Annotated in this window: 55 protein-coding genes and 2 riboswitches (1 of these 57 only partly in view); of the genes, 19 read left to right on the forward strand and 36 right to left on the reverse strand. The window is 74.3% G+C overall.

The window, feature by feature from the left end:
- The 3 genes from E1266_RS01980 to E1266_RS01990 form a co-directional block, all read left to right on the forward strand.
- Nucleotides 1-467 (forward strand): ABC transporter permease (locus E1266_RS01980; RefSeq protein ID WP_132043068.1); only part of this gene is annotated, 467 nt, incomplete at its 5' end.
- A 31-nt stretch (nucleotides 468-498) separates the two neighbouring features.
- Complete coding sequence (locus E1266_RS01985) at nucleotides 499-1,656, forward strand: sensor histidine kinase (RefSeq protein WP_132043070.1); 1,158 nt, start codon at nucleotides 499-501, stop codon at nucleotides 1,654-1,656.
- A 6-nt stretch (nucleotides 1,657-1,662) separates the two neighbouring features.
- On the forward strand, nucleotides 1,663-2,289 hold the full coding sequence (locus tag E1266_RS01990; protein WP_132043072.1) for a response regulator transcription factor: 627 nt from the start codon (nucleotides 1,663-1,665) through the stop codon (nucleotides 2,287-2,289).
- 111 nt (nucleotides 2,290-2,400) lie between these two features.
- On the opposite strand, the gene menD is transcribed toward E1266_RS01990, so the two are convergent.
- The 3 genes from menD to E1266_RS02005 all read right to left on the reverse strand — a co-directional run bounded on the left by menD (nucleotide 2,401) and on the right by E1266_RS02005 (nucleotide 5,984).
- The gene (gene menD, locus E1266_RS01995; RefSeq protein ID WP_207945370.1) at nucleotides 2,401-4,068 is read right to left on the reverse strand and encodes a 2-succinyl-5-enolpyruvyl-6-hydroxy-3-cyclohexene-1-carboxylic-acid synthase; all 1,668 of its coding nucleotides are present in this window, start codon (nucleotides 4,066-4,068) and stop codon (nucleotides 2,401-2,403) included.
- Complete coding sequence (locus E1266_RS02000) at nucleotides 4,065-5,018, reverse strand: o-succinylbenzoate synthase (RefSeq protein ID WP_207945375.1); 954 nt, start codon at nucleotides 5,016-5,018, stop codon at nucleotides 4,065-4,067. Before E1266_RS02000 ends, menD begins: the two co-directional genes overlap by 4 nt.
- Nucleotides 5,019-5,084: 66 nt before the next feature.
- A complete protein-coding gene (locus tag E1266_RS02005; protein WP_132043205.1) occupies nucleotides 5,085-5,984 on the reverse strand; it encodes a 1,4-dihydroxy-2-naphthoyl-CoA synthase in 900 nt (299 codons plus the stop codon).
- A 120-nt stretch (nucleotides 5,985-6,104) separates the two neighbouring features.
- On the opposite strand from E1266_RS02005, the gene E1266_RS02010 reads away from it, so the two are divergent.
- Nucleotides 6,105-7,274 (forward strand): AMP-binding protein, encoded by a 1,170-nt coding sequence (locus E1266_RS02010; protein WP_132043076.1) that lies wholly within the window; start codon nucleotides 6,105-6,107, stop codon nucleotides 7,272-7,274.
- Between the two features lie 242 nt (nucleotides 7,275-7,516).
- Nucleotides 7,517-8,920: an RNA polymerase sigma factor gene (locus tag E1266_RS02015; protein ID WP_132043078.1), complete on the forward strand. Its 1,404-nt coding sequence runs from the start codon at nucleotides 7,517-7,519 to the stop codon at nucleotides 8,918-8,920.
- A 93-nt stretch (nucleotides 8,921-9,013) separates the two neighbouring features.
- Here E1266_RS02015 and E1266_RS02020 read toward each other — a convergent pair whose 3' ends face one another.
- The 7 genes from E1266_RS02020 to E1266_RS37750 all read right to left on the reverse strand — a co-directional run bounded on the left by E1266_RS02020 (nucleotide 9,014) and on the right by E1266_RS37750 (nucleotide 15,894).
- Entirely contained in the window at nucleotides 9,014-9,916 is a 903-nt protein-coding gene (locus tag E1266_RS02020; protein WP_132043080.1) for an ABC transporter permease, read from the reverse strand.
- Nucleotides 9,917-9,918: 2 nt separating this feature from the next.
- The gene (locus E1266_RS02025; protein ID WP_132043082.1) at nucleotides 9,919-10,902 is read right to left on the reverse strand and encodes an ATP-binding cassette domain-containing protein; all 984 of its coding nucleotides are present in this window, start codon (nucleotides 10,900-10,902) and stop codon (nucleotides 9,919-9,921) included.
- A 66-nt stretch (nucleotides 10,903-10,968) separates the two neighbouring features.
- Nucleotides 10,969-11,769, reverse strand: coding sequence for a CbiX/SirB N-terminal domain-containing protein (locus E1266_RS02030; protein WP_243718180.1), 801 nt, complete (start codon nucleotides 11,767-11,769; stop codon nucleotides 10,969-10,971).
- Nucleotides 11,762-12,976 carry a uroporphyrinogen-III synthase gene (locus tag E1266_RS02035; RefSeq protein ID WP_132043084.1) on the reverse strand — a complete coding sequence of 405 codons (1,215 nt, stop codon included), beginning with the start codon at nucleotides 12,974-12,976 and terminating at the stop codon, nucleotides 11,762-11,764. The genes E1266_RS02030 and E1266_RS02035 overlap by 8 nt, the downstream gene beginning before the upstream one ends.
- A complete protein-coding gene (gene nirD / locus E1266_RS02040; protein ID WP_132043086.1) occupies nucleotides 12,960-13,364 on the reverse strand; it encodes a nitrite reductase small subunit NirD in 405 nt (134 codons plus the stop codon). The genes E1266_RS02035 and nirD overlap by 17 nt, the downstream gene beginning before the upstream one ends.
- Before the next feature lie 177 nt (nucleotides 13,365-13,541).
- Nucleotides 13,542-15,638 (reverse strand): molybdopterin-dependent oxidoreductase, encoded by a 2,097-nt coding sequence (locus E1266_RS02045; RefSeq protein ID WP_132043209.1) that lies wholly within the window; start codon nucleotides 15,636-15,638, stop codon nucleotides 13,542-13,544.
- Nucleotides 15,639-15,756: 118 nt separating this feature from the next.
- Nucleotides 15,757-15,894 (reverse strand): hypothetical protein, encoded by a 138-nt coding sequence (locus E1266_RS37750; RefSeq protein ID WP_165965896.1) that lies wholly within the window; start codon nucleotides 15,892-15,894, stop codon nucleotides 15,757-15,759.
- 15 nt (nucleotides 15,895-15,909) lie between these two features.
- Between E1266_RS37750 and E1266_RS02050 the strand changes: the two genes are divergently transcribed.
- Nucleotides 15,910-16,404, forward strand: a complete 495-nt coding sequence (locus tag E1266_RS02050) for an NUDIX hydrolase (protein WP_132043088.1) — start codon at nucleotides 15,910-15,912, stop codon at nucleotides 16,402-16,404.
- 93 nt (nucleotides 16,405-16,497) lie between these two features.
- Here E1266_RS02050 and E1266_RS02055 read toward each other — a convergent pair whose 3' ends face one another.
- Nucleotides 16,498-16,746, reverse strand: coding sequence for a hypothetical protein (locus E1266_RS02055; protein ID WP_132043090.1), 249 nt, complete (start codon nucleotides 16,744-16,746; stop codon nucleotides 16,498-16,500).
- A gap of 189 nt (nucleotides 16,747-16,935) precedes the next feature.
- Between E1266_RS02055 and E1266_RS02060 the strand changes: the two genes are divergently transcribed.
- The gene (locus E1266_RS02060) at nucleotides 16,936-18,309 is read left to right on the forward strand and encodes a nitrate/nitrite transporter (protein ID WP_132043092.1); all 1,374 of its coding nucleotides are present in this window, start codon (nucleotides 16,936-16,938) and stop codon (nucleotides 18,307-18,309) included.
- Here the strand turns inward: E1266_RS02060 and E1266_RS02065 are convergent.
- Nucleotides 18,257-18,940 (reverse strand): maleylpyruvate isomerase N-terminal domain-containing protein, encoded by a 684-nt coding sequence (locus E1266_RS02065; RefSeq protein ID WP_243718181.1) that lies wholly within the window; start codon nucleotides 18,938-18,940, stop codon nucleotides 18,257-18,259. The two genes, E1266_RS02060 and E1266_RS02065, sit on opposite strands and share 53 nt — an antisense overlap.
- A gap of 232 nt (nucleotides 18,941-19,172) precedes the next feature.
- Nucleotides 19,173-19,589: a plectin gene (locus E1266_RS02070; protein WP_132043096.1), complete on the reverse strand. Its 417-nt coding sequence runs from the start codon at nucleotides 19,587-19,589 to the stop codon at nucleotides 19,173-19,175.
- 116 nt (nucleotides 19,590-19,705) lie between these two features.
- On the opposite strand from E1266_RS02070, the gene E1266_RS02075 reads away from it, so the two are divergent.
- Nucleotides 19,706-20,278, forward strand: a complete 573-nt coding sequence (locus E1266_RS02075; protein WP_132043098.1) for a TetR/AcrR family transcriptional regulator C-terminal domain-containing protein — start codon at nucleotides 19,706-19,708, stop codon at nucleotides 20,276-20,278.
- 327 nt (nucleotides 20,279-20,605) lie between these two features.
- Nucleotides 20,606-20,809, forward strand: coding sequence for a DUF5999 family protein (locus tag E1266_RS02080; RefSeq protein WP_131953761.1), 204 nt, complete (start codon nucleotides 20,606-20,608; stop codon nucleotides 20,807-20,809).
- Between the two features lie 109 nt (nucleotides 20,810-20,918).
- On the opposite strand, the gene E1266_RS02085 is transcribed toward E1266_RS02080, so the two are convergent.
- A complete protein-coding gene (locus E1266_RS02085) occupies nucleotides 20,919-21,539 on the reverse strand; it encodes an alpha/beta family hydrolase (protein WP_132043100.1) in 621 nt (206 codons plus the stop codon).
- Between the two features lie 51 nt (nucleotides 21,540-21,590).
- Here E1266_RS02085 and E1266_RS02090 point away from each other — a divergent pair, with 51 nt between their 5' ends.
- Entirely contained in the window at nucleotides 21,591-22,016 is a 426-nt protein-coding gene (locus E1266_RS02090; RefSeq protein ID WP_132043102.1) for a PPOX class F420-dependent oxidoreductase, read from the forward strand.
- Between the two features lie 29 nt (nucleotides 22,017-22,045).
- On the opposite strand, the gene E1266_RS02095 is transcribed toward E1266_RS02090, so the two are convergent.
- Nucleotides 22,046-23,149, reverse strand: a complete 1,104-nt coding sequence (locus E1266_RS02095; RefSeq protein WP_132043104.1) for a tetratricopeptide repeat protein — start codon at nucleotides 23,147-23,149, stop codon at nucleotides 22,046-22,048.
- 323 nt (nucleotides 23,150-23,472) lie between these two features.
- Nucleotides 23,473-26,349: an aminomethyl-transferring glycine dehydrogenase gene (gene gcvP, locus E1266_RS02100; protein WP_132043106.1), complete on the reverse strand. Its 2,877-nt coding sequence runs from the start codon at nucleotides 26,347-26,349 to the stop codon at nucleotides 23,473-23,475.
- A 172-nt stretch (nucleotides 26,350-26,521) separates the two neighbouring features.
- Nucleotides 26,522-26,616: riboswitch (glycine riboswitch) on the reverse strand.
- A gap of 256 nt (nucleotides 26,617-26,872) precedes the next feature.
- On the opposite strand from gcvP, the gene E1266_RS02105 reads away from it, so the two are divergent.
- On the forward strand, nucleotides 26,873-29,338 hold the full coding sequence (locus tag E1266_RS02105; protein WP_243718182.1) for a lysylphosphatidylglycerol synthase transmembrane domain-containing protein: 2,466 nt from the start codon (nucleotides 26,873-26,875) through the stop codon (nucleotides 29,336-29,338).
- Nucleotides 29,339-29,345: 7 nt separating this feature from the next.
- On the opposite strand, the gene E1266_RS02110 is transcribed toward E1266_RS02105, so the two are convergent.
- From E1266_RS02110 to E1266_RS02150, 9 genes are all read right to left on the reverse strand, one after another.
- Complete coding sequence (locus tag E1266_RS02110) at nucleotides 29,346-29,948, reverse strand: MerR family transcriptional regulator (protein ID WP_131982146.1); 603 nt, start codon at nucleotides 29,946-29,948, stop codon at nucleotides 29,346-29,348.
- A gap of 714 nt (nucleotides 29,949-30,662) precedes the next feature.
- Nucleotides 30,663-31,133, reverse strand: a complete 471-nt coding sequence (locus E1266_RS02115) for a bifunctional nuclease family protein (RefSeq protein ID WP_021599257.1) — start codon at nucleotides 31,131-31,133, stop codon at nucleotides 30,663-30,665.
- 142 nt (nucleotides 31,134-31,275) lie between these two features.
- Nucleotides 31,276-31,986, reverse strand: a complete 711-nt coding sequence (locus E1266_RS02120; RefSeq protein ID WP_207945371.1) for a MerR family transcriptional regulator — start codon at nucleotides 31,984-31,986, stop codon at nucleotides 31,276-31,278.
- 35 nt (nucleotides 31,987-32,021) lie between these two features.
- A complete protein-coding gene (locus E1266_RS02125) occupies nucleotides 32,022-32,558 on the reverse strand; it encodes an FHA domain-containing protein (RefSeq protein ID WP_132043110.1) in 537 nt (178 codons plus the stop codon).
- Between the two features lie 308 nt (nucleotides 32,559-32,866).
- Nucleotides 32,867-33,652, reverse strand: coding sequence for a DUF881 domain-containing protein (locus E1266_RS02130; RefSeq protein ID WP_132043112.1), 786 nt, complete (start codon nucleotides 33,650-33,652; stop codon nucleotides 32,867-32,869).
- Nucleotides 33,649-33,981 (reverse strand): small basic family protein, encoded by a 333-nt coding sequence (locus E1266_RS02135; RefSeq protein ID WP_132043114.1) that lies wholly within the window; start codon nucleotides 33,979-33,981, stop codon nucleotides 33,649-33,651. Before E1266_RS02135 ends, E1266_RS02130 begins: the two co-directional genes overlap by 4 nt.
- A 48-nt stretch (nucleotides 33,982-34,029) precedes the next feature.
- Entirely contained in the window at nucleotides 34,030-34,941 is a 912-nt protein-coding gene (locus tag E1266_RS02140; protein WP_132043116.1) for a DUF881 domain-containing protein, read from the reverse strand.
- A 43-nt stretch (nucleotides 34,942-34,984) separates the two neighbouring features.
- Complete coding sequence (locus E1266_RS02145) at nucleotides 34,985-35,674, reverse strand: response regulator transcription factor (protein ID WP_132043118.1); 690 nt, start codon at nucleotides 35,672-35,674, stop codon at nucleotides 34,985-34,987.
- An 84-nt stretch (nucleotides 35,675-35,758) separates the two neighbouring features.
- On the reverse strand, nucleotides 35,759-36,397 hold the full coding sequence (locus E1266_RS02150) for a LysE family translocator (RefSeq protein ID WP_132043120.1): 639 nt from the start codon (nucleotides 36,395-36,397) through the stop codon (nucleotides 35,759-35,761).
- A 93-nt stretch (nucleotides 36,398-36,490) separates the two neighbouring features.
- Here E1266_RS02150 and E1266_RS02155 point away from each other — a divergent pair, with 93 nt between their 5' ends.
- Nucleotides 36,491-37,831 (forward strand): PLP-dependent aminotransferase family protein, encoded by a 1,341-nt coding sequence (locus tag E1266_RS02155; protein WP_132043122.1) that lies wholly within the window; start codon nucleotides 36,491-36,493, stop codon nucleotides 37,829-37,831.
- Between the two features lie 10 nt (nucleotides 37,832-37,841).
- On the opposite strand, the gene E1266_RS02160 is transcribed toward E1266_RS02155, so the two are convergent.
- Both E1266_RS02160 and E1266_RS02165 read right to left on the reverse strand, forming a co-directional pair.
- Nucleotides 37,842-40,340, reverse strand: coding sequence for a mannose-1-phosphate guanyltransferase (locus E1266_RS02160; protein ID WP_132043124.1), 2,499 nt, complete (start codon nucleotides 40,338-40,340; stop codon nucleotides 37,842-37,844).
- On the reverse strand, nucleotides 40,337-41,074 hold the full coding sequence (locus tag E1266_RS02165; RefSeq protein ID WP_132043126.1) for a CDP-alcohol phosphatidyltransferase family protein: 738 nt from the start codon (nucleotides 41,072-41,074) through the stop codon (nucleotides 40,337-40,339). Before E1266_RS02165 ends, E1266_RS02160 begins: the two co-directional genes overlap by 4 nt.
- A 200-nt stretch (nucleotides 41,075-41,274) precedes the next feature.
- Here E1266_RS02165 and E1266_RS02170 point away from each other — a divergent pair, with 200 nt between their 5' ends.
- Nucleotides 41,275-42,351, forward strand: coding sequence for a hypothetical protein (locus E1266_RS02170; RefSeq protein ID WP_132043129.1), 1,077 nt, complete (start codon nucleotides 41,275-41,277; stop codon nucleotides 42,349-42,351).
- Here E1266_RS02170 and tsaA read toward each other — a convergent pair.
- On the reverse strand, nucleotides 42,317-42,730 hold the full coding sequence (gene tsaA / locus E1266_RS02175) for a tRNA (N6-threonylcarbamoyladenosine(37)-N6)-methyltransferase TrmO (RefSeq protein WP_132043131.1): 414 nt from the start codon (nucleotides 42,728-42,730) through the stop codon (nucleotides 42,317-42,319). The two genes, E1266_RS02170 and tsaA, sit on opposite strands and share 35 nt — an antisense overlap.
- Nucleotides 42,731-42,811: 81 nt before the next feature.
- Nucleotides 42,812-42,925: riboswitch (TPP riboswitch) on the forward strand.
- Here tsaA and thiC point away from each other — a divergent pair.
- Nucleotides 42,921-44,663 carry a phosphomethylpyrimidine synthase ThiC gene (gene thiC, locus E1266_RS02180; protein ID WP_132043133.1) on the forward strand — a complete coding sequence of 581 codons (1,743 nt, stop codon included), beginning with the start codon at nucleotides 42,921-42,923 and terminating at the stop codon, nucleotides 44,661-44,663. It overlaps the preceding riboswitch by 5 nt.
- A 237-nt stretch (nucleotides 44,664-44,900) precedes the next feature.
- Nucleotides 44,901-45,485: a TetR/AcrR family transcriptional regulator gene (locus tag E1266_RS02185; protein ID WP_207945372.1), complete on the forward strand. Its 585-nt coding sequence runs from the start codon at nucleotides 44,901-44,903 to the stop codon at nucleotides 45,483-45,485.
- A 34-nt stretch (nucleotides 45,486-45,519) separates the two neighbouring features.
- Here E1266_RS02185 and E1266_RS02190 read toward each other — a convergent pair whose 3' ends face one another.
- Complete coding sequence (locus E1266_RS02190) at nucleotides 45,520-46,356, reverse strand: metallophosphoesterase (protein WP_132043135.1); 837 nt, start codon at nucleotides 46,354-46,356, stop codon at nucleotides 45,520-45,522.
- A gap of 39 nt (nucleotides 46,357-46,395) precedes the next feature.
- Nucleotides 46,396-46,962, reverse strand: coding sequence for a winged helix-turn-helix domain-containing protein (locus E1266_RS02195; protein WP_207945373.1), 567 nt, complete (start codon nucleotides 46,960-46,962; stop codon nucleotides 46,396-46,398).
- Nucleotides 46,963-47,052: 90 nt separating this feature from the next.
- On the opposite strand from E1266_RS02195, the gene E1266_RS02200 reads away from it, so the two are divergent.
- Nucleotides 47,053-48,465: a prolyl oligopeptidase family serine peptidase gene (locus E1266_RS02200; protein WP_132043137.1), complete on the forward strand. Its 1,413-nt coding sequence runs from the start codon at nucleotides 47,053-47,055 to the stop codon at nucleotides 48,463-48,465.
- A 65-nt stretch (nucleotides 48,466-48,530) separates the two neighbouring features.
- Here E1266_RS02200 and E1266_RS02205 read toward each other — a convergent pair whose 3' ends face one another.
- Entirely contained in the window at nucleotides 48,531-49,034 is a 504-nt protein-coding gene (locus tag E1266_RS02205) for an anthrone oxygenase family protein (RefSeq protein WP_132043139.1), read from the reverse strand.
- A 51-nt stretch (nucleotides 49,035-49,085) separates the two neighbouring features.
- Entirely contained in the window at nucleotides 49,086-49,931 is an 846-nt protein-coding gene (locus E1266_RS02210; protein ID WP_132043141.1) for an NAD(P)H-binding protein, read from the reverse strand.
- Between the two features lie 81 nt (nucleotides 49,932-50,012).
- On the opposite strand from E1266_RS02210, the gene E1266_RS02215 reads away from it, so the two are divergent.
- Entirely contained in the window at nucleotides 50,013-50,972 is a 960-nt protein-coding gene (locus E1266_RS02215) for an AraC family transcriptional regulator (RefSeq protein ID WP_132043143.1), read from the forward strand.
- On the opposite strand, the gene E1266_RS02220 is transcribed toward E1266_RS02215, so the two are convergent.
- The 3 genes from E1266_RS02220 to E1266_RS02230 all read right to left on the reverse strand — a co-directional run bounded on the left by E1266_RS02220 (nucleotide 50,914) and on the right by E1266_RS02230 (nucleotide 53,428).
- The gene (locus tag E1266_RS02220) at nucleotides 50,914-51,468 is read right to left on the reverse strand and encodes a hypothetical protein (RefSeq protein WP_132043144.1); all 555 of its coding nucleotides are present in this window, start codon (nucleotides 51,466-51,468) and stop codon (nucleotides 50,914-50,916) included. The two genes, E1266_RS02215 and E1266_RS02220, sit on opposite strands and share 59 nt — an antisense overlap.
- Nucleotides 51,465-52,034, reverse strand: coding sequence for a hypothetical protein (locus E1266_RS02225; protein WP_132043146.1), 570 nt, complete (start codon nucleotides 52,032-52,034; stop codon nucleotides 51,465-51,467). Before E1266_RS02225 ends, E1266_RS02220 begins: the two co-directional genes overlap by 4 nt.
- 272 nt (nucleotides 52,035-52,306) lie before the next feature.
- On the reverse strand, nucleotides 52,307-53,428 hold the full coding sequence (locus E1266_RS02230) for a carbohydrate kinase family protein (protein ID WP_243718183.1): 1,122 nt from the start codon (nucleotides 53,426-53,428) through the stop codon (nucleotides 52,307-52,309).
- Between the two features lie 242 nt (nucleotides 53,429-53,670).
- On the opposite strand from E1266_RS02230, the gene E1266_RS02235 reads away from it, so the two are divergent.
- The gene (locus E1266_RS02235; protein ID WP_132043149.1) at nucleotides 53,671-54,396 is read left to right on the forward strand and encodes a sugar isomerase domain-containing protein; all 726 of its coding nucleotides are present in this window, start codon (nucleotides 53,671-53,673) and stop codon (nucleotides 54,394-54,396) included.
- 93 nt (nucleotides 54,397-54,489) lie between these two features.
- Complete coding sequence (locus E1266_RS02240) at nucleotides 54,490-54,747, forward strand: EF-hand domain-containing protein (RefSeq protein WP_132043151.1); 258 nt, start codon at nucleotides 54,490-54,492, stop codon at nucleotides 54,745-54,747.
- Between the two features lie 84 nt (nucleotides 54,748-54,831).
- On the opposite strand, the gene pgi is transcribed toward E1266_RS02240, so the two are convergent.
- A protein-coding gene (gene pgi / locus E1266_RS02245) for a glucose-6-phosphate isomerase (protein WP_132043153.1) crosses the window boundary here: on the reverse strand, nucleotides 54,832-54,993 show its final stretch. 1,485 nt of this gene lie beyond the right edge of the window; only the last 162 of its 1,647 coding nucleotides appear in the window; the start codon falls outside the window, past its right edge; the stop codon is at nucleotides 54,832-54,834.

A 54,993-nucleotide genomic window follows, 5' to 3' on the forward strand; every position in this document is an offset into this window, starting at 1 on the left:
CCACCACTCCCGTACGGCCCGCCTCGCTGCTGGCGGCGCAGATCGTCCTGCACTTCGCGGCCTCCCTGGTGTCGGCGCTGCTGGCGGTCACCGTCGGCCGGGTCGCGTTCGACGTGGCGCTGCCCGGCCACGTTCCCGGCTACCTCCTCGCCCTCCTGCTCGGCGCCCTCAGCGCCCTCGCACTCGGCTCCGCGATCACCGCGATCACCCCCACCGCCAAGGCCACCAACGTCGCCGGCACGATCGTCTTCTTCCCGACGATGTTCCTCGCCGGCGTCTGGGTCCCCGTCCAGGCCATGCCCGAACTCCTCCAGCACATCGTCGGATACTTCCCGTTCGGCGCCGCCGCCCAGGCGCTCGACCAGGCCGCCCAAGGCGGCTGGCCCGCATGGAGCGACCTCGGCGTCCCCGCCGCCTGGACCGCCCTCCTCATCGCCGCCGCCGTCCGCTGGTTCCGCTGGGAATAGGACGCACACAGGAATAGGACACACTGCATCCATGGCGACCATCCAGGAGCAGTGGGAACGGTTCTACCGCTGGGGACCCTTCGGCCTGCTGGCCCTCGGCACCTTCCTGGCCCTGCTCATCCGGGAACTCGTCATGACGCCCGCGCAGGAGCGGGCCGCCGCGACCCTCCTCATCACCGCCCTCGCCCTCCAGACCCTCCACCTCACCGAGAAGATCCCCGGCCACGTCTACTACTGGACCCGCACCGGCCTGGCCTTCACCCTCTCCTGGCTCAACCCCTTCTTCTGCATCTACGCCGTCATCGGCTACTTCGACGCCCAGCACTACCTCACCCGCCGCTGGGCCATGGCCGGACTGCTCATCACGGCGGTCACCATGGCCGGCGCCCAGGCAGGCGGCCTCCCACCCGACGACCCCACCGAGGCCGCAGCCCTCGGCGGCCTCTTCGCCCTCAACTGCGGGCTCATCCTCATCTTCGGCCGCATGGCCGAACGAGAGGAGAAGCAGAGCCTCGTCCAAGCCGAGACCATCGACGAGCTCGAACGCACCAACGCCCGCCTCGAACAGGCCCTCGCCGAGAACGCCGGCCTCCAGGCCCAGCTCCTCGTCCAAGCGCGGGAGGCCGGCATCAGCGACGAACGCCGCCGCCTCGCCGCCGAGATCCACGACACCATCGCCCAAGGCCTCACCGGCATCATCACCCAGCTCCAGGCCGCCGAGGACAGCGAACACGTCCGCCGCGCCACGGCCCTCGCCCGCGAGAGCCTCCGCGAAGCCCGCCGCTCCGTCCAGGACCTCGCCCCCACCCACCTGGAGCACGACATGCTCCCCGAAGCCCTCAAGAAGATCACCGACGGCAGGGCCCACCTCACCGTCACCGGAACCGCCGAGCCCCTCCACGGCGAACTCGAAGCCACCCTCCTGCGCATCGCCCAGGAGGCCGTCACCAACGCCGAACGCCACGCCCGCGCCGACCGCATCGGCGTGACCCTGTCCTACATGGACGACGAGGTCACCCTGGACATCCGCGACGACGGACGCGGCTTCACCCGGCCCTCCTCCGGCTTCGGCCTCACCGCCATGCGCGAACGCGCCGAACGCGTCGCCGGCACCCTGGAGATCGAATCCGAACCCGGCCGCGGCACCGCCGTCTCCGCCCGCGTACCGCTGATCCGCCAGTACCGTTGACGCGCCATGCCTGACATCACCCTGCTGATCGTCGACGACCACCCCGTCGTCCGGGACGGCCTCCGCGGCATGTTCTCCGCCGCCGGAGGCTTCGAGGTCCTCGGCGAGGCCGCGGACGGCCGCCAAGCCGTAGCCCTCGCGGAGGAACTGCGCCCCGACGTCGTCCTCATGGACCTCCGCATGCCCGGCGGAGACGGCGTCGAGGCCATCACCGAGATCAGCCGCCGGGGCCTCCCCTGCCGGGTCCTCGTCCTCACCACCTACGACACCGACACCGACACGATCCCCGCGATCGAGGCCGGCGCCACCGGCTACCTCCTCAAGGACGCGCCCCGCGACGACCTGTTCGACGCCGTCCGCGCCGCCGCGCAGGGCCGCTCCGTCCTGTCACCGGCCATCGCGTCGCGGCTCGTCTCCCGCGTACGCGAACCCCGCAGCAGCAACCTGAGCACCCGGGAACTGGAGGTGCTGCGCCTGGTCGCCCGCGGTACGAGCAACCGCGAGATCGCCCGCGAACTGTTCATCAGCGAGGCCACCGTCAAGACCCACCTCACCCACATCTACGCCAAGCTCGACGTCAGCGACCGAGCCGCCGCAGTGGCCACGGCCTACGACAGACACCTGCTTCCGTAAGTTGCTGTTCTTGGTTTGTAGATGATGTGAGGGAGACACACCGCCCGGCGCCTTTACGTTGTAAATTGAAAGCTAAATCAAGGAGAGGAGCCCGGCGCGGGCCGGGCCCGGTCAGGACAGGACGGTGCGGACGGCGGCCTGGGCGGCCTTGCGCATCTCCGCGTGCAGCACCGCGTTCGCCTCCCGCTCGGTGCGGGCCTCCACGATCCGCAGCCCCTCCCCCACCAGCGCCTTCGGCACGTCCGCCGCGGCCTCCAGCCGCCGGTACGGCACGCCGTGCGCGGCGGCCAGCGACTCCAGATCCACCTCGTGGGGCGTGCCGAAGACCCGCTCGAACGGATCCGCCAGCGCCGCCTGCGGCAGCAGTGAGAAGATCCCGCCCCCGCGGTTGTTCACCACGATGATCGTCAGATCCGGCCGGCGGTCCCGCGGGCCGAGGATCAGCCCGTTCTGGTCGTGCAGGAACGCCAGGTCGCCCAGCAGCGCGAACGCGCGGCCGCTGTGCGCCAGCGCCGCGCCCATCGCCGTCGACACCAGGCCGTCGATCCCGCTCGCGCCCCGGTTCGCCATGATTCGGATGCCGCGCCGCGGCCGCATCACCTGGTCCAGGTCGCGGATCGGCATGCTCGCGGCCGCCAGCAGCAGCGACCCGCCCGGCAGCGCCGCCACCAGGTCGCGCGCCAGCCGCGGCTCGCTCACCTCCGGCACCGCGTCCAGCACCTCGTCGACCGCCGCCGCCGCGGCCCGGTCCGCGTCGCGCCACGACCGCAGCCATGCGTCGTCGCCCGACACCACCGGGATCTCCACCTCCGGCGCCACCTGCGTCGCCGACCGCACCGGATCGGGCCAGTGCGCCAGGTCCGGCGCCAGGACGATGTGCTCCTCCGCGCGGCGCAGCAGCGACAGCAGCGGACGCGACAGGCCCGGCTTGCCCAGCGTCACCACCACCTCCGGACGGTGCCGCTCCACGAACTCCGGCACGCCCAGCAGGAAATGGTGCGCCGTCAGCGCGTGATCGCCGTAGCGGGCGTTGCCCTGCGGCTCGGCCAGCACGGGCCAGCCCGCCATCGACGCCGCCGCCACGTACCGCTTGACGTTGGACGCTCCGTCCCCCACCACCAGCACGCCCCGCCGCGTCGGCGGCACGTGCAGCACCGACCCCGGCGTCGCCGGCCGCACCTTCGTCCACGCGCCCGTCGCGTCGCCGTCGAGCGGCTCGCACCACGACTCGTCGCCGTCGGGGATCAGCGGCTCCCGGAACGCCGCGTTCAGATGCACCGGACCCGGCGACGGCGCCTGCGCCAGCCCCCACGCCCGGCTCACCAGCGACCGCCAGTACGCCACCATCCCGGGACGGTTCTCCGGCACCCCGATCTCGGTGGACCACCGCGCCGCCGTCCCGTACAGCTTCACCTGGTCGACCGTCTGGTTCGCGCCGGTGTCGCGCAGCTCCGGCGGGCGGTCCGCCGTGATGACGATCAGCGGCACCCCCGACTCGTGGGCCTCGATCACCGCGGGGTGGAAGTTCGCCGCCGCCGTCCCCGACGTGCACACCAGCGCCACCGGCCGCCCCGACCGCTTGGCGATGCCGAGCCCGAGGAACGACGCCGACCGCTCGTCGATCCGCACGTGCAGCCGGACCCGCCCCGCCTCCGCGGCGGCGTGCAGCGCCAGCGCCAGCGGCGCCGACCGCGACCCCGGCGCCACCACCGCGTCGGTCATCCCGCAGCGCTGCAGCTCGTCCACCAGGACGGTCGCCAGCGCGGTCGCCGGGTTCACGGCGCCGCCCCGATCACCTCGGGGCCGCCCAGGTGCTGCTGCGCCCCCGCGACCCGGCCGCGCCACCGCGCGTCGCCGGGCACCTCCCAGCGGCGCAGCGCCTCCTCGTCCACCGCGGGGCGCCGCACCGCGATCTCGCCCGCCACCGGCGCCAGCGGATCACCGGCGACGTCGCCCTTCAGCAGCGACAGGGTCCCCAGGCCGCACGCGAACGGCAGCTCCGGCAGCGCCGCGGCCAGCGCCACGCCCGCCGCCAGCCCCACCGACGTCTCCACCGCGCTGGACACCACCACCGGCAGCCCGCACGCCTCGGCGACCCGCAGCGCCGCCGCGACCCCGCCCAGCGGCTGCACCTTCAGCACCGCCACGTCCGCGGCGCCCGCCGCCCGCACCTTCAGCGGGTCCTCGGCGCGGCGGATCGACTCGTCCGCGGCGATCGGCACGTCCACCCGCCGCCGCACCAGCGCCAGCTCCTCCAGCGTCGCGCAGGGCTGCTCGACGTACTCCAGCTCCCACCGGTCCAGCGTGCGGATCATCCGGGCCGCGTGGTCGACGTCCCAGCCGCCGTTGACGTCCACCCGCACCTGCCCGTCCGGGCCGATCGCGTCGCGGACGGCCTCCACCCGCGCGAGGTCGTCGGCGTCGGACTGGCCGCGCTCGGCGACCTTGACCTTCGCGGTGCGGCAGCCGGACTCCTTCGTCATCGCGTACGCCCGCTCCGGGCCGACGGCCGGGATCGTCACGTTCACCGGGACGGTGTCGCGGACGGGCGCCGGCCAGCCGTCATGGGCGGCCTCCCGGGCGGCGGCGAGCCAGCGGGCGCACTCCGCAGGGCCGTACTCGGGGAACGGCGAGAACTCACCCCATCCGGCGGGGCCGCGGACCAGGACGCCCTCCCGCCGTGTGAGACCGCGGAACCGCGTCCGCATCGGGATGGAGAAGACCCGCACCCGCACGACCCCCTGACCTGCGCCACCGAATCACGGTATTCCGGATCACACCGCGCGTTCGGACATTTAGTAGTACCACGGGTAGCGCGACCAGTCGGGATCGCGCTTCTCCAGGAAGGAGTCCCGGCCCTCGGCGGCCTCGTCGGTCCCGTACGCCAGCCGCGTCGCCTCCCCGGCGAACACCTGCTGCCCCACCAGCCCGTCGTCGATCAGGTTGAAGGCGTACTTCAGCATCCGCTGCGCCGTCGGGCTCTTGCCGTTGACCTTGCGCGCCCACTCCAGCGCCGTCGCCTCCAGCTCGGCGTGCGGGACGACGGCGTTGACCATGCCCATCCGGTGCGCCGCCTCGGCGTCGTAGGCGTCGCCCAGGAAGAAGATCTCGCGGGCGAACTTCTGCCCGACCTGCCGCGCCAGGTACGCCGATCCGAAACCGCCGTCGAAGCTCGCCACGTCCGCGTCGGTCTGCTTGAACCGCGCGTGCTCCCGGCTCGCGATGGTGAGATCGCACACCACGTGCAGGCTGTGCCCGCCGCCCGCGGCCCAGCCGGGCACCACGCAGATGACGACCTTGCCCATGAACCGGATCAGCCGCTGGACCTCCAGGATGTGCAGCCGCCCCGCCCGCGCCGGGTCGATCGTCTCCGAGGTCTCCCCCTCGGCGTACCGGTAGCCGTCCTTGCCGCGGATCCGCTGGTCGCCGCCCGAGCAGAACGACCGGACGCCGTCCTTCGGCGACGGCCCGTTGCCCGTCAGCAGCACGCAGCCGACGTCGCTCGACATCCGCGCGTGGTCCAGCGCCCGGTACAGCTCGTCCACCGTGTGGGGACGGAACGCGTTGCGCACCTCGGGGCGGTTGAACGCCACCCGGACCGTGCCCTGGTCCAAGGCCCGGTGGTAGGTGATGTCGGTGAAACCGAACCCCTCGACCTCTTTCCACGCGTCCGCGTCGAACAGCTCCGAGACCATTTCCTCCACGTCTTCCTCTCCCCTGGGGGCGACCGCGCCGGCAGGTCCGCGGCCCGCGGTCCCATTCAACCCGCCCGGGATTCGAACGCGTTCAGCGGGGTCGTCTACCCTGATGAGATCATGGATCGCCCGCTGCACGCCGCCGTTCTGCCATCCGGGCCCCGCCTGCTGCGCGCCCTCGCGGACGCCCTCGACGGCGGCCCGGCGATCTGCCCGCTCTCCCCCGGCCTGCCGGCGCCCGCGCTGCGCGGCCTCCTGGACGCCCTGGCCCCCGACGCGGTCGAGACGCCGGACGGGCTCGTCCCGCACACCCCCCGCGGCGGCACCGTGCCCGTCGCGGACGGCACCGCCGTGCTGATCGCCACGTCCGGCTCCACGGGCGCGCCCAAGTTCGTCGAGCTGGCGGGCGACGCGCTGCGGCACTCCGCCGCCGGCACCCTGGCCCGCATCGGGGCCGCGCCCGGCGACCGGTGGCTGTGCTGCGTCCCCACCAGCCACATCTCCGGCGTCCAGGTCCTCGTCCGCTCCCTCGTCGCCGGGAGCGACCCCGTCATCGCGCCGCGCTTCGACCCCGCCGACGTGGCCCGGGCGGCCGGCGCCCACGTCTCGCTGGTGCCGACCCAGCTGCGCCGGCTGCTGGACGCCGGGACCGACCTGTCGCGCACCGGCGCGATCGTCCTCGGCGGCGCCGCCGCCGCGCCCGGGCTGCTCGCCGAGGCCCGCGCCCGCGGCGCCCGGGTCTTCACCACCTACGGGATGAGCGAGACCAGCGGGGGCTGCGTCTACGACGGGACCCCGCTGCCCGGGATGCGCGTCGCGGTCGGGGACGACGGGCGGATCCGCCTGGCGGGCCCGTCGCTGTTCACCGGCTACCGGCTCCGGCCCGCCGACACCGCCGCCGCCATGGACGGTGAATGGTTCGTCACCAGCGACCTCGGAGCCCTGGAGGACGGCCGGCTCCGCGTCCGCGGCCGGGTCGACGACGTGATCAACACCGGCGGGGAGAAGGTCGTTGCGGGCGAGGTCGCCGCGGCGCTGTCCCGCCATCCGGCGGTCCGCGACGTCGTGGTGGTCGGGCGTCCCGACCCCGAATGGGGCGAGCGCGTCACCGCCGTCGTGGTCCCCTCCCTCGGCGCGGCCGCTCCGCCCGCCCTGCGGGAGCTGCGGGCCCTCGTCCGCGAGACGCTGCCCGCGTACGCGGCGCCCCACGAGCTGGAGCTGGTAGAGGCCATTCCGCTGCTGCCGTCTGGGAAGCCCGACCGCGCGCGCCTCGTTACCTCTATATCCTGATATCACACCGGCCCCGGGCCTTTACGTAGTAAGGTCCGTCCGGTAGGGCACCGGGCGGTGTGAACGCCCGTATGCGGGTATCACGGCGTCTTGGATCGCTCCCCCGCGATCCCCCGCGGAGCGCCGCTCCCCAGGGCGCCGGGAACAAGAACCCGGCCGTGCGACGTTCCGTTAAGTGCGTGCGCCACCAGGTATCGACAATCCGCGCCGCACTCACACACCGAAGGGAGAGGGGTGTCCCCATGCCGCGAAGCGCCGTCGAGACCCCGCTCACGGAGTCGGCGGGCCCCGCGCTCGACGACCTCCTCAAGCGTGGCCGCGCCCAAGGGCGCCTCTCGCTCGACGAAGTGAGGGGGGCCTTCGAGACCGCCGGCATCAGCCCGGCGCAGGGGCGCTCCATCCTGCGCGAGCTGTCCGAGGCCGGCATCAACCTCGCCGGCGAGTCCGACGCCGTCCGCAAGATGGCCGCGGCCGCCGACCACGACGGAGGAGACACCGCTCAGGCGGCAACCGGCCCCGCGAAGTCCGGCCCCGTGAAGTCCGGCGCCGCCAAGTCCGGTCCAGCCAAGTCCGGCGGTGTGAAATCCGCCACGGCGCCGTCCGCCAAGCGCGCCTCCCGCAAGACGGCCGGCGGACACGCGGCCGGGAGCACCGCCCGCGCCGCCGCCGACGAGGGATTCGAGGTCACCGAGGTGGAGGCCGCCGAGCCCGAGGCCGCCGACCTGGACGACCAGTCGACCACGATGGGCGACTCGGTCCACACCTACCTCAAGGCCATCGGGCGCCGCCAGCTGCTCACCGCCGAGCAGGAGGTCGACCTCGCCAAGCGCATCGAGGCCGGCCTGTACGCCGAGCACAAGCTGGAGACCGGGGACCACTCCCCCGCCATGCGCGCCGACCTGGAATGGGTCGCCGCGGACGGCCGGCGCGCCAAGGCGCACATGCTGGAGGCCAACCTCCGGCTCGTGGTGTCGGTCGCCAAGAAGTACTCCGACCGCGGCCTGTCCCTGCTGGACGTCGTCCAGGAGGGCAACCTCGGCCTGATCCGCGCGGTCGAGAAGTTCGACTACTCCAAGGGCTACAAGTTCTCCACGTACGCGATGTGGTGGATCCGGCAGGCCATCCAGCGCGGCTTCGCCGACTCGGCCCGCACCATCCGGCTGCCCGTCCACGTGCTGGAGATGCTGAGCAAGCTCAGCCGCGTCGAGCGCGACATGCACCAGCGGCTCGGCCGCGAGCCCACCCCGGAGGAGCTGGCCACCGAGCTGGACAAGAGCCCCGAGCAGATCCGCGAGCTGCTGCGCACCAGCCGCCAGCCGATCAGCCTGGACTCCACCATCGGCGAGGACGGCGAGACCCGCATCGGCGACCTCATCGAGGACACCGACAGCCCCGAGGCGTCCGAGCTGGTCGACCGGCAGCTGATGGCCGACCAGCTGCGCCGGACGCTGGACATCCTGTCCCCCCGCGAGGCCAAGATCATGGCGATGCGGTTCGGGCTGTACGACGGGACGCCCCGCACGCTCGACGAGATCGGCAAGGCCCTCGGGCTGACCCGCGAGCGCATCCGCCAGCTGGAGAAGGAGTCGCTGTCGAAGCTGCGGCACCCCAGCAACGCCCGCCCCCTGCTGGACTTCGCCGTCTGACCCCCGCGCGGCCCGCACGATCGGAGGGCCCGTCGAACCGGATCCGGTTCGACGGGCCCTCCGCCGTTTCCGGGCACCGCCCCGCGGGCCGGGTCAGTCCGTGTGGCGGAACTGCAGGATCGCCACCCCGAGCAGCCCGGCGCCGATGCCCGCGACGAGGACGAGCTCCAGCCAGACCGGGACGAGCCACCCGTTCCACGTCACCCCCGAGCTGAAGGTCCGCTGCAGCTCGGGTGACAGGTCCAGGCGGGAGAACACCGCGCGGCGCATCGGGTCCACGGCGTAGGTGAGCGGGTTCAGCTTGGTGAGGATGCTCAGCCACGTCGGCAGGCCGTTCAGCGGGTACAGGGCGCCCGACAGGAACATCATCGGCAGCATCGCCATCTGCATCAGCGCGAAGAACGACTGCATCTGCGTGATCCGCGCCGCCATCATCACGCCGAAGCCGGTCAGCGCGAACGCCCCGAGGAACATCATCCCCATCAGCTGGGCCAGCAGCACCGGGTCGTAGGGGACCCCGGCGAGGCCCGCCAGCGCCACGATCACCGCGCCCTGCATCGTCGCGACGAGCGCGCCGCCGATGCACTTGCCGATGACGATGGAGCTGCGGCTCACCGGCGCGACGAGCATCTCGCGCAGGAACCCGAACTCGCGGTCCCACACGATCGACCCGGCCGAGAACATCGCGGTGAACATCACCGACATCGCGCACACGCCGGGGAAGATGAACGTGCGCAGGTCGACGCCGCCGCCCGCTCCCCCGGTGGCCATCAGGTTGGACAGGCCGGTGCCCATGACCAGCAGCCACAGCACCGGCTGCACCAGCCCGGAGACCATCCGCAGCTTGTCGCGCCAGAACCGCAGCAGCTCCCGGTGCAGGACGATCTTCACGGCGCGCAGGTCCTGCCGCAGGCCGGGCTCCGGCACCCGGACGCGGACGATGCCCGCGACCGGAGCGGCCCGCCCGCCGGGGCCCGCGGCGGAGGAACCCGGCACGGTCACCTCCTCATCGCGCGCATCGTCAGGCGGTTGCGGTCGCCCGCCCCCGCCTCGGCGTCGCGGATCGTGGTGCCGGTGAAGGACATGAACACGTCGTCCAGCGACGGGCGTGACACGTTCACCGACCGGATCGGCACGCCCAGCTCCGCGAACAGCCGCGGGACGAACGCCTCACCCGCCGCCACCGAGAACGTCACGGCGCCCTCGGACACCACGGCCGCCAGGCCGAACCGCTCCTCGAGCGCGGCGATCGCGGCGTCGTCGTCGGAGGTCCGGATGCGCACCCGGTCCTCGCCGATGCCGGCCTTGAGCGACTCGGGGGTGTCCAGCGCGACGATCGTCCCCGAGTCCATGATCGCGATCCGCTCGCAGAACTCGGCCTCGTCCATGTAGTGGGTCGTCATGAAGATCGTGATCTCTTCGGCGTCCTTGAGCTGGCGGATGTAGTCCCAGATCGACGCGCGGGTCTGCGGGTCCAGGCCGACGGTCGGCTCGTCCAGGAACAGCACGCGCGGGGAGTGCAGGAGCCCCCGGGCGATCTCCAGGCGCCGCTTCATGCCGCCGGAGTAGGTCTGCACCAGGTCGCCGCGCCGGTCCCACAGCCCGACCATCTCCAGCACCTGCCGCATCCGCTCGCCCACGGCCTGCCGCGGCACCCCGTACAGCTCGGCGTGGAAGCGCAGGTTCTGCTCGCCCGACAGGTAGCCGTCGAGGGTGGTGTCCTGGAACACCAGGCCGATGTTGCGGCGGACGGCGTCGCGCTCGCGGACCACGTCGTGCCCGGCCACCAGCGCGCGGCCGCCGCTGGGCCGCAGCAGCGTGCAGAGCATGTTGATCGTGGTGGACTTGCCCGCGCCGTTCGGGCCGAGGAAACCGAAGACCTCCCCCGGGCGCACGGTGAACTCGATACCGCGCACGGCCTCCACGTCGCCGAACCTCTTGCTCAGGCCGTCGACCTCGACGGCGGGTTCCCCGTCCGGCATGGGCCTCCCCTCCAGTTGGAGCATACGCCCCATTCTCCGGCATTCCGGGGGAGGGTCAGGGCACCGTCACGACACCGCGGCGGCGGCCGCCAGCCGCGCGCGGGCCTCGTCGTAGCGGCGCAGGACGAGGCGGGCCGCGGCCGGGTGCGCGCCGATCGGCGGGGTGACCGCGTCGGCGCCGCAGGCCGCGATCCGGTCGTGGAAGCGGCCGGGGGCCAGCAGGTAGGACGCGACGGCGACGCGTTCGGCGCCGGCGCGGCGCAGCCCGGCCACGACCTCGTCCAGCGGCGGCCCGCCCGCGGCGACGAAACCGTGCGGGACGCGGCGGCGCAGCCGACGTGCGAGCAGCCGCGCCGCCGCTCGCACGTCGGCGATGCCCGCCGGGTCGGCGGACCCCGCCGCGCCGAGGACCACGGTGTCCGTCCGGCGCAGCGGGAGCATGGGGTACGGCGCCGCCCCGGCCGCCGGGGCGGCGCCGGGCGGGCCGGTGAGCGGGCCGGTGAGGAGGTCGGCGAGCGCGCCGGCGAGCAGGGCGTCCGGGCCGAGCGGGCGGGCGGTCACCGCTCCCGGCAGCAGCCGCCCCGCCCGTTCCGGGACGTCGATCAGCGCGTGGTAGCCGCGCGCCAGCAGCAGCGGCACCACGACCACCGGGCCGCCGCGCAGCCCGGCCGCCGCGTCCTCCAGCGACGGCGCGGACAGCTCGCCGTAGGACTCGGCGACCCGCAGGCCCGGCCGCAGCGCGCGGACCAGGGCGAGCAGGTCCCGGACGGCGGCGGGCCCGGCCGGGTCCCGGGTGCCGTGCGCGACGGCCAGCAGCGCGGGCGCCGGCGGCCCGGGGATCGGCGGGCGGGCGGTGCGGTCAGCCACCGGCGCCCGCCGCGAGCCGGTCCGCCATGCGCGGGTCGCACGCCAGCCGGTAGCCGCGCTTGACGACGGTCTCCACGATCCCGGGGCGTCCCAGGCCGCGCCGCAGCCGCGCCACGGCCATCTCCACCGCGTGCTCGTCGGCCTGCGGCCGGGCCTCGCGCAGGCGCTCCCGCGTCCACCCGTCCCTGGCCGCCGAGCCGCCGGGGACGAGCCGTCCCGGCAGCACACCGCACAGCTCGGCCCGCGACACCACGTGCCCGGGACGCCGCGCGAGCGCCCGCAGGATCGCCATCGGCGCGGGCGCGATCGGCCGGAGCTGCCCGTCCAGCACGACGGCGTGCCCGCGCAGCTCCAGCGAGAACCCGCGCACCGACAGCCGCCGCGACCGGCGGCGCGGCAGCTCCGACACCAGGGTCCGCACGAGCGCGCCGAGCCTGGCCCGCTCCGGCTGGACGGTCGGGACGCCGCGCCCGGTGAGCGCCCGCCCCGTCACGGGACCGACGCACGCCGCCACCACCTGGGAGCGCATGGCGTCCAGCAGCGGCTCCTCCAGCCCGTCCTCCGCGGCGACGGCGAGCGTCGCGGCCACCGCGGCGGCGCTGGTGAACGTGACCGCGTCGACCGTGCCCGCCACGGCCTGCCCGACGAGCCGGCGCAGCGGCGTGGGGTCCTCGGTCCGCGACCACCGGTACACCGGGATCTCGATGACCTCGGCGCCCGCGGCGCGCAGCGCCCCGGTCAGCTCCGGCTCCCGGTCCCCGTACAGCTGCACGGCGATCCGCGCGCCGGCCAGGTCCTCGCGCAGCAGGTGCCGGATCACCTCGGCGCACTCCTCCGACTCCGGCGACCAGCTCTCCCGCAGGCCCGCCGAGCGGATCGCGCCGCGCGCCTTGGGGCCGCGCGCCACGATCCCCGTCTCGGCCAGCCGGGCGGTGACGGCGTCGCGCATCCCCCACCCGTCGGCGGCCTCCAGCCAGGCGCGGAAACCGATCCCGGTGGTGACGACGACGTGGTCCAGGGGACCTTCGGCGCAGGCCCGGGTGGCCTCCAGCAGCTCGGCGTCGTCGGCGAGCGGGACGAGGCGGATGGCGGGGGCGAGCACGACCCGGGCGCCGCGCCGTTCCAGGAGCGTGGCGAGCTCCTCGTGGCGGCGGGCCGCGGTCACGCCGACGGCGAACCCGGCCAGCGGCTCATTGCCGGTGCTCATCGGGGAGCGCCACCTCCACCCGGTCGCCCGCGCGGCGGACCGGGAAGGCCGGGACGGCCACCCTCGGATCGTCCAGGCACGCCCCGGTCCGCAGGTCGAACACCTGCTTGTACATGGGGGACGCGACGGTCGGCGCGCCGTCGCGGGTGCCGAGGATCCCCCGCGACAGCACGTGGGCGCCGCTGAAGGGGTCCAGGTTCGACAGCGCGTACACGGCGCCGTCGAAGGTGCGGAAGACCGCCACCTGCGTCCCGTCGACCATCGCGCACGCGCCTCGCTCGGGAGTCAGCTCGGCGTAGGAGCAGATGTCGGACCAGCGGAGCCCGGGCCCGGCCGCGGGCCGGGCGGCCGTGCCCCTCGTGATCGTCGCTTCGGGTGTCGTGGTCATCGCGCGGCAACCTCCTGGCGGGTCCTGGTCGCCGGCGCCCCGCGGCTCGGCCCGGCGGCGGTACCGAGTGTCGTGGCCAGTGGGTTCCGTCGCGCGGCCCCGGCGTTCATGGATTGATCCTCGGCAGGAGCCGTTTCGCGATTGGGTCCCCATTGTCACCGGCGTGTTAAAAGGCGCTCACGCCGCCGGGGGGACGTCGGGCTCCAGCCGGACGGCGCAGACCTTGAACTCCGGCATCCGCGACACGGGGTCCAGGGCGGGGTTGGTCAGCAGGTTCGCGCGCCCCTCCCCCGCCCAGTGGAACGGGATGAACACCGTGTCGTGCCGGATGTCGCTGGTGAGCCGCGCCCGGACGGTCACGGCCCCGCGGCGGCTCGCCACCCGGACCCGGGCCCCGTCCTCGATGCCGAGCCGCCCGGCGAGGTCGGGATGCAGCTCGGCGAACGGCTCCGGGGCGGCCTCGGTGAGCGCCGCGACGCGCCTGGTCTGCGCGCCGGACTGGTACTGCGCCAGGACGCGCCCGGTGGTCAGGTAGACGGGGTAGTCGGCGTCCACGTCCTCGGCGGCGCCGCGGTGCTCGGCGGGGACGAACCGGGCGCGCCCGTCCGGCGTGGGGAAGCGGTCGAGGTAGGGCCGCGGGGTGCCGGGGTGGTCCTCCGCGGGGCAGGGCCAGAACACCCCGCCCTCCGCCTCGATCCGCTCGTAGGTGATGCCGGAGTAGTCGGCGGTGCCGCCCGCGCTGGCGCGGCGCAGCTCGCCGAACACCTCCGCCGGGTCGGTGCTCCACTTCCCCGGCGCCCCGAGCCGGCCGGCGAGCGCGGCGATGATCTCCAGGTCGGTGCGGACGCCGTCCGGCGGCGGGACGGCCCGGCGCCGCCGCAGGACCCGCCCCTCCAGGTTCGTCATCGTCCCGGACTCCTCGGCCCACTGCGCGGCCGGCAGCACCACGTCGGCGCGCCGCGCGGTCTCCGAGGGCACGAAGTCGGCCACCACCAGCAGGTCGAGGGCGTCGAGCCGGTCCTGCACGGCCGCGGCTCGCGGGGCCGACACCACCGGGTTGGAGCCGAAGAGCAGCAGCGCCCGCGGCCCCCCTTCGGTGCCGAGCGCCGACAGCAACTCGTACGCCGAGCGCCCGGGCCCCGGCAGGTCGTCCGGGTCGATGCCCCACACGTCCGCGACGTGGGCGCGCGCCGCCGGGTCGTCGATCCGGCGGTAGCCGGGAAGCTGGTCGGCCTTCTGCCCGTGCTCGCGGCCGCCCTGCCCGTTGCCCTGCCCGGTCAGGCACCCGTAGCCGGAGCCCGCGCGGCCGGGCAGCCCGAGCGCGAGCGCCAGGTTGATGAAGGAGCCGGCCATGTCGGTGCCGCGGGCGTGCTGCTCGGCGCCCCGCGCGGTCAGGACGTGGGCGCGGGGCGCGCGGGCCAGCAGCCGGACGGCCTCGCGCATCAGCGGGACGGGCACCCCGGTGATGCGCTCGACCCGGCCGGGCCAGTACCCGTTCACGACCGTCCGGACGGCGTCGAACCCGGTGGTCCGGGCCGCGATGTACTCCTCGTCGGCCAGGCCCTCCGCGATCACCAGGTGCAGCAGCCCGTTGGCGAGGGCGATGTCGGTGCCGGGGGCGGGCTGCAGGTGCAGGTCGGCCCGGCGGGCCGTGGCGGTGCGGCGCGGGTCCACGACGATGAGCGCGCCGCCGCCGTCGCGCATCTCGGTCAGGTGCCGCATGAACGGCGGCATCGTCTCGGCGACGTTGCCCCCGGCGAGCAGCACGGCGCCCGACGCGGCCAGGTCCGTGACCGGGCCGGGCAGCCCCCGGTCCATGCCGAACGCCCGGCCGGACGCCGCCGCGGCCGACGACATGCAGAACCGGCCGTTGTAGTCGATCTGCGAGGTGCCGAGCGCGATCCGGGCGAACTTGCCGAGCTGGTACGCCTTCTCGTTGGTCAGCCCGCCGCCGCCGAACACCGCGACGGCGTCCGGGCCGTGCAGCGCCCGCATCCGCGCGGCCTCCGCCGTGACGCGGTCGAGCGCCTCGTCCCACGTGCAGGGCTCCAGCGGCGCGTCGCGGCGGGCGCGCATCAGGGGCGTGGTCAGCCGGTCCGGGACGGTGAGCAGTTCCGCGGCCGTCCAGCCCTTCTGGCACAGCCCGCCGCGGTTGGCGGGCACGTCGTCGCGCGGCGTCACCCGGACCGCGGTGCCGCCCGCGCCCGTCGAGTCCCGGGTCAGGGTCATGCCGCATTGCAGGGCGCAGTACGGGCAGTGCGCAGGAGTCCCCATCATGCGCCCGAGACTCGGCGTGCGCCGTTTCGCGCGCGGGTCCCCGGTGTGACCCCGGCGTTAATTGCGCTTCACGGCGGGCGTCCACCCGGGGCCGGACGGCCTTGACGAGCTCGTGTCAAGCGTTGTCGACCCCGGTCATGGCCGTTTCGTCGCCGTTCACCCGGTTCTCGAACGGATTCACGGCGGCGCGGTGATCTTCCACACGGAAGCGGCCCCGGCCGCCGCCCCGCCCCGGCGGCACCGCGATGATCACGCCTAACCTCGGTACATGCCCGACCTTGCTTACTACGCCTCCCTGCCGCGCTCCCGCGGCGCCGCGGCGGCGCTCCTCCTGGACGACCTCGGGCGGGTCCTGCTGGTCAAGCCCACCTACAGCGAAGGCTGGTACCTTCCCGGCGGCGTCATCGAGGCCGACGAGTCCCCCCTGTCGGCCTGCGTCCGCGAGTGCATGGAGGAACTCGGGCTCGTTCCCCGGCTGGACGGCCTCGCCTGCGTCGACTGGGGCTCCCCGCGCGCCGACGGCGTCGACTCGGTCAACGTGTTCGTGTTCGGCGGCACGATCACCGGCGAGGAGATCGCCAGGATCCGGCTGCCGCCCGAGGAGCTGTCCGACCACATCCTCGTCGCCCCGGAGAAGATCCCCGAGCTGGCGCCCCCGCACGTGGCGCGCCGGATGGACCCCAGCCTGCGGGCCATGGCCGCGGGCCGCGCCGTCTACCTGGAGGACGGCCGCGAGCAGCCTTTCGGCGGCGCGCTCGGCTGACCGGCCCGCCCGGGCGGGCGGCGCCCCTCCGCCGGGCCGGGTGAACGTCCCGGCCCGGCTCCGGCTCCTTCACTCAGGCCGGTACCGCGCCCCTCAGGCGAGCACCGCGTCCCTGGCCTGCCGTCCGCGCTCCGGATCGGCGGCGCGGGCGCAGTGCGCGCAGCAGTAGAAGTGGCCGTCCACGTCCACGCCGTGCCCGATGATCCGGCACTGGCAGTGCTCGCAGACCGGCGCCATCCGGGTGATCGCGCACTCGAACGAGTCGAACGTGTGGACCTCGCCCTGCGCGTGCACCTCGAAGGCCATCGCGTAGTCGTTGCCGCAGACCTCGCACATCGCCATCGTTCACGTCTCCAGTCCCCCCGCCGCGTCGCGGTCTCCATCCTTCCCGGGCGCGCCCGGGCCAACCCGCCTCACAGCCGGCGGGGCGGCGCTGTGCGGCGGAGTTATCCGGTCCGTATGACCGTTCACACGGCGGTGAAACCCCGCGCTCCTACGGTCGTGCCCGCTCAGCGACCCAAGGGAGAAGCGATGACCGTCACCACCCCAGCCGCCCGCGGCGACCGCGGCCGCCCGCCGAAGGGCCGCCGGATCGGCGACTGGCGGCCCGAGGACCCCGCCTTCTGGGCGGACGGCGGCGCCCGCGTCGCCCGCCGCAACCTCGCCTTCTCGATCTTCGCCGAGCACATCGGGTTCTCGGTGTGGACGCTGTGGTCGGTGCTGGTGCTGTTCCTCGGACCGGCCTACGGCATCGACCCGGCCGGCAAGTTCACCCTCACCGCCGTCCCGGCGCTCATCGGCTCCGCGCTGCGGATCCCCTACACCCTCGCCGTCGCCCGGTTCGGCGGACGCAACTGGACGGTGTTCAGCGCGGCGCTGCTGCTCGTGCCCGCCGTCGCCGCCGCGTTCCTCATCCGGCCCGGCGTCTCCTACACCACGCTGCTGATCCTGGCGGCCACCGCCGGCGTCGGCGGCGGGAACTTCGCGTCCTCGATGGCCAACATCAACGCGTTCTACCCGCAGCGGCTCAAGGGCCGGGCGCTCGGCATCAACGCGGGCGGCGGCAACCTCGGCGTCGCCGTCGTCCAGATCGTCGGGCTCCTGGTCCTCGCCACCGCGGGCAAGGACCACCCCGGGCTCGTCGCCGGCGTCTACATCCCCCTCATCGTCCTCGCCGCCCTCACCTCCGCGCTCTACATGGACAACCTCACGCAGGCCCGCAACGACCGCCGGGCCATGCGCGACGCCTGCCGGGACGCCCACACCTGGATCATGTCCGTCCTCTACATCGGCACGTTCGGGTCGTTCATCGGGTTCGGCTTCGCGTTCGGGCAGGTCCTGCAGGTGCAGTTCGCCTCCGACTTCGACACCCCGGTCAAGGCCGCCGGCCTGACGTTCCTCGGCCCGGCGCTCGGCTCCCTCACCCGCCCCGCCGGAGGATGGCTCGCCGACCGGCTCGGCGGCGCCGCGGTCACCTTCTGGACGTTCGTCGCGATGGCCGCCTCGGCGGGCCTGGTGCTGACCGCCTCGCTGCAGGGGTCGCTGGCGCTGTTCCTCACCGGCTTCGTCCTGCTGTTCGCCTTCAGCGGCGCCGGCAACGGCTCGACCTACAAGATGATCCCCGCGATCTTCCGCGCGAAGGCCGGGCGCGCCGTCGCGGACGGCGGCGACCCGCAGGCCGCCGAGCACGAGGCCCGCAGGCTCTCCGGCGCGCTCATCGGCATCGCGGGCGCCGTCGGCGCGTTCGGCGGCGTGCTGGTCAACGTCGCCTTCCGCCAGTCGTTCCTCGCCTACGGGACCGGCGACGGCGCGTACCTGGCCTTCATCGCCTTCTACGTCGTGTGCTGCGTCATCACCTGGCTGGTCTACCTGCGGCCCCGCCCGGGGCGGCCGGCGGGCGTCTGACGCCCCGCGCCGCCTGCGCCGCCCTGCCCGCGCGCCGACCGCGCGGCCGGCCGGGCCCCTCGGCGGGGTCCGGCCAGCGGGGCGACCGGCCCGACGACCGCAGCACCGCCTCCCACGCGTCCCCCGGCGTCAGCGGCAGGTGCGGCACGCCCCAGTGCCACGCCGACACCAGCAGGTCCGGATCGCGCGGCTGGTACGTCTCCCCCATGGCGCGCGCCATGTCCCAGGCGTGCAGGTGCCACTCCACGCAGGCCGCGCCCGCGTGGTCGCCGACGGTGTACTTCGTGCCCCGGTAGATCAGGTGCGTCCGGTCCCACATGTCGGGCATCAGGTCGGCGTAGGCCCCGGCCGACACCCCGAACGCCATGATCCTGGCCGGTCCCGGCTCGGGCGGCAGCACCGCCAGCTCGGCCGCGTTCTGCCGTGCCTGCTGCCTGATCAGCACGGCCGCCGCGGCGTCCCGGGCGAACAGGGTGGCGAGCCTGCTGTCGGGCGCGTCCTGGAGGTACTCCAGGAAGTTCTCCGCGACGCAGCGCAGATGCCCGGCCAGGTCGATCAGCCGCCAGTCCGGGCACGGCGTCGGCGCCTCCCAGTCGGCGGCCCGCTCCGCCAGCGACCGGATCGCCCGCACCCCGTCCTGATAGCACTCGAGAACGCGGCACCGGTCCGGTGGCGTGCGCTCCACGTGACTTCCCCCCGCGTCCAGAGCACCGTGTGCCCTCCCCGCCGGGACGCGGCCGCGCCCGTCGCGGTGTCGCGACATGCGGCGCGGGGCTCCCCCGGCGTTCCCCGAGAGGGCAGACTCTCAGAGTTCGGTGGCCGGTGCCACCCGGTGACGCTGTGTCGTCACCCGTCCCCGCGGCTCACGCGAGCACGCCCGGCCGGGTCCGGTACCCGAACCGGTGCACCTCGCGGGCCGTGCGCAGCCGGTCGACCTCGTCCGTCCACGGGCGCACCGACGGGCGCGCCTTGGCCTTGCGGGCGCTGATCTCCGCGGCCCGGCGGGTCTTGGCGTCCTGCGCGTCGGTCGCGTACGTCTTCGGGCCCATCGCGACCCGCTCGGCCGCCTCCGCCGCGGCCAGCACCGACGTCAGCGCCTTGTCGAACTCGCGCGTCAGCTCGCGCAGTTCCGGCTCGGGCACGTCCTCCCCCTGGGCGTCCCGCAGCACCCGCTCCGCCTCGCCGGCCGCCGCCAGCCGCGTCTCGTACTCGTCCGCCAGCCGCCGGTCGGCCTCGTACAGCTCCGCGACGTCCTTGCTCACCCGTCGGCCCAGCGGCATGGTGGTACTCCCTCAGCGGTCTCCAACATCAGGTCGAGGCCAGGGTACGCGGGCTACGGGCGTGTCGTGGCGCCGGACACCCGGCTTCGGCCCTTTACGCAGTAAGGTCGATGCTCATGGTCAGGCAGCCCAGCATCAACGCGCAGCACCGCACGCCACTGTCCACCGAGCGCATCATCGAGGCCGCCCTGCGGATCGTCGACGGCCAGGGCCTCGGCCGGCTCACCATGCGCCGGCTCGGCGACGCGCTCGAGGTCGAGGCGATGGCGATCTACCACCACCTCCCCCGCGGCAAGGAGCAGCTCCTCGACGGGCTGGTGATCCACGTCGCCTCCGGCCCCGCGGAGGCGGCCGGCGTGACGGCCGCGAACTGGCGGGACGTTCTGCGCGCCTGGGCGGCCGATTACCGCGCGCGGCTGCTGGCGCACGCCGGCGTGCTGCCCCTCCTCGTCACCCGCCGCAACCCCGCCGCGCTCAGCACCACGGTCGGGTCGCTGCGGGAGGTCCTCCGCCGCGGCGGCGTCGCGGACGACACGGCCGCGGTCGCGGCGCACACCCTGCTCGGCTACGTCATCGGCCACGCCGCGCTGGAGGTCCGCGACACCCGCGAGGACGGCGCGGACCGCCCCGTCGACTGGGACGCCCGCTTCGACGCCGGCCTCGGCCTCGTCATCGGCGGCGTCCGCTGACCGCCTCGGCGCGGCGGGGCCCTCGTCCCGGCGGATGACGGCTCGTCCGCCGGGAGGAGGCCGCCACGGCCGGCCGGCACCGGCACATCCTGCCGAAGATCGTGGCGGTTTCCCTTCCCGTCGGCGTGTCGTTCTTCGTCCGTTACGTCGGAGAGAGACGCTATGCCTGGCACCTCAGAGTGAGCGGGGTCACAGGTCTCCGGTACCTCGGGACCAACGGACAACCGTCCCAACGGGCTATGGCCGGTGATGGCGAACCGCTTCACACTTGGGTGCGTCAATAAAGGAAAGCACCACTACCGACCAGTTCGAGACCGGAGGCACACGATGTGCCCGCACCAGCCGCCCTGTCCCTCGCACCACGCACCCGACCGCGACGCCGCCCGGACGCTGGCCTCGCACCCCGAGCAGGGGTGGAGCCTGCTGTGCAACGGCGTCGTGCTCTTCGAGGACACCGGTGAGCTGCTGCCCGACGGGGGAGTCATCGCGCCGCACCGGCCGACGGACCTGCAGGCTCCGTCCGCCGCTTGAACGGTCTCCACGGGGGACTAGTTCGAACGGATGATCATCCTCGGGGGCACGGCCGCCCAGCCGCCGCATCCGGGCCCGCACCGGGCCCGGAGCAGACCCACCGAACCCACTACTCCCGGCCGCCCGTCCGCACCGGACGGGCCGCCCACCTCCGCAGCCACGGCTCCGCCGCCCTCCCGACCGCGGCGGGGTCCCGGTTCAGATCGTGCCGCTCCCCCGCCAGCACCTCGACGTGCGCCGCGTCCGCGGCGTCCGGCACGCCGAACGGGTCGCGGTCCCCGTTGACCACGAGCACCTCCACCCCCGCCGAACGCAGCTCGTCCGCCCGGCTCTTCGCCGGGTTCCGCGGCGGGTGCAGCGGGAACGCCAGCGCCAGGACGCCCACCGCGCCGGCGGCCCGGGCCGTCCGGCACGCGACACGGGCGCCGTTGCTCCGGCCGCCCTGGACGAGCGGCACTTCCCCCGCCCGCTCCCGGATCCGGCCGACGATCTCCAGCCACGCCTCGTCCTGCTTCGCCGCCGGTCCCGGCGCGCGGCGGCCGGCGAGCCGGAACGGCTGCATCACCCGCGCGACGGAGCCGCCCAGGCCCAGCGCGGTCTCCCGGACGGCGAGCAGGTCGGGCGCGTCCACTCCCCCGTTCGACCCGTGCGTCAGCACCAGCAGGAACGCCGGGTCGGCGGCCTCGTCCAGCACCGCATCCGCGGGCCCGTGCGCCGTCACGATCTCCATGCCGCTCACCGTAGCCCCACCATGGAACGACCAGTGAGGCAGACTGCCGGTATGGAGCAGATGACCGAGAGCGAATGGCGTGCCTTCGTGTCCGAGGGCACCCGCACCGGCAAGGCCGGCGTCGTCCGCAAGGACGGTTCCCCGCACGTCACGCCGATCTGGTTCGTGCTCGACGGGGACGACGTGCTGTTCAACACCGGCCGCGAGACCGTCAAGGGACGCGCCCTCGCCCGCGACCCGCGCCTGTCGATCTGCGTGGACGACCAGGAGCCGCCGTTCTCCTACGTCCAGATCCAGGCCGAGGCCGCCCTCATCGAGGACCTCGACGAGATGCGCCGCTGGGCCACCGTCATCGGCGGGCGCTACATGGGCGCCGGCCGGGCCGAGGAGTTCGGGGCGCGCAACGCCGTCCCCAGCGAGTACCTCGTCCGCGCCCGCATCACCAAGGTGATCGCCGAGCGCGACATCGCCGACTGACGCGCACCGGCCGGGCGGGCGCCGGGCGGTCAGGCGCCGGGCCCGCCCATGGCGAGGCGGAGCCGCTCGGCGAAGCTCTCGTGCAGCAGCGGCCCCCACGGGTAGCCGTCCGGCACCCGCACAGCCTTGCCGAGCACCTCGTGCGTCTCGCCCGGCCGCCGCTCGGCCGGGTCCTCCGCGTACCGGACGGCGAGCAGCGCGTACATGTGGTCGAGGGCGCCGAACGCCTCGCCGGTGAGCGCCGGGAGCGTCCCGTCCGCCGCGGCCTCCTCCAGGACCGGCTCCCACCACAGGTCGGGGTCGCCGTCCTCGCCGAAGTCCCGGCGCAGCCGGGCCCGGACCTGCCCCGCGATGCCGGGGTCGGCGAGCCCGCGCCGCCACGCCTCGCCCGCCTCGGCGGCGCGCCCCCGCAGCGGCAGCGTCCGCGCGAGCAGCTCGGTGGCCAGCGGCCCCACCTCCGCGTCGGGCGGCTCCTCCCCCAGCGCCGTGCCGAACGCGCCGATCGCCTGGTCGAGGTAGGAGATGCCGAGCGCGACGGCGAGCCGCGCGTACGCGTACGGGGCGCCGGCCCGGTCGATCAGCTTGAGCCCCGCGGTCAGGACCCGCTGCGCGCGTGCGGGATCGCCGCGCTCCAGCAGCCGCTGCGCGAGGTCGTGCGCGGCGGGCGGCCCGTACTCGGGGTCGCCGGTCGCGACCGCCGCCTCCCAGTGCTCCCGCGCCGTGTCGAACTCGCCGGCGTCGTCGGCGATCCGGGCGAGCGCGAGATGGGCGGGCGGGAGGTACGCGGCGTTGCCGAAGTCCACCACGACCCGCCACGCGGGAGCCGCCAGGCTCTGCTCGCCGGCCCGCTCGTACGTGAGGGCCAGGTGGTACGCGGCGCGCGGCCCGTACTCCGGGTCCCCGGTGGCGATCGCGGTCCGGTCCGCCTCGCGCGCCCGCTCCACGTCGCCGGAGTCGTCCAGGACGACCGCGAGACCGAGGGCGGCCTGCGCCCTGCAGTCCGTCTCGCCGAGGGCGAGCACCTCCTCGAACAGCACGGCCGCCCGCTCGGGCTCGCCGTTCTCCGCGAGGTTCCGGGCCTCCTCGCACACCTGCGCCGGGTCGTCGGACACGCGCTCCGGTGACTCGCTCATCGGTCTCTCGCCCTCTGAAGGTCGGGGTCCGCCCAGAGCCTAGCGAGCCCGCACCCCCGCGTCTCGCGACGACACCCAGAAACCCCCACCAAGATCATGAAACTGCCCAGGGGGGCGACCCCATTGCCCAAGGGGGGCGACCCCCTGGAACCCCCGTCGCGAGCCGGTCGATCCTCACGCCACCGTTGCGGTCGCTGTGACCGTGCGGGGTGTGCGGTGTCGCTGCGGTCGCCCGGCTCGGCGGGTCGTGCGGCCTGCGCTCGCTGCACTCGCTCCGGCCGAACGACCCGTGACCGCGCCACCGGAAGCGGACGCGGGCGTCCTTACTCCTCGTAGGCGTCCGGGGGCGGGCAGGAGCAGACCAGGTTGCGGTCGCCGTAGGCCTGGTCGATGCGGCGGACCGGAGGCCAGTACTTGTTCTCGCGCAGAGCGGGGAGGGGGTAGGCGGCCTCCTCGCGGCTGTAGGCGTGCTTCCAGTCGTCGGAGACGAGGGCGGCGGCGGTGTGCGGGGCGTTCTTGAGCGGGTTGTCCTCGCCGTCGTAGGCGCCCTCGGCGACGCGGCGGATCTCCCGGCGAATCTCGATCATGGCGTCGCAGAAGCGGTCGAGCTCGGCGAGGTCCTCGGACTCGGTGGGCTCGATCATCAGCGTGCCGGCGACGGGGAACGAGAGCGTCGGGGCGTGGAAGCCGTAGTCGATGAGCCGCTTGGCGACGTCCTCGGCCGTGATGCCGGTCTCCTTGGTGATCCTGCGGAGGTCGGCGATGCACTCGTGGGCGACGAGGCCGTTGCGGCCGGTGTAGAGGATCGGGTAGTGCGGGGCGAGCCGGGCGGCGAGGTAGTTGGCGCCGATGATGGCGCCCTCGGTGGCGGCGCGCAGGCCGTCCGGGCCCATCATCGCGATGTACGCCCAGGAGATCGGCAGGATGCCCGCGGAGCCCCACGGGGCCGCGGAGATCGGGCCGACGCCGGTCTCGGGGCCGGCCTCCGCGCGGAGCGGATGGTTCGGCAGGAACGGGGCCAGGTGCTCGCGGACGCCGATGGGGCCGACGCCGGGTCCGCCGCCGCCGTGCGGGATGCAGAACGTCTTGTGCAGGTTGAGGTGCGAGACGTCGGAGCCGAACTCGCCCGGGCGGGCGAGGCCGACGAGGGCGTTGAGGTTCGCGCCGTCCACGTAGACCTGGCCGCCCGCGTCGTGCACGGCGGCGCAGACGTCGGTGATCGTCTCCTCGAAGACGCCGTGCGTGGACGGGTACGTCACCATGATCGCCGAGAGCCGCTCGCCGTGCTCGGCGATCTTCGCGTGCAGGTCGTCCAGGTCGACGTTGCCGCCCTCGTCGCACTTGACGACGACGACGCGCATCCCGGCCATGACGGCGCTGGCCGCGTTGGTGCCGTGCGCCGACGACGGGATCAGGCAGACGTCGCGGTGCTCCTCGCCGCGGGAGGCGTGGTAGCCGCGGATGGCGAGCAGGCCGGCCAGCTCGCCCTGGGAGCCGGCGTTCGGCTGGACGGACACCTTGGCGTACCCGGTGATCTCGGCGAGCGCGTCCTCCAGCTCGCCGATCAGCTCGACGTACCCGGCGGCCTGGTCGACGGGCGCGAACGGGTGGAGGTCCGCGAACTGCGGCCAGGTGATCGGCTCCATCTCCGCGGTCGCGTTCAGCTTCATCGTGCAGGAGCCGAGCGGGATCATGGAGCGGTCGAGCGCGATGTCCTTGTCCTGCAGCTTGCGCAGGTAGCGGAGCATCGCGGTCTCGGAACGGTGCGCGTGGAAGACGGGGTGGGTCAGATAGGGGCTCTCGCGGCGCAGGCCGTCCGGGATCGCCTCGGCGGCCGCGGCGGCGCCCTCCGCGGGGACGCCGAACGCCTCCAGGACGGCGGTGACGTGCGCGGGCACGGTCGTCTCGTCGCAGGCGATCCCGACGTGGTCGGCGTCGGCGCGGCGCAGGTTGATCCCCCGCTCGCGGGCCGCGGCGACGACGTCCGCGGCGCGGCCGGGGACGCGGGCGAGGACGGTGTCGAAGAACGCGTCGTGGACGATCTCCACGCCGCCCGCGCGCAGCCCGGCGGCGATCTCGGCGGCTCGGCGGTGCGTCCGCTGGGCGATCGCGGCGAGGCCCTCCGGCCCGTGGTAGACGGCGTACATGCTCGCCATCACGGCGAGGAGGACCTGCGCGGTGCAGATGTTACTGGTGGCCTTCTCGCGGCGGATGTGCTGCTCGCGGGTCTGCAGCGCCAGCCGGTGGGCGGTGGCGCCGTCGGCGTCGACGGACACCCCGACGAGGCGGCCGGGGAGCTGCCGCTGGATGCCCTCGCGGACCGCCATGTAGCCGGCGTGGGGGCCGCCGAACCCGTACGGGACGCCGAGGCGCTGCGCCGAGCCCACGGCGATGTCGGCGCCGGACTCGCCCGGCGGGCGCAGCAGCGTCAGCGCGAGCAGGTCGGCGGCGGCGACGACCGCGGCGCCGCGCTCGCGGGCCTGCGCGATGACCGGCTCCAGGTCGCGGACGGCGCCGGACGCGCCCGGGTACTGCAGGAGCACGCCGAAGAAGTCGCCGTCCGGCAGCCCGCCGGACAGGTCGGCGGTGACGACGTCGATGCCGAGCGGGACCGCCCGCGTCCGCACGACCTCGATCGTCTGCGGGAGGGCGTCGGCGTCGACCAGGAACGCCCCCGGATCCCTGCGCTTGGAGACGCGGTGGGCGAGGGCCATCGCCTCGGCGGCGGCGGTCCCCTCGTCCAGCATGGACGCGTTCGCGACCGGCAGCCCGGTCAGGTCGCTGACGACGGTCTGGAAGTTGAGCAGGGCTTCGAGGCGCCCCTGGGAGATCTCGGGCTGGTAGGGGGTGTAGGCGGTGTACCAGCCGGGGTTCTCCAGGACGTTGCGCATGATGACGCCCGGGGTGATCGTCCCGTGGTAGCCGAGGCCGATCATCGACGTCAGCACGGTGTTGCGGGCGGCGAGTTCGCGCAGCCGGTCGAGCGCGGCGCTCTCGCTCAGCGCGGGCGGCAGGTCCAGGGGGCGGGAGGTGCGGATGGCGGCGGGGACCGCGGCGTCGATCAGGGCCTCGGCGTCGGAGTAGCCGATGGCGGCGAGCATCCGGTCCCGCTCGTCCGGGGACGGGCCGATGTGCCGGTCGGCGAACGCGGTGCGGGGATGCTGCGGCGAGGCCACGGGGGCGAAGAACTGGGCGGTCATGGAGAGCCTCCTGGCTGCTGCGGTCGCTCAGGTCCGGCGCCGGCGCGGGCCCGGCGGCCGGTCTCCCCCTCTGTCATCGGCACCTGAGAGCTTCACCCGCGCGGCGGGGTTTCCCCTTCGGTGAGCCGCCCTTCCCCGGGTGCGGGGATCGACGCCTGCTTTCCAGAGGTGCCTCGCCCGAGCGGTCCTTTTGCCTGAGAGGTTCCGGGGAGGTTGCCCCTTCGGCGCCCCATGCTGGCGGCATGGGATCTCTCCCGCCCAGGGTCGACGGCATGTCCACCACGAACCCTACCCAAATCCGGTCGAAGGGACCGGCACCGCCCGGGCCCCGGCGCGCGTCCGCGCGGTACCGGCGAGTAGGCTATATACGTTTGACCTGGGATGGGACGGGCCGCGGACCTCTGGACGAACCGGGGCCGCGCAGTGCCGACGCGAGGCTCGCGAGGGCGCCGACCGCTCGACTGCGCGCCGCCGGTTCTGGGACGCTGATCACGATGACGGACGGTCAGGGCGGCGGGAGCGCGTGACGCAGACCCACGACAAGGCGGTGCGCCCGCGGGAGGGCGCCGACGCGGGCGTGCCCGTGGACGAGCCCGCCCAGCCGTACCGGATCCGCCGCTCGTCCGACGCGATCAGGTTCGCGGCGTCGGTGACCGGGCTGGCGGTGGTGATGCTGCTGGTGTCGGTCGCGCAGGGCACGACGCACGGCCTGCACGCCGACATCCAGGAGGGCACCGCGCACGCGCCCCGGATGCTGCTGTCGCTGGCCACGCTCGTGTCCAGCTTCGGCGTGCTGGCGGTGCCGATCGCGTTCGGGATCGTGCGGCTGTTCCACAAGGACGGCACCCGCGTCGCGATCGCGCTGCTGGCCGCCATGATCGCGTTCGGGATCACGGTGGGGCTGGACGACCTGTCGGTGCGGGCGGCGCCCGGCGGCGTCCTGGACTCGCTGATCTGGGGCGGCACGGAGACGGCCCCCATACACACCGACATCGCGCCCGTGATCGCCTTCGTCAGCGCGGTGGGGATGGCCGGGCGCATCCGGTGGCAGGCCGCGACCTGGACGATGATCGGGCTGGCCGCGCTGACCGGGCTCACCGCCGCCTACGCCTCGGTCGCCGCGCTGGCGGCCACCTACTTCCTCGGCCGCGCCATCGGCCACGGCACCCTGTACGCGGTCGGGACGCCGAACCCGCGTCCCCCCGGCACCGCGGTCGTCGCGGCGCTGGAGCGGCTCGGGCTGCGCCCGGTGCGGGCCGTCCGGCTGGACGGCACGCCCGACAGCGGCGAGGAGACCCGCCGGTACGGCGTCGTCCTCGCCGCGGGCCCCGCGGACGGGGACACGGCCCCGGACCGCGACGCGGGCGAATGGGACCTGGAAGTGCGCGTCCTGGACCGCGACCAGCAGACGGCGGGCCTGCTGTACCGGGTCTGGCGCCTGCTGCGGCTCCGCTCCACCACGACCGGGCGGGCGCTGCGGTCGCTGCGCCGGTCCCTGGAGCAGGAGTCGCTGATGGCCTACGCGGTGGCGGCGGCGGGCGTCCGCACGCCCCGCCTGGTCGGCACGTCGGAGGTCGGCACGGAGGCGGCGCTGCTGGCGTACGAGCACGTGCCGGGACGGCGGCTGGCGGACGTCCCCGAAGAGGACATCACCGACGGGCTGCTGACCGACGTGTGGCGGCAGTTCCGCGCCATGCAGGCCGGGCGGCTGGCGCACCGGCGGCTGCAGGACGGGGCGGTCGCCGTCGGCGCGGACGGCCGCGCCTACATCACCGACCTGCGGGCCGGGGAGACGGCGGTGGGCGACCTGGCGCTGCGGCTGGACCTGGCGCAGCTGCTGACGACGCTGGCGCTGCGGGTGGGCGCGGAACGCGCGGTGCGCACCGCCGCGGAGGTGCTGGGCGGGGAGGCCCTGGCCGCCGCGGTGCCGCTGCTGCAGCCGGTGGCGCTGTCCCGGGCGACCCGCACGGCGCTGCGCCGCGACCGGGAGCTGCTGACCGGCATCCGGGAGCAGATCGTCCGGCTGAAGCCGGAGACGGAGGTCGCGCCGCTCCGGCTGGAGCGGTTCCGGCCCCGGACGATCTTCAGCATCGTGGCGCTGTCGATCGCGGCCTACATCGTGATCCCGCAGGTGGCGAGCCTGGACCTGGCGGCGATGGCGTCCGCGGCGACCTGGCACTGGGCGGCCGCCGCGCTGGGCGGGGCGGCCCTCACCTACCTCGCGGCGGCGTTCATGCTGATGGGGTTCGTGCCGGAGCGGCTCCCGCTGGGGCGGACGGTGCTCGTCCAGCTCGCGGCGTCGTTCGTGAAGCTGGTGGCGCCGGCGGCGGTCGGCGGCGTCGCCGTCAACACCCGCTACCTGCAGCGCTCGGGCGTGCGGCCCGGCCTGGCGGTGGCGAGCGTCGGCGCGTCGCAGCTGGTGGGGCTGGTCACGCACGTCCTGCTGCTGATCATGTTCGGGTTCCTGACCGGGTCGACGACGAAGGCGACGCAGGATCTCGCGCCGTCCCGCACGATCGTCATCGTGGTGCTGTCGCTGGGGTTGCTGGCGGGGCTGGCGCTGACCGTCCCGCGGGTCCGCCGGGTGGTCGCCTCGCGGTTGAAGAGCATGTTCTCGGGGGTGGTGCCGCGGCTGGTGGACGTCCTGCAGACGCCGAAGAAGCTGTTCACGGGCATGGGCGGGACGCTGCTACTGACGGTGGGGTTCGTCATCTGCCTGGACGCCTCGATCCGCGCGTTCGGCGGATCGCTGCCGCTCACGACGGTCGTGGTGGTGTTCCTCACCGCGAACGCGGTCGGGTCCGCGGCGCCCACGCCCGGCGGCCTCGGTGCCGTGGAGGGCGCCCTGACGCTGGCGCTGACGATCTCGGGGCTGACCGCGGAGACCGCGACGTCCGCGGTGCTGCTCTACCGGCTTCTGACGTTGTGGCTGCCGGTGCTGCCCGGCTGGGCGGCGTTCACCTATCTGCAGCGCCGTGAGGCGCTCTGAGGGCCGGTCAGCCGGTGCGGCGGGCGCGCCGCCGGCCGGCCAGTTCGTCGTGGGGGTGCTCGGCGGGGGCGTCGCCGGTGGCGGCGCGCTCACCGGGTAGTTCCGCGAGGCTGCCCTCCACCTCCTGCCACACCCGTCCCAGCGCGATGCCGAACACGCCCTGCCCGCCCTGGAGGAGGTCGACGACCTCGTCGGCCGAGGTGCACTCGTAGACGCTGACCCCGTCGCTCATCAGGGTTATCTGCGCGAGGTCCTGGACGCCGCGGTCGCGCAGGTGGGTGACGGCGGTGCGGATCTGCTGCAGCGAAACCCCGGTGTCCAGGAGCCGCTTCACTACCTTCAGGACGAGGATGTCGCGGAAACTGTAGAGCCGCTGGCTGCCCGACCCGTGCGCCGCGCGCACGCTCGGCTCCACCAGCTTGGTGCGCGCCCAGTAGTCGAGCTGCCGGTAGGTGATCCCCGCGGCGGCGCACGCCGTCGGGCCGCGGTAGCCGACATCCTCCGGCGGCGCCGACACCTGCGTGTCGAAGAGCAGCCCCTGCTCTCCGGCACGCCGGGACGCCATGTGCCTGTCGGGGGTCGCCTTGCCCTCGCCGCTGCTCACCGCCACGCGGACCTCCGGCTTCTATCATCCCGTGCCGGTTCGTCAAGGGGGTTTGACGAATTACACCACGGGTGTTCCACCAGCACGGTAGGTGCCGGTCAGGGTGTGGTCAACGTTCACCGTCGGCGCGTCGCATGCCCGGATGAACCGGCTTCACGTGGGCAAACTGCGCACCTTGGCCGCCAAACCTCTCCTACCCCGATGCTCCCCCACGGAAAACCGCCAGGTCCAGGGCGATGCACAACCAATCGCGCCACGGTATGAACATACACCCGAGAGTGACATTCCCCACGCACTCCGTCCTAGTCCCAGCTCAGGCATGACCCCGACGTTCATTCGGTCAAGCTTCCCCAGCCCCGACCACACATCGAGACGCGACCCCGACATCCCACACAAATGACCACACCACGGGCCGCCGCCGAAACGGGGAAGGGAGCGGTCGCCCCTTGGGCGATCCCAGCTCACCACCTCAATGATCACCCACGGTTCGTGCGGCCGGAGCGAGTGCAGCGAGCGCAGGTCGCACGAACCGCCGCACGGGGCGCCGTTTCACGAGACGCGCCAGCGGATCGGGAAACGGCGCCCCGTGCGGACCGGGGGTTCCAGGGGGTCGCCCCCAGGGGGACACAGCCGTTTCACGAGACGCGCCAGCGGATCGTGAAACGGTGCGCCGTGCGGACCGGGGGGGTTCCAGGGGGTCGCCCCCCAGGGCAAACACAGCTAGCCAGCCCGGCCGAAGTCCTCTGGGGAGATCGTGTCGAGGAACTCGCGGAACTTCTCGACCTCGTCCTCCTGCTCGTCCGGGATGGCGACGCCGGCCTCTTCGAGGACGTCCTCGCTGGCGAAGATCGTGGCGCCGGTCCGCAGGGCCAGGGCGATGGAGTCGGAGGGGCGGGCGCTGACCTCGACGCCGTTGGAGAAGATGAGGTCGGCGAAGAAGATGCCCTCGCGCAGGTCGGTGATGTTGACGGTGCGCAGCTGCACGCTGAGGGCGTCCAGGACGTCGCGGAACAGGTCGTGGGTGAGCGGGCGGGCCGGCAGCACCCCCTGCTGGGCGAAGGCGATCGCGGTCGCTTCGACCGCCCCGATCCAGATGGGCAGGTAGCGATCGCCCTCCGTCTCCTTCAACAGGACGATCGGCTGATTGGAGGGCATCTCGACCCGGACGCCGACGACCTCCATCTGCTTCACTGCGGCTCCCTGCTGGTTCTCGCTGTCTCGATCACCTTGTGCAGCGGATCGATTCGTGACCGAACCCTGTAGCCAACGTACACCCGTGTCCGGACGGCTCGTGATTCCGCGGGTGCGGGAAAATGCTCCGCGGCCCACATGATCAGCGGTCCAGGCTTTCGCGGATGCCGGCCGAGACCAGTGCCGCGTGGAGCTTGACGGACAGCGCGGCGATCTCCCGGGCGGTCTCGGCGGCCTGCTCGTGGGCGCCGCGGCTGCGGCGGCGCAGCTGCGGCGCGACCATCTGCTCGATGAGGCCGGCCTGCCGGTCGGCGGCGGCCTTGACGGCGCGCAGGTGCCGGACCTCGAACCCGTACTCGCCGAGCGCGGCGGCGGCCCGCGCGATGTTCAGCGCGTCGCCCTCGTAGTGCGTGCCGGCCCTGCGGACGAGCCCGTACTCCTCCAGCCTGGCGAGGAGGGCCTCGTCGATGCCGGCGCCGTCGAGGAGCTGGCGGCGCGTCAGCCGGACGGCGGGGTCCTCGGCGGTGGTGTCGGCGGCGACGAGGGTCCGGGGGCGGCGCGCTTCGGGCGCGCCGAGCGGCGGGACGTCCTCGCCGCGGTCGCACGCCTCCAGGTGCTGCCGGATCACGCGCAGCGGCAGGTAGTGGTCGCGCTGGGCGGCGAGGACGAACCGGAGCCGCTCCACGTCGGCGTGGCAGAACTTGCGGTAGCCGGCCGGGCTGCGCTCCGGCTCGACGAGCCCCTCGGACTCCAGGAACCGGATCTTCGAGATGGTGATGTCGGGGAACTCGGGCCTGAGCAGGCCGAGGACGTCCCCGATCGTCATCGGGGACCGGGCTGGCTGCGCGTTCACGGCCCCTCCCATCGTCGCGCGTCCTCCCGCCCGCGTCAGCCGTGCGCGGGGTTGGTCAGGAACACCAGCCGGAACTTGCCGATCTGGACCTCGTCGCCGCCCGACAGCGCGGCCTGGTCGATCCGCTGCCGGTTGACGTAGAGGCCGTTGAGGCTCCCCACGTCGCGGACGGAGAACGCGTGGCCCTGGCGGGAGAACTCGGCGTGGCGGCGGGAGACGGTGACGTCGTCCAGGAAGATGTCGCTCTCGGGGTGCCGGCCCGCGGAGGTGCGGTCCTTGTCGAGGAGGAAGCGGCTGCCGGCGTTGGGGCCGCGCTTGACCACGAGCAGCGCGGTCCCCGGGGGGAGCGCCTCCATGGCCGTCTGGTCGGGGCCGGGGGACTCCTCGGCGCCGGCGTCGGTGTCCAGGGCCTCGAACCCGCCGATGGAGATCGTGGACGTGGACTCGCCGGGGGACTCGCGGTGCGGTGGCGGCGACGGCGAACTCCGGGTCAGCGGGGTGCCGCAGTTCGAGCAGAAGCGGGCATCATCCGGGTTGGCGTGACCGCACTGCGTGCAGTAGACGCTCGGCATCGATCGGCTCGGCCTCCTACCTTCGGCGTACCGCCCGCGGGTTCCCGCCGCAGCGGGAGCCGCCTGCGCCACGCGCTCCATCCAACCAACCCACGCCGGGGAACCGCCCCCGACCACGGTCCAGCTCACCGGCCGCTCACGCGACGGTCGCCGCAACTTACGCGGGTATTACCCGAGGGGTCAACTGGAACGGCGAGCCGACTGGACCAAACTACATTCGTCAATGATCGCAGGTCTACGCCGCCGCGCGGACGGCCGTTCGCGACGGCCGCGCCGCGGCGCCGGTCGACCGCTTCCCCCGTTCCCCTCTACGGAGACCGTACCGCGCCCACGGTCACTTTCGCGCGCGGGTTGATCAGGACGCCGGCGCCCTTTCCCTGCAGCGTCCTGACCAGGCCGCCGGGGATGTTCATGGCGGTCGTCATCGTGTGCGGGTCGCCGATGGCGAGGAACCGGTACGGGGCGGTGAGGACCTCCCCGTCGGACTCGATGCCGTGCCGGCCGTCCACGAAGTAGGTGTCGACCCCGGCGCGGACGTCGTTGACCTGGACGACCTCGGCGCCCGCGTCGCGGAGTTCCTCCAGGGCGTCGAGCAGGTCGATCGCCTTGACGGCGCCGCCCGGGTCGCTGATCACCATCTCGATGCCGGGCCCTTCGGCGGGAAGGGTGCCCGCCAGGAGGCCGTAGGTGGTGGTGCGCTCGCGCGCCTCCTCGAGGGCGGTCTCGCCTTCGGCGTCGCGTTCCAGTTCCGCCTTGGTGTCCTCCAGTTCGCGCAGGTCGCCCTGCAGCCGGTCGGAGCGCTGGCCCAGATCGGAAAGGATGCCGACGAGCTCGTCCTGCCGCGCGGTGGCGAAGGTGGTGTCGCGCTTGGTCGACTGGACCTGGACGACGACCGCGAATCCGAGCAGGAGGCACAGCAGCCCGCCGGCGAGTTGCGCGCGGCTGACTCGCGGCCGCAACAGCCCGGCGAGCCCGCGCAGGCCCGCCGGCTCCGGCGGAACCCCGTCCGCGGGCTCGTTCACTCGCTCACCCGCGGCCTCGATCACTTGCTCGCCCGCGGGCTCGGTGGGGCGCTCGTCCTCGCGGGCGGTCATGCGCCGAACACCCTCCGCCGGATGCCCGCGACGTTGGCGAAGATCCGGATGCCGAGGACGACCACGACGCCGGTCGACAGCTGGGAGCCGACGCCGAGCTGGTCGCCGAGGAAGACGATCAGCGCGGCGATGACGGCGTTGCCGACGAACGAGACCACGAACACCTTCTCGTCGAAGACGCCCTCCAGCCGGGCGCGGAGGCCGCCGAACATGGCGTCGAGGGCCGCGACGATCGCGATGGGAAGGTACGGCTGGAGCCACAGCGGCACGTCCGGCTGGAGCAGCAGGCCCAGCGCCACACCGATCAGCAGCCCGATCAGCGCGATCATCTCCGGGTCACCTCTCCCCTGCCGGCCGTCCGCTCGCCGGGCGTCCGCTCACTGGCCGTCCTCCTCGCGGGGGACGGCGTACCGCAGCCGGACCGGCCCCGCCGCGGGCAGCCGCACGTCCGGCGCGCCGCGCGTGCCGTACCGGATCCGGTAGCGCTCCTCCAGGGCCCGCAGCCGGCGGTCGGCGGCCGAGCCGGTGAAGGCGTCCCGCAGCCGGCCCGGGTCGCCCAGCGCCGTGACCTCGTAGGGGCGGGTCAGCGGCCGGTAGTCGACCAGGATCGCCTCCCCGGCGGAGCGGATCGCCGTCGTCGCCGTGAGCCGCTGGCCGTTGACGCCGATCGCCTCGGCGCCCGCGGCCCAGAGCCCGTTGACCAGGACCTGGAGGTCACGATCATAGACCCGTCCGCGGGCGCCGCCGTGCGCGGCGAGCCCGTCCGGGTCGTCGCGCGGGGAGTCGTCCAGGGTGACGACGAGCCCTTCGCCGGTGGCGGGCGCGGCCGCCGCCGCGGCGGCCGCGCGGGCGAGCCGGGACCGGACGCCGTGGCCGGCGTCCCCGCGGGCGAGCGCGGCGGCGCGCTGCCGCTCGGTCTCGGCGCGGAGCCGGTCGAGGCGCCGCCGGAGCGCGTCGGTCTCGGCGGTGCGGGCGTCGATCTCGTCGATCAGCCGCGAGCGCCGCTCGGCCGCGACGGGCTCGCTGCGGCGCACCTCGGCCCCGGCGACGGCGATCAGCGTCCCGGTCAGCACGAGGACCAGCAGCACGCCGCCGCCGCGCCGCCCCCGCCGGAGCGGGCCGTCCGGGGCGTCCGGGCGGCGGGCCCGGCGCGCCGCCGCCTCCGCGTAGCCGGGATCGAGGAGCTTGCCGGCGAGCAGGTCGGCGAGCAGCGACATGGACGCGTCGGGCCGCCGGGGCCGTCCCGGGGCGCGGCCGCCGGGCTCGCCGGGGTCCTGTCGTGCGGTCACCGCCCCATCATGGCAAGGGCCGGCGGCCTTCCCCGCCCCCGGCTCAGCCGACCCGCGGCATGCGGAGGACGTAGCCGACCCGCGGGACGGTGTGGATGAGGCGGGGGCCGCGGTCGTCCAGCTTGCGGCGCAGGTAGCTGATGTGGGTCTGGACGACGCCCTCGCCGCCGGTGAAGTCGTACTGCCAGACGTGGTCGAGGATCTGCCGCTTGGTCAGCACGCGGCCGGAGTTGCTGAGCAGGTAGCGCAGCAGCGTGAACTCGGTGGGCGCCAGATCGATGGGGACGCCGCCGCGCCGCACCTCGTAGGCGTCCTCGTCCAGTTCGAGGTCGGCGAACGTCAGCCGCGCCCGTTCCCGCGCGCCGGGCCGGGTGCGGCGGAGCACGGCGCGGACGCGGGCGGCCAGCTCGTCCAGGCTGAACGGCTTGGGCACGTGGTCGTCGCCGTCCGCCGCCCCTCCGGCCCCGCTCCCGGCGGCCGCGGGGCCGGTGAGGAACACGACCGGGGCCGCGCAGCCGTTCCGCCGCAGCCGGGCGCGGACGTCCGGGCCGGGGCCGTCCGGCAGCGCGGCGTCCAGCACGATCAGGTCGGGGCCGAAGCGGGGGGCGCTCGCCAGCGCCTCGGTGCCGGACCGGGCGACGGCGGTCTCGAAACCCTCGTAGCGCAGGGCGGTCGCGACGAGGTCCGCGACATAGGCGTCGCCGTCCACGACGAGGATCTTGGTGGGGTTCACGGTGCCAGTCTGTCCCCTGCGACCTGTGGGTGCACTGAGGGGACTCTGCGGATCCCCTCAAGAATCCTTGCGCGGAGGTGCGCGTCAGGCGGAGGCGGGCCGGGTGAGGCCCATGTGGACGGCGAGCCCGGCGAGCACCGACCCCATCAGGTACCGCTGGGCCCGCCGCCAGCCGGGCCGCCGGGCCAGGAAGACCGCGATGCCCCCGGCGCCGAGCACGATGAGGGCGTTGACCGTGACCGCGACGGTGAGCTGGGTGAGGCCGAGCAGGACGCTCTGGACGGCGACGTGACCGCGGTCCGGATCGGTGAACTGCGGGAGCAGCGACACGTACAGGACGGCGATCTTCGGGTTGAGCAGGTTGGTGACGAGGCCCATCGTGAACAGCCGGCGCGGCGGGTCGGCGGGCAGGTCCGCCGGGGTGAACGCCTCCTGCCCGCCCGGCCGGACCGTCTGCCAGGCGAGCCACAGCAGGTACCCCGCGCCCGCGACCTTGAGCACGGTGTAGAGCGGCGGGACGAGGGTGAACACGGCGGTGATCCCGGCGGCCGCCGCGAGCACGTAGACGCCGAACCCCGCGGCGACGCCCGCCAGGGAGATCAGCCCGGCCCGGCGGCCCTGGGTCACCGACCGCGACACGAGGTAGATCATGTTGGGCCCCGGGGTGAGGACGAGGCCCAGCGCGACGAGGGCGATGGCCGCCAGCGCGGTCGACGAGATCATTGCACTCCCCGGTCGATGATGATCCGAGCCTAGATCTCGGAGTAACCTCGGTGCAATACTGACATTGCACTCGGTACAAATTCAGGAGGCGGGATGGCGGACTACCGGAGGGTCGCGGACGCGGTGGCCGCCGACATCGCGGCGGGGCGGCTGCGCCCCGGCGACCGGCTGCCCACGCAGCGTGCCTTCGCCCGGCGGCACGGGATCGCGAACTCGACGGCGAGCCGCGTGTACCGTGAACTGGCGGCCCGCGGCCTGGTGGTCGGCGAGGTGGGGCGCGGCACGTTCGTCCGCGCCGCGCGGCGCCCGCCCGGCCCGGCCCTCGCGGAGCCCGCGGGCGCGCGGGTCGACCTGGAGCTCAGCAATCCCTCCGTGCCCGGGCAGAGCGAGCTGATGCGGGCCGGGATGGAGCGGCTGCTCCGCCCCGACGTCCTCGGCGCGGCGCTCGGCCCCGCCGGGGCCGCCGGGACGCCCGCCGCGCGGGAGGCGGCGGCCGGGCTGCTGGAGGCGCCCGGGTGGCGGCCCGACCCGTCGCGCGTCCTGTTCGCCGGGAACGGGCGGCAGGCGATCGCGGGCGCCGTGGCCGCGCTCGTGCCGCCGGGCGGCCGGCTCGCGGCCGAGGCCGTGACCTACCCGGTGGTCAAGGGCATCGCGGCGCGGCTCGGCGTCACGCTCGTCCCCGTCGAGACCGACGAGCACGGCCTGTGCCCGGACGCCCTGGCCTCAGCCCACCGCAGCGCCCCGCTCGGCGCCGTCTACCTCCAGCCGACGCTCCACAACCCGTACGGGACGACGATGCCGCGCGAGCGCCGCGCCGAGCTGGCCGCCGCCCTGGAGCGGCTCGGCCTCCACGCGATCGAGGACCGCGTCTGGGCGTTCCTCCCGGAGGACGGCCCGCCGCCGCTGGCGGCGGAGGCGCCAGACCGCACGGTCGTCGTCGACAGCCTCTCCAAGCGCCTCGCGCCCGGCCTCAGCGTCGGGTTCGCCGTGCCGCCCGCCGGGCTGACCGGCCGGGTCGCCGCCGCGCTGCGGTCCGGCGCGTGGGGGCCGGCGGCGTTCGCGCTGGACGCGGCGACCGGCTGGATCACCGACGGCACGGTCGCGGCGGTGACCCGGGCCAAGCGGGCGGACGCGGCCGCCCGCATGCGGATCGCCGCCGAGCGCCTCCCGGGGGCCGCGGGCAGGTCCGCGCCGTGCGCGTACTTCTGCTGGTGGGACCTGCCGCCCCGGTGGCGGGCGGAGACGTTCGTGGCGGCCGCGGCGCGGCGCGGGATCGCCGTCACGCCCGCGGCCGCCTTCGCCGCCGGGACCGGCTCGTCGCCCCGCGCGGTGCGCGTCGGCCTCGCGTCCCCGCCCCTGGAGCTCCTCGGCGACGCCCTCGGCGTCCTCGCCGAGATCGCCGCCGGATCGCCCGAGGACAGCCCCGTCGACTAGGCGGCGCGGGTCAGGTGCCCGCGCGTTCGACGACGGCGGCCCATTCCTCCAGGAGCTCCTGGGCGACGTCGGCGTCCGGCCCCTCGGCCCACAGGTGGGTGACCGGCTCGGCGGGGTCGGGCAGGACGAGGACCCACCGGCCGTCCTCCTCGACCACGCGGACGCCGTCGGTGGTGTCGATCGTGCGGGAGCCCGCGGCCTCCACGACGTGCCGCATCACGCTGCCCTTGGCCGCCCACGGCGTGGGGACGGAGCGGCGCAGCAGGTGCGCGTCGGGGATGCGGCGGTCGATCTGCGAGAGCGTCAGCCGCGTCCTGGCGACCAGGCCGACGAGCCGGACGAACGCCGCGATCCCGTCGACCGTGCCGCTGAACTCGGGCATCAGGAAGCCGCCCCGCCCGTCCCCCGCGAAGACCACGCTGGGCTGGGCGGCGGCCTTGGTCAGGACGTCCTGGGACGTGGACGTCCACTCGACCTGGACGCCGTGGAACCGGCACACCTGCTCGGCGACCCGCGTCGTCGTCACCGGCAGCGCGACCCTGCCGCCGCGCCGCTCCGCCGCCACCAGGTCCAGCATGACCAGCAGCGCCCGGTCGTCGCCGACCAGCTCGCCGTTCTCGTCCACGAGCGAGATCCGCTCCCCCACCGGGTCGAAGCGGACGCCGAACGCGGCCCGCGACGACGACACCAGCTCGCCGAGCCGCTCCAGGTCGCGCATGCGCTCGGCGAGCGTCTCGGTCGGGTTGGCCTCGTCCAGGCCGACGTTGCGGGTCAGGACCTCCACCCCGACCTTGCCGAGCAGGTTGGGCAGCACGAGCGACGCGACCCCGCCCGCGCAGTCCAGGACGATCTTCAGCCCGGCCTCGCGGACCCCGCGGATGTCGACGCGCCGCAGCAGGTCGCGGGTGTAGGTCTCGACGACGCGGGGCGGGTAGGCCAGCTCGGCGATCTCGCCGGGGAACGCGCGGCGGTACTCCTGCCGGCCGAAGACGCGCTCCAGCTTGCGCTGCGCGGCCTGGGACAGGTCGGCCCCGTCGGGGTCGAGGAAGATGATGTCGACGCCCTGCGGGTCGCCGAGCGTGGTGCGGATGTAGATGCCGCCGACGCTGTCCTCGCGGCCGGTCTCGAACCGGGCCACGGTCAGCGGGGTGGCCTCCAGGTCGTGGACGTTGATCGCGCTGGCCGTCAGGGCGCTGTTCACCGCGCGTTTCAGCGTGCGGGCCGCGCGGGACACGTCGCGGCCGGTGACGACCGTGGTGCCCTTCTTCAGCGTCGTCGCGTACGCGCTGGCGAGCCGCACCGCGAGCTCCGGCGTGATCTCCACGTTGACCAGCCCGGACACGCCGCGCGGGCCGAACAGGTTGCGCTGCCCGCGCGACTCCCAGATCACGCTGGTGTTGACGACCGCGCCGGCCTCGATGGTCTTGAAGGGGTAGACCTTCACGCCGCTGGAGACGTACGCCTCCGCCTCGATCACGCACTCGTCCCCGATGACCGCGCCCTCCTCGACGCGGGCGCCGGCCATGATGTCGGTGTTCTTGCCGACCACGCAGCCGCGCAGGTTCGTGGACGGCGCGACGAACACGTTGTCGTGGACGACGGCGCGGTGCAGGAACGCGCCCTCCTTCACCACGACGTTGCTGCCGAGGACGGTGTACTCGCGCAGCTCGACGCCCGCCTCGACCTTGGCGTAGTCGCCGATGTAGAGCGGGCCCTTCAGGACGGCCTCGGAGTCGACCTCGGCGCCCTCGGCGACCCAGACGCCGGGCGACACCTCGAAACCGTCCAGGTCGATCGCGACCGCACCGGACAGCATGTCGGCCTGCGCCTTGAGGTAGCTCTCGTGGGTTCCGACGTCCTCCCAGTAGCAGTCGGCGACGTAGCCGAACAGCGGAGCGCCCTCGGCGAGCAGCTTGGGGAACACGTCCCCGGACCAGTCGACCGACTCGCCCTCGGCGACGTGCTCCAGGACCTCCGGCTCCATCACGTAGATGCCGGTGTTGACGGTGTCGGAGAACACCTGCCCCCACGTCGGCTTCTCCAGGAACCGCTGCACGCGGCCGTCGTCGTCCACGATGATGATCCCGAACTCCAGCGGGTTCGGGACGCGCTTGAGCCCGATCGTGACCAGGGCGCCGTTCCGCTCGTGGAACCGCACCATGTCGGTCAGGTCGATGTCGGTGAGCGCGTCGCCGGAGATGACGAGGAACCGGTCGTCGCGCAGCGCCTCCTCGGCGTTCTTGACGCTGCCGGCGGTGCCGAGCGGGACCTCCTCGGTCGCGTAGCTCAGCGACATGCCGAGCTCCTCGCCGTCGCCGAAGTAGTTGCGGATCAGCGCCGCCAGGAACTGGACGGTGACCACGGTCTCGCTGAACCCGTGCCGCTTCAGCAGCCGCAGCACGTGCTCCATGATCGGCCGGTTGACGAGGGGCAGCAGCGGCTTGGGCTGGTTGGCGGTCATCGGACGCAGCCGCGTCCCCTCGCCACCCGCCATCACGACGGCCTTCATCGGGGGGTCTCAGCTCCCTTCTGGTGGCCGGCCGGCGGATCCGTGCCACGGTCGGCGTCCGGGTCGGCGTCCGGGTCGGCGTCCGGGTCGGCGTCCGGGTCGGCGTCCGGGTCCGGGCCGGGCACGGCGTCCGGCCCGGAGGCCGGGGACGAGCCGCGGCCGGCCAGCACCAGCTGCCGCGTCTGCTCCCAGTAGAGGACGGCCGCCCACCAGTACAGGCCCGTCCCCCAGATGGCGAACGACCATCCGGTGACCTTCGCCGCGGTCGCCGCGCCGCCGTCGTGGTCGCCGAGGAGAAGCAGCGGGAACGCGTACAGCAGGCACATCGTCCCGGCCTTGCCGATGAAGTGCACCGGGAGCGTCCCGCCGTACCCGAGCCGGCGGATGATCGGCGCGATCGGCAGGATCGCGAACTCCCGGGCCACCAGCACCACGACCAGCCACACCGGGATGATGTCGCGGATCGTCAGCCCGACCAGCGTCGCCAGGATGTAGAGGCGGTCGGCCGCCGGGTCGAGCACCGTCCCGAGCCTGCTCGTCTGGTTCAGGACGCGGGCGAGCTTGCCGTCCAGCCAGTCCGACAGGCCCGCGAACACCAGGACGCCGAGCGCCCACCAGTCGGCCTCGATCAGCACGAGCCAGAGGAACAGCGGGACGCCCACGAGCCGGGCCAGGCTCAGCGTGTTCGGCACCGTGAAGATCCGGTCCTGCGGGGCTTCCTGCTCTGTGCTCACCGACGCGTTCGCCTCCCCTGGTCCCTTGATCCTGACCCTACCGGTAAGGGTCCGGAACGCCCCCGATGACGTCGCCCCCTTTCGGCCGGCCGACCGCCACGTGCGGGGCCGCCGCCGCCCGCTTGACAGCACTGGTCAGGCCGCGAGCGCGGGACGGCGACCGCCTATAGTTCTGCGCACTCCCAGACGAAGGGCTGAAGGTGTCCGTCCCCCCGCCGGCGCTCACGATCACCCTGGGCCGGAACGCCTACCGGTGGCCGCTCCGCATCTGCCTGACCGCGCTGACGGTCGGCCTGGCCGTCTCGCTGTCCACGCTCACCGGCCCGGGCGCGCGGGCGCCCGAGGAGGCCGGGCGGGCCATCGCCGGCTACGGCGGCGGCGCCGCCCTCATCGCCCTGGCGGCGGCCGTGTGGGCCTTCGCGATCTACCGGGACCGCCTCATCGTGACCATCGGCCGCGACGGCCTGACGCTGCGCCGCCGCGGGAGGGAGGCGACCATCCCCGCGGGCGCCGTGGAAGCGGTCGGGATCACCTGGCCCGTCGCCGACCCCGTCTGGACGGTCTGGTTCGACTCCGAGGCGGCACCGGGCGTCGGCGCGGTCACGAAGATCGACGGCCGTGCGGCCGTGCTGCTGCGCGAGCGCTCGCTGCCCCAGGGCTGGCTGGAGGCCGTCCACGCCACCGCCACGGAGACCCTCGGCGCCTGCTGGCGCGTCCTCGACGACGAGGGCCGCGAGGTGGACCCGCTCCCCCGGGACGCGTTGCGCGAGGCCGACCACGTCGTCCTGGACGGCGAGGGGCGCTACCGCGACGACCGCACCGGCGCTCTGCTCGCCGTGGCCTGCGGCCCGACCGCGGAGTCGCCCGGCCTCCCCCCTCCCGGCCGGACGACCGTGCTCCGCGATCCGCACGCCCGCCCGCTGCTGGAGTTCCGCGGCGGCCTCGCGGGCGGCCGGGTGCGCGTGTTCCTCGCGGACGGGCGGCCCGCCGGCGAGATCCGGGGTTCGCAGGAGCCGTCCTTCCACATGCCCGACGGGACGCTTCTCGGCACCACCCGGCCGGCCGGCGGCCGCCACGTCGTCACCGGCGTGGACGGCCGGGAGTCGGCCACGCTCTGGAGCAAGGGCGGCGACGGCGGCGTCCGGCTGCGGCTGGAGCGGTCCCCGTCCGCCCCCGACCCGCTGCGCACCCTCGCGCTCGCCCTCCCCATGGCCGTGCACGGCACCGGGCGGCACCGCCCCGTCAGGTGGGCGGGGCGCAGGTCAGGGCGGGCTTGACGTCCACGATCGGGGTGCCGTCCAGGGCCTCCAGGTCCCGGACGCGGACGCGGTTCCCGGTGATCTCCAGGATCTCGACCGGGTGCAGCCCGATCGGGTTCGGGCGGTCGGGCGAGCGGGTGGCGAACACGCCGTGCAGCGGGGCGGCGGGATCGTCGCGCGGGTGGACGCGCAGGACGTCGCGCGGCGACAGGTGCAGCCAGGTCAGCACGAAGACCCGGTCGCCGGGGCGCAGGCCCTCCAGCGCGGGCAGCACGGCCCCCTCGAACACCAGCCATGCCTCGGGCGAGCCCTCAGGGCCCTGCTTGGGCGCGGACGCCCGGTCGGTCAGCGGGGACTCGACGTGCCCGACCGCCGTCACGGTGAAGTCTTCTGCCATGCGGCCGATTCTCCCAGGCCGCCCCTCATATCCCATGGACGCCGGTTGCGGCAACCGGGGTGCGGCGGGTTAGCGTCGGGGGCGACAGATCGCGGGGGTCCGGCGAACCGGGCTGAGATAGCGGCTGAGACGGCCGCTGACCGCATGAACCTGACCGGGTAATGCCGGCGTAGGGAGAGATCGAGTCGTCATGACCGAACCTGTGGTTCCAGCTGCCCGCAAGACCTACCTGCAGGGCTCGCGGCCGGAGATCCGCGTCCCGATGCGGGAGGTGCCGCTGACCAACGGCGACGCCGTCGTCCTGTACGACACGTCCGGGCCGTACACCGACCCAGAACAGGAGACCGACGTCCGCAAGGGGCTGCCCGCGCTGCGGGAGCCGTGGATCATCGAGCGCGGCGACACCGCGCCGTACGACGGGCGCCCGGTGCGCCCGGAGGACGACGGCCGCCGCGCCGCGGCGGGCGCCGCGGCGGGCGGGGCCCCCGGCGGCTTCCCGCCGCGCCGGCCGCGCCGCGCGACCGGCGGCGCCGTGACCCAGCGGGCCTACGCGCGGCGCGGGGAGATCACGCCGGAGATGGAGTTCGCGGCGCTGCGCGAGGGCGTGGCGCCGGAGGTCGTCCGCGAGGAGCTCGCGGCGGGGCGGGCCGTGCTGCCCGCCAACGTCAACCACCCCGAGATCGAGCCGATGGTGATCGGGAAGAGGTTCCTGGTCAAGGTGAACGCCAACATCGGCAACTCGGCGGTGGCGTCGTCGATCGACGACGAGGTCGAGAAGATGACGTGGGCGACCCGCTGGGGCGCCGACACGATCATGGACCTGTCGACCGGCCGCGACATCCACACCACGCGCGAGTGGATCCTGCGCAACTCGCCGGTGCCGGTGGGGACAGTCCCGCTGTACCAGGCCGTGGAGAAGGTGGGCGGCAATCCGGCGGACCTGACGTTCGAGGTCTTCCGCGACACGGTGATCGAGCAGGCCGAGCAGGGCGTGGACTACATGACCGTCCACGCCGGGGTCCTGCTGCGGTACGTGCCGCTGACGGCGAACCGCAAGACCGGGATCGTCTCCCGCGGCGGGTCGATCATGGCGGCGTGGTGCCTGGCGCACCATCAGGAGAACTTCCTCTACACCCGCTTCCGCGAGCTGTGCGAGATCTTCGCGGCCTACGACATCACCTGGTCGCTCGGGGACGGGCTGCGCCCCGGCTCCATCGCCGACGCCAACGACGAGGCGCAGTTCGCCGAGCTGCGCACCCAGGGCGAGCTGACGAAGATCGCCGCCGAGTACGGCAACCAGGTGATGAACGAGGGGCCCGGGCACGTCCCGATGCACAAGATCAAGGAGAACGTCGACCTCCAGCAGGAGTGGTGCGACGGGGCGCCGTTCTACACGCTCGGCCCGCTGACCACCGACATCGCGCCCGGCTACGACCACATCACCTCGGCGATCGGCGCCGCGATGATCGGCCACCACGGCACCGCGATGCTCTGCTACGTCACGCCGAAGGAGCACCTCGGGCTGCCGGACCGCGACGACGTCAAGGCCGGCGTCATCGCCTACAAGATCGCGGCGCACGCCGCGGACCTGGCGAAGGGGCATCCGGGCGCGCAGGCGTGGGACGACGCGCTGTCGGAGGCGCGGTTCGACTTCCGGTGGGAGGACCAGTTCAACCTGTCCCTCGACCCGGACACGGCCCGCTCCTTCCATGACGAGACGCTCCCGGCCGCCCCGGCGAAGACCGCGCACTTCTGCTCCATGTGCGGCCCGCACTTCTGCTCGATGAAGATCACCCGCGATGTGCGCCGGTTCGCCGAGGAGCGCGGCCTCGCCGAGGACGCCGCGCTCGGCGAGGGGATGCGGGAGAAGGCCGAGGAGTTCAAGGCCGCCGGCGGGCGGGTCTACCTGCCGCTCTCCCCCGGCGGCGGCTGACCGGGCGGCGCCCGGTCCGGCGGCGCCCGATCGAGCGCGGTCCGCTCCGGCGGCGCCCCCGGACGGCCGGGAGCGGACCGCGAGACCCGCCGCGGCATCGGCCGCGGCGGGTCTCGCGCATCCCCCCGGCGAGGCCGGCGGAGGGGCGCGGCTACTATCGAAGGACCGTTCCAAAGCCGCGGATCCCCCCGAATCGCCGCAGGCCCATAGACCCGCCGGGAAGGATCGACGACCCAGTTGACCAGCGACGACTCGCCGAAGGCGCCCGTCCGCGCGGTGCGCGCCGACGTGCGCCGCAACCGGGCCAGGCTGATCGGCGCGGCACGGGAGACGTTCGGGCGCGACGGCGCCGACGCGTCCCTGGAGGGCGTCGCCCGGCTCGCCGGCGTCGGCATCGGGACGCTCTACCGCCACTTCCCGACGCGGCAGGACCTCCTGGAGGCGCTGCTCGCCGACGCCTACGGCGAACTCGCCGCCAAGGCGCGCGAGCTGATGCTCTCCCCGTCGCCCGGTGACGGGCTCCTGGAGTGGCTGCGGGCATTCGTCTCCGGGGTCACCGCGTTCCGCGGGATGGCGGCGGCGGCCGTGGTGTCGCTGCGCGACGACCGGCCGGAGGCGGCCCGGGCGGTCCGCGAGGCCGGCGGGGCGCTGTTCGCCCGCGCCCAGGAGGCCGGGGACGTGCCGCGGGACGCCGTGTTCATCGACGCGCTCCGGCTCGCGGGCGCGATCGCGATGGTCACCGAGGACGACCCGGAGGCGGCGGAGCGGCTGCTGTCGCTCGCCGCGACCGGGCTGGCCCCCGGCAAGGCGGCTGCGCGCTAGCCGCACCGCACGGGCCGGCCGAGCACGGGCCCGGTCACTGGGTGTCCGGGGCGGGCAGGATCCGGCGGGGCCCGCGCGGCGCCTCGCCCCGCTTGCGCCACTCGCGGGGGTAGCCGACCGACACCTCGATGTGCGGGACGTCGCCGGTCCAGATCGTCCGGGGGATGTGGAGGTGCCCGTAGACCACGGACACCGCGCTGAAGCGGTCGTGCCAGCCGGCGGTGCGCTCGGTGCCGCACCACTGGGCGAACTCCGGGTACCAGAGGACGCGGGTGGGCTCACGGACGAGCGGCCAGTGGTTGACGAGGACGGTCCTCGTCCCCGCTTCGAGGGCGGCGAGGCGCTTCTCGGTGTAGGCGATCCGGGCGTCGCACCAGGCGTCCCGCGTGGGGTGCGGGTCGGGGTGGAGGAAGATCTCGTCGGTGCACACGACACCGGCCTCGTGCGCGATCGCGAGGGCCTCCTCCTTGGTGGACGCGCCGTCCGGCCGGAACGTGTAGTCGTACAGGATGAAAAGCGGTGCGACCGTCACGGGCCCGCCGTCGCCGTCCCACACGGGATACGGGTCCTCGGGGGTCAGGACGCCGAGGGCGCGGCACATGTCGACGAGCCTTCGGTAGCGGGCCTCCCCGCGCAGCCGCACCGGGTCGTCCTTGATCGTCCACAGCTCGTGGTTGCCGGGCGTCCAGATCACGGTGGCGAAGCGTTCGCTCAGGGTGCGCAGCGTCCACTCGACGTCGGCGAAGCGCTCGGCGACGTCGCCGGCGACGATGAGCCAGTCGCCGCCGGACGCGGGCCGCAGCTCCTCGACGAACGCGCGGTTCTCGGGGAACCCGACGTGCAGGTCGCTGATCGCGTAGACACCGCTCATCCCAGGATCGTAAGCCCCGCGCGGAACCGCGGCGATGCTTCAGTCCGTGTCGGCGGGGAGCGTGAAGAGCCGGATGTGGACCGGGCGCGCGCCCGGCGGCGCGTCCTCGCGGTCGTGGCCGTGCTCCTGCAGCAGGCGGATGTACGCCTCGAAGAACTCGGCGAGGCCCTCCTCGGTCATATGGGCGAATCCCCGTGAGAGCAGGGCCCAGGCGTGGTCGCGCCGGTACTCCTCGGGAAGCCTGCTGAGGAGCTCCATGTCCTCGGCGTGGCGGACGCGCAGCAGCTCGTCGATGACGGGCTGGTCCTCCGGGGCGACGGTGCCCGGCCGGGGCATGCGCACGTCGCGCGGGGTCTCGGCACGGCGCCACCAGCGCTCCCGCCCGGCCGATCGCTCGGGGATCTCCTCGATGAACCCGTGCTTCTCCAGCTGGCGCAGGTGGTAGCTGGTCGTCCCGGTGTTGGCCCCGAGCACCTCCCCGATCGTCGTCGACGTCGCGGGGCCGTGCACGCGGAGCCGGTGCAGGATCCGGCGGCGCAGCGGGTGGCTGAGCGCCTTCATCCGTCCGGGGTCGTCCAGGATGACGGGCTCGGAATCGTCCTTCATGAGGAGCAGTCTAGTTCTACAGAAGTATCTTTGCAGAGAATCATTTGCAGAACTTTCTCTGCATACTACCGTCCCCGGCATGAGAAAGTGATGACCGCCGCGCTGACGCTGATCGCCGGCGCGCTGCTGAGCGTCTTGAGCCCCCCGGCGGCCTCGGCGGCCGGCCCGGTCCCGGCGCCCGCCGGCCTGACCGCGACCGAAGTGGGCTTCCAGGGGTTCGGCGGGCTCCCCCTGCGCGGCACGGTGCTGGCACCGCGGAAGGCGCGCGGGCCCCTGCCGGGCGTCGTGCTCGTGACGGGGTCCGGGTCCGGCGTCCCGCGCGAGCATCTGCTCACCGAGGCCACCGAGTTCGCGCGGCGGGGCCTCGCCGTCCTGATCTACGACAAGAGGTCGGCCGGGTACACCCAGTTCCGCCGCTCCTACTCCGAACTGGCCGTCGACGCGCTCGGCGCCGTGCGCGCGCTGCGCTCGCGACCCGGCGTCGATCCCGCGAAGGTGGGGCTCTGGGGGCTGAGCGAGGGCGGCTGGGTGGCGCCGCTCGCCGCGTCCCGGTCCGCCGACGCGGCGTTCGTGATCGTGGTCGGCGGCAACGCGATGACCCCGATCCGCCAGCAGGTCTGGAACGAGTCCTCCGGGCTGCGCCGGGCGGGCGTTTCCGGTTCGCTGATCGACCGCGGCAAGCGCAACTTCGCCCGGCTGGGGGCGGACGCGGGCCTGTTCGCCGAGGCGTTCCACGACGCCCCGGGCGTCCTGGAGCGGGTCCGCCAGCCGGTGCTCGGCATCTGGGGCGGACGCGACCTGCAGACCCCGCCCGAGGACAATCCGCCCCTGTTCGCGCGGGCGCTCCGGCGCGGCGGCAACACCCACTACACCTTCCGCTTCTTCCCGGAGGCCGACCACGGCGTCCACGCGACCCCGGACCGGGGCCTCACCCGCGGCGACGCGCTGGCCCCCGGCTACGCCGACCTGGTCGGCTCGTGGGTCCGCGACGTGACGAGCGGGCGCCTCCCCGAGGCCGATACCGCGCCGCTCCCGGAGCAGGACCACCCGAGCGTCGCCATCGCGCCGTCGCCGTGGTGGGCGTCCGTCCGGATGCAGACCGCGGCGCTCGCGCTGTTCGTCGTCGCGTTCGCCGGCTACCCGCTCGCCGCCCTGGCGCGCCGGCTGCGCGGCAGGACCGTGCGCCCGGTGAGCCGCTGGGCGGGCCTGCTCGCCGGGGCGGGGCTCACCGCCGCCGCCGGCCTGGTCTTCTACATCATCTACCTGATGGCGGCGGGGAGGTATCCCGACCCGGGGCCCGTCCTGGCGGGCCGTCCGCTGCCGTGGCTGGCGCTGCAGGGACTCGCCGCGGCCGCCGTCTGCGCGGGGGCCGCGACCGCGGTGTCGTGGCGGCGCGCCGCCGGTTCCGTCCCGGTGGCCGAGCGCGTCCGGCTCGGCCTCCTGCTGACCGCGGGTGCCGTGTTCGTCCCGTGGGCCGTCTACTGGGGTCTGCTCGTCCCCTGACTCAGCCTCGACCAGGGGACGCGGCCCGGCTCCCGTAAGTGCGGGCCGCGTCCCCGCGGCGCGGTTCAAGCGTCCTTGCCCCAGAGGTAGACGCCCAGGCTCATCGCGAGGATGCTCACCCAGCTGGCCACGGCCCGCAGGTTGTTCCAAGCCGTCCAGCGGCCGGAGTAGTCCGCCCAGACCTTCGCGGCCTCCGCCGCGTCCGCCGGGATCGCCGTACCGTCCAGGGCGTTGTTCATCGGGATGTTCACCGCGAAGCTCGGGATGAGCGCACCCGCGAAGTACACGCCGGCCGCGACGAAGAACAGCACGGCGGCGGACTTCTCGTCCAGGGTCAGCAGCAGCACCCCCGCCGCGATCGCCACGACCGGGATCAACAGGAACATGGGGATGAACAGCGGGTTCTGGATCTTCTGGTTCATGCCCTGCATGGCCTCGATGGCCGCCGCCGGCCGCGCCGCGTTCAGGCCCGGCATCACGCCGGTGGAGAAGGCGAAGTAGGCCCCGGTCATGCCGGCGGCCATGATGAGGGAAAGGGTCACCGAAGTCCCGGCGAGTACGGATCTCATCGTCGTTCCGATCTGTCGTAGGGCCCTCGAAGGGCCGGGTCGGGGGGCGGGTCAGGAGTTCCAGACGCCGCTGGCCGCGGTCAGCCGCGCGTACTCGGCGAAGTCCCGCGGCTCGCGCCCGAGCGCGCGCCGCACGCCGTCGGCGGGCAGCGAGTTGCGTCCGTCCAGGACGGTCGAGAACAGGTACGTCAGGAAGGCGATCAGCTCCCCCGGCAGGCCGTGCTCCTTGAGCACGGCGGCGTAGTCGTCCACGGCGACCGGGACGAACGCGATGTCCCGCCCCGCCGAGCGGCCGATCTCGGCGACGGCCTCGGCCATGGTGAGGGCGCGGGGCCCGGTCACCTCGTAGACCTCGCCGGTGTGCCCGCCGCGGGTGAGCGCCGCGACCGCCACGTCCGCGATGTCGTCGGCGTCCACGAACGGCTCCGGCACGTCCCCGGAGGGCAGGGCGACCTCGCCCGCGCGGACGGGGTCGAGGAGGTAGTCCTCGCTGAAGTTCTGCGCGAACCAGCTCGCCCGCACCACCGTCCAGTCCATGCCGGACGCCTGGACGATGCGCTCGCACTCCTGCGCCTCGTCCTCGCCCCTGCCGGACAGCAGCACAACGTGCCGCACGCCCGCGTCCCTGGCCCGCCGGGTGAAGGAGCCGATGGCCTCGGCCGCGCCGGGAGCGGCGAGGTCCGGGTAGTAGGAGAGGTAGACCTTCTCGACGTCCCGCAGGACGGGTCCCCAGGTCGTCGCGTCCTCCCAGTGGAAGGCGGGCGCCGCCGACCGGGAGCCCATCCGCACCGGGACGTCCAGGGCCTCCAGCCGCTCCACGACGCGGCGGCCGGTCTTGCCGGTGCCGCCGAGGACGAGGGTGAGGCCGTTCTCGATGTTCCGCACGTCGTTCGTCATGTCCCCGAGTCAACTGCCGGGCGGTTCCGGCCGCCATCGCCGAGAAGCTCGCCCGCATACGCCGGCGTCTACGCTTGCCCCATGGACGCCCTGACCGACCTCCTCGACGGGCCTCGGGCACGAGGCGCGTTCATGCTCCGCGCGTCGTTCAGCCCGCCGTGGTCGCTGCGGATCCAGGACGAGGCGCCCATCACGCTGCTGTCGATGGTGAGCGGCGACGCGTGGCTGACCCCCGACGGTGCCGAGCCGGAGCGCGTCTCCCCCGGCGACATGGCGATCCTCCGGGGCCCCGACCCCTACACCGTCAGCGACGCGCCCGGGACCGAACCGCAGGTCGTCATCCACCCGGGGCAGGTGTGCACCACGCCGGACGGAACGAGCATGTCGGGAACGATGGACCTCGGCGTCCGCGCCTGGGGCAACGACCCCGGCGGGCCGGCGGTCATCCTCGTCGGCACCTACCAGATGCGCGGCGCCGTCACCCGGCGGCTGCTGGCCGCCCTCCCGGCGCTGGCGGTCGTCCGCGGCGACGAGTGGCGGTCACCGCTGGTCGGCGTGCTCGGCGAGGAGGTCGGCAAGGACGAGCCCGGCCAGGACATCGTCCTCGACCGCCTGCTCGACCTGCTGCTCGTCGGGACGCTGCGGGCGTGGTTCGCCCGCCCGGGCGCCGAGGCGCCCGGCTGGTACCGCGCCCACGGCGACCCGGTCGTCGGCCCCGCCCTGCGGCTCCTGCACGACGACCTGTCGCACCCCTGGACCGTCGCCGGCCTCGCCGCCGCGGTCGGCGTCTCCCGCGCCGCGCTCGCGCAGCGGTTCACGAAGCTGACCGGCGAGCCGCCCATGGCGTACCTCACCGGGATCCGCCTCGCCCAGGCCGCGGACCTGCTCCGCGAGAGCGACGCGACGCTGGAGGCGGTGGCGCGCCGGGTCGGCTACGGCACCGCGTTCGCGCTCAGCACGGCCTTCAAGCGCCAGCACGGCGTCAGCCCGCAGGAGTACCGCTCCGCCGCGCCCGCCCGGACGGCCGCCGTACCCGGCTGAGCAGCCTGCGGGCGAGCGGCACGCACAGCCCCGCGGCGGCGATCAGGGTGAGCCCGGTCGCGATCCACTCCCGCGAACCGTCCACCGAGTACACCCGGCTCGGCCTCCCGACGTCGATCGCGGGCACCCGCTCGCCGGCGGAGAGGTCGCCGCGCCCGGCGCCGTACATGCTCGTCTCGTGCGCCTCCGAACCCGCGGCGGGCATGAACGTGCCGTACCAGGAGCACGACTCGTGCCCCGGGTGCTCGACGCACGACAGGCGCTCGGCGGTGAACGTCCCGGACGCCCCGTCGGCGCGTGCCGCCCGCCACACCACGCCAAGGTTCGGCACAGTGAAGAACAGCAGCAGGAACGCCAGCGTGGCCGTGACCGTCACGGTGAATCCCGACGGTGCCCCGCGGGCGCGGCGCTGGCCGCCCGGTGGCCCGGCGTCGTCGCGTTCCGGGTCCCGGCCCGTCTCCTCCGGGTCCCGGCCTGGTTCCCGGACGCCGGTCATACTTCGCTGGGACGGCCGCGGCCGCCGGCGCAGTCGCAGGTGGCCGCGCCGTCGCGGGGCTTCGGCTCATCGCGGCGGTGGAGCAGCATCGCGACCACCATCGGGGCGAACACGACCCCGTTGTAGAACAGGTGCAGCTCGACCCGCGGTATCAGGAACTGGATGAGGCTGGTCGGCACGGGCCGGCCGCCCAGGTTCGCGCCGGCGTGCGCCTGGATGAACAGCAGCAGGTGCTCGAAGTGGTGCCAGACCTGGATGTAGAGGGCGATGTTCCACCACGTCCGCGACCGGCCCGTGAAGCCGGGGCGCAGCAGGACGAAGCCCGCGAGCATCACCAGGGCGTACCCGTAGTGCAGCGCCTCCGACGTGACCAGCCAGGGGAACCACTGCCCGGCCACACCGCGGGACTCCGCCGCGGGCCGCCCGAGGACCCAGATCTGGACGGCCTGCACGACGTGCTCGGCCCAGTGGGCGAGCACGATGAACAGGAACACGTTGAGAGCGGCTCGGTGGTTCCGGGTGTTGAGCCCCGTCATCAGCTTCGACTGATGGGCGATCGCGGTCATGGACGGCTCCCTCGCGCCGTGGTGCGTTTCGTGTCGGTGCGACTGCGTCACGATCAACAGTCACAGCACTCCGCGCCTTTGTCGCCGTGCCGGGCCGATACCGGACGGCGGCCCCGCCCGTGCGCCCGCCGGAGGCGACACGGGCGATTTTCCGGCCCAGATGGGATCGGCACCGGCGCGGCGTCAACCTCCGAGAGCGATTTCGTCGCCGGATGGCCGCAGGCGGCCCCGGCCTTGCGTCCCCCCGGATCACTCGCTACCGGCGAGCGGGGTCACCCGCCGATGCGGAGGGTGGGCTCGGCGCGGACGGGCGAGTCCTCGGCCGCGTCCGGGATGAACTGGACCACGAACGCGTAGTCGGCCAGGACCGACTCGGGGACCTCGCCCGACTCGCCGAAGGCCGCGATCTCGCCCCAGCACGGCGAGCCCAGCGAGCCGCTGTGGTGCCGCACCGAGAGGCCCGCGCACAGGTTGGCGAACCGGAGCCGCTCGGCGAGCGGGAGGCCGGCGAGGGTGCCGAACACGAAACCGGCGGCGAAGACGTCGCCCGCGCCGGTCGGGTCGAGCGCCTCGACCGGCAGCGCGCCGACCTCGGCCCGCTCCCCGGTCGCCGAGTCGATCGCGATGGCGCCGTCCCCGCCGCGCTTCACCACGACGACCGGGACGCGCTCGGCCAGGACCTCGGCGGCCTCCAGCGGCGTGCCCGTGCGGGTGTAGGCCATCGCCTCGGCCGCGTTCGGCAGGAACACGTCCACGTGGCGGAGCCGGTCGAGGACCTCGGCGGGCCACGCGCCGGTCTGGTCCCAGCCGAGGTCGCCGAAGACCAGCGAACCGCGGCCGCGCATGGCCGGGATCCACGGCGGGACGGGGCGGTCGACGTCGACGAAGCACGCCCGGGCGGACGGCGGCGGCTCGCCCGCCAGGTCGTCCACCGGGCCCGGCACCGGTCGGGCGTAGGTCACCATGCTGCGGTCGGAGTCGTAGGCCATCGACACCGTCACCGGTGTCGGCCAGCCGCGGACCCGGCGGGACAGCCCGAGGTCGACGCCCTCCTGCTCGGCGAGGGTCCGCCACAGGTAGGCGCCGAACATGTCGTCGCCGAACGGCGCCGCCAGCCCCACCCGCAGGCCGAGCCGGCTCATCGCGACGGCGATGTTGGCGACGCCGCCGGGGGCCGAGCCGAGCCCGTCGGTGACGAGCTCGGTGCCCGGCGGTGGCAGCCCCGGCAGCCCGGTGAAGATCATGTCCATGAACACGCGGCCGGACAGGAACACGTCCAGCGCGGGCGCCGGGCCGCTCCCGCCGCGCAGCCGCTCCCCCGCCGGCCCGCGCTCGGCGCAGGGGTCGGCGAGGGACGGCTCCGGCGGCACGCCCGGCGCGGTCTGCTGAGTCACGAGGCCCCCCGGGTGCGAGGCTTGGGCACGGTCCTCCGGACCCTAGCCCGCACGGCTGACAAACACGTCTACGTCGAACGTACAGCCGGAACCCGGTCGACTGACTGCCCGTTTTTACCCTTGAGTGCTCTCCTTTCCGTATGGAGTGGGGAGATTTCGCCGGGTCGCGCGACGCCGCCGCCCGTTGATCACCAGGTGTTTCCACCGGCCGCCGCGGGTGGAACGCGAGGAGGAGCTGCCCGATGACCGACTTTCCCGGCCGGGTCCGAGGACTGCTGGACGATCTCGACGCGGCCTCCGGCGAGGCGATCGGGGAGGCCGCCGCGCTGCTGCTGGACTCGGTCGAGGCCGGCGGGATCGTGCACGTCGCGGGGGCCGGGCATTCCCTCGCCCTGGTGTGCGAGACGTTCTACCGGGCCGGCGGCCTCGCCGCGGTCCGCCCCGTCTGGGACCCCCGGGTCCTCCCGCTCGGCGGCGCCGCGCGCAGCACCCGCGCCGAGCGGCGCGCCGGGGCCGGCCGCGCCGTCGTGGAAGCCGCCGCGCCCGCCCCGCCCGACGTCGCGGTCGTGTTCTCCACCAGCGGCCGCAACCCCTACCCGGTCGAGATCGCCGCGGAGTGCGCGGCGCGGGAGGTGCCGGTGGTCGCGGTGACGTCGGTGCGGGCCGCGCGGGGCGCCGCGGCCCGGGCCGCCACGACGCTGGCCGACCACGCCCGGATCGTCCTGGACACCCGCGTCCCGCCCGGCGACGTCCTGCATCCAGCGGGGGCGCCCCGCACGGCCGCCGTCTCCACGGTGCTCGCCGCGTACGCGTGGGCGCGCGTCCTGGCGGCCCTCGACGACCTCGCGGCGGAGCGCGGCGCGGACCCCGCCCGCTGGACGAGCGCGAACGTGCCCGGCGGCGACGCGGTGAACGCGGCGCTGCTGGAGCGGTACCGGCACCGCGTCCCGGAGTTGACTGACGAGTAGGAAAGGGCTTCCTTCCTGCGGCGTTTCGCGCATTGACCGGCTCGCTCCTTATGACATGATGCGTGGCCACATCGGACCGGAACGAGGAGCGAGATGACGACGAGACCGGCCGGGGACGACCTTCTTGCCGTGTTCAAGCGCGCGGACCTCGGCGGCGACGAGAAGCTCGACCTGATGGAGTTCACCCTCGTCCTCGACGAGCTCGGGCTCGCGTGGACGCGCGCCGAGACGCAGGACAGGTTCGAGAAGGCGGACACCAACCTCGACGGGTTCATCTCCTACGGGGAGTTCCGCGCCATCCTGGAGTCCCAGGGCTGGGCGAAGGGCCCGCTGCCCGGCGCACGCGCCTGACCCGCGGCAGGACACCGGCGGGCCCGCCGGCCGTTCCGGCGGGCCCGTCCGTCGTTCCGGGACCCGGGTCCCGGACCCGGGTTGTCAGATCCTGCGGCCGCGCAGTTCGCGGTACCGGCGGACGAGGGCCGCGGTGGACGCGTCGGGCGCCCCGCCCGGCGGCTCGGCGGAGGTGAGCGCGGGCACGAGGTCCATCGCCATGACCTTGCCGAGCTCGACGCCCCACTGGTCGAAGGAGTCGATGCC

Source organism: Actinomadura sp. 7K534, from assembly GCF_004348575.1.
Taxonomy (GTDB): Bacteria; Actinomycetota; Actinomycetes; order Streptosporangiales; family Streptosporangiaceae; genus Spirillospora; species Spirillospora livida.

Excerpts from the sequence above, each read along its gene's own strand:
- E1266_RS01985 (WP_132043070.1), top strand. The coding sequence starts at position 499 with ATGGCGACCATCCAGGAGCAGTGGGAACGGTTCTACCGCTGGGGACCC.
- E1266_RS01990 (WP_132043072.1), top strand. The coding sequence starts at position 1,663 with ATGCCTGACATCACCCTGCTGATCGTCGACGACCACCCCGTCGTCCGG.
- E1266_RS02005 (WP_132043205.1), bottom strand. The coding sequence starts at position 5,984 with ATGGTCTCGGAGCTGTTCGACGCGGACGCGTGGAAAGAGGTCGAGGGG.
- E1266_RS02010 (WP_132043076.1), top strand. The coding sequence starts at position 6,105 with ATGGATCGCCCGCTGCACGCCGCCGTTCTGCCATCCGGGCCCCGCCTG.
- E1266_RS02015 (WP_132043078.1), top strand. The coding sequence starts at position 7,517 with ATGCCGCGAAGCGCCGTCGAGACCCCGCTCACGGAGTCGGCGGGCCCC.
- E1266_RS02025 (WP_132043082.1), bottom strand. The coding sequence starts at position 10,902 with ATGCCGGACGGGGAACCCGCCGTCGAGGTCGACGGCCTGAGCAAGAGG.
- E1266_RS02035 (WP_132043084.1), bottom strand. The coding sequence starts at position 12,976 with ATGAGCACCGGCAATGAGCCGCTGGCCGGGTTCGCCGTCGGCGTGACC.
- nirD (WP_132043086.1), bottom strand. The coding sequence starts at position 13,364 with ATGACCACGACACCCGAAGCGACGATCACGAGGGGCACGGCCGCCCGG.
- E1266_RS02045 (WP_132043209.1), bottom strand. The coding sequence starts at position 15,638 with ATGGGGACTCCTGCGCACTGCCCGTACTGCGCCCTGCAATGCGGCATG.
- E1266_RS02050 (WP_132043088.1), top strand. The coding sequence starts at position 15,910 with ATGCCCGACCTTGCTTACTACGCCTCCCTGCCGCGCTCCCGCGGCGCC.
- E1266_RS02055 (WP_132043090.1), bottom strand. The coding sequence starts at position 16,746 with ATGGCGATGTGCGAGGTCTGCGGCAACGACTACGCGATGGCCTTCGAG.
- E1266_RS02060 (WP_132043092.1), top strand. The coding sequence starts at position 16,936 with ATGACCGTCACCACCCCAGCCGCCCGCGGCGACCGCGGCCGCCCGCCG.
- E1266_RS02070 (WP_132043096.1), bottom strand. The coding sequence starts at position 19,589 with ATGCCGCTGGGCCGACGGGTGAGCAAGGACGTCGCGGAGCTGTACGAG.
- E1266_RS02075 (WP_132043098.1), top strand. The coding sequence starts at position 19,706 with ATGGTCAGGCAGCCCAGCATCAACGCGCAGCACCGCACGCCACTGTCC.
- E1266_RS02080 (WP_131953761.1), top strand. The coding sequence starts at position 20,606 with ATGTGCCCGCACCAGCCGCCCTGTCCCTCGCACCACGCACCCGACCGC.
- E1266_RS02085 (WP_132043100.1), bottom strand. The coding sequence starts at position 21,539 with ATGGAGATCGTGACGGCGCACGGGCCCGCGGATGCGGTGCTGGACGAG.
- E1266_RS02090 (WP_132043102.1), top strand. The coding sequence starts at position 21,591 with ATGGAGCAGATGACCGAGAGCGAATGGCGTGCCTTCGTGTCCGAGGGC.
- E1266_RS02095 (WP_132043104.1), bottom strand. The coding sequence starts at position 23,149 with ATGAGCGAGTCACCGGAGCGCGTGTCCGACGACCCGGCGCAGGTGTGC.
- gcvP (WP_132043106.1), bottom strand. The coding sequence starts at position 26,349 with ATGACCGCCCAGTTCTTCGCCCCCGTGGCCTCGCCGCAGCATCCCCGC.
- E1266_RS02125 (WP_132043110.1), bottom strand. The coding sequence starts at position 32,558 with ATGCCGAGCGTCTACTGCACGCAGTGCGGTCACGCCAACCCGGATGAT.
- E1266_RS02130 (WP_132043112.1), bottom strand. The coding sequence starts at position 33,652 with ATGACCGCCCGCGAGGACGAGCGCCCCACCGAGCCCGCGGGCGAGCAA.
- E1266_RS02135 (WP_132043114.1), bottom strand. The coding sequence starts at position 33,981 with ATGATCGCGCTGATCGGGCTGCTGATCGGTGTGGCGCTGGGCCTGCTG.
- E1266_RS02150 (WP_132043120.1), bottom strand. The coding sequence starts at position 36,397 with ATGATCTCGTCGACCGCGCTGGCGGCCATCGCCCTCGTCGCGCTGGGC.
- E1266_RS02155 (WP_132043122.1), top strand. The coding sequence starts at position 36,491 with ATGGCGGACTACCGGAGGGTCGCGGACGCGGTGGCCGCCGACATCGCG.
- E1266_RS02160 (WP_132043124.1), bottom strand. The coding sequence starts at position 40,340 with ATGAAGGCCGTCGTGATGGCGGGTGGCGAGGGGACGCGGCTGCGTCCG.
- tsaA (WP_132043131.1), bottom strand. The coding sequence starts at position 42,730 with ATGGCAGAAGACTTCACCGTGACGGCGGTCGGGCACGTCGAGTCCCCG.
- thiC (WP_132043133.1), top strand. The coding sequence starts at position 42,921 with ATGACCGAACCTGTGGTTCCAGCTGCCCGCAAGACCTACCTGCAGGGC.
- E1266_RS02190 (WP_132043135.1), bottom strand. The coding sequence starts at position 46,356 with ATGAGCGGTGTCTACGCGATCAGCGACCTGCACGTCGGGTTCCCCGAG.
- E1266_RS02195 (WP_207945373.1), bottom strand. The coding sequence starts at position 46,962 with ATGAAGGACGATTCCGAGCCCGTCATCCTGGACGACCCCGGACGGATG.
- E1266_RS02200 (WP_132043137.1), top strand. The coding sequence starts at position 47,053 with ATGACCGCCGCGCTGACGCTGATCGCCGGCGCGCTGCTGAGCGTCTTG.
- E1266_RS02205 (WP_132043139.1), bottom strand. The coding sequence starts at position 49,034 with ATGAGATCCGTACTCGCCGGGACTTCGGTGACCCTTTCCCTCATCATG.
- E1266_RS02210 (WP_132043141.1), bottom strand. The coding sequence starts at position 49,931 with ATGACGAACGACGTGCGGAACATCGAGAACGGCCTCACCCTCGTCCTC.
- E1266_RS02215 (WP_132043143.1), top strand. The coding sequence starts at position 50,013 with ATGGACGCCCTGACCGACCTCCTCGACGGGCCTCGGGCACGAGGCGCG.
- E1266_RS02220 (WP_132043144.1), bottom strand. The coding sequence starts at position 51,468 with ATGACCGGCGTCCGGGAACCAGGCCGGGACCCGGAGGAGACGGGCCGG.
- E1266_RS02225 (WP_132043146.1), bottom strand. The coding sequence starts at position 52,034 with ATGACCGCGATCGCCCATCAGTCGAAGCTGATGACGGGGCTCAACACC.
- E1266_RS02235 (WP_132043149.1), top strand. The coding sequence starts at position 53,671 with ATGACCGACTTTCCCGGCCGGGTCCGAGGACTGCTGGACGATCTCGAC.
- E1266_RS02240 (WP_132043151.1), top strand. The coding sequence starts at position 54,490 with ATGACGACGAGACCGGCCGGGGACGACCTTCTTGCCGTGTTCAAGCGC.